This is a genomic window from Escherichia sp. R1 (assembly GCF_003000935.1).
In the GTDB taxonomy this organism is placed as follows: Bacteria; Pseudomonadota; Gammaproteobacteria; order Enterobacterales; family Enterobacteriaceae; genus Escherichia; species Escherichia coli.
The window spans coordinates 1-57,671 of the sequence record NZ_PSRU01000022.1 but is presented as its reverse complement, the minus strand read 5'-3'; the positions used below and the strand labels follow the sequence as shown (position 1 = coordinate 57,671).

The following is a 57,671-nucleotide window of genomic DNA, read 5'->3' as shown; positions in this document are numbered from 1 at the left end:
GCCGGAGAGTTGATGATACGCCCGCGATCGCTCTCGAAGATCCGCAGAATCTCATGTTCGGTTTTAACGCCCTGCGGTGAACGGTAACGACGATGCCAGTTTATTTTTTTTCGGAAATCAATCTGTGCCATGTCCTCTCCCGCGTGAGAAATACGCTTCCCCGTAAGCGCATGGTAAACTATGCCTTCAAATCGGGCTTATCGCGAGTAAATCTATGAAAATCGGCATCATTGGTGCAATGGAAGAAGAAGTTACGCTGCTGCGTGACAAAATCGAAAACCGTCAAACTATCAGTCTGGGCGGTTGCGAAATCTATACCGGCCAACTGAATGGAACCGAGGTTGCGCTTCTGAAATCGGGCATCGGTAAAGTCGCTGCGGCGCTGGGTGCCACTTTGCTGTTGGAACACTGCAAGCCAGATGTGATTATTAACACCGGTTCTGCCGGTGGCCTGGCACCAACGCTGAAAGTGGGCGATATCGTTGTCTCGGACGAAGCGCGTTATCACGACGCGGATGTCACGGCATTTGGTTATGAATACGGTCAGTTACCAGGCTGCCCGGCAGGCTTCAAAGCTGACGATAAACTGATCGCTGCCGCTGAGGCCTGCATTGCCGAACTGAATCTTAACGCTGTACGTGGCCTGATTGTTAGCGGCGACGCTTTCATCAACGGTTCTGTTGGTCTGGCGAAAATCCGCCACAACTTCCCACAGGCCATTGCTGTAGAGATGGAAGCGACGGCAATCGCCCATGTCTGCCACAATTTCAACGTCCCGTTTGTCGTAGTACGCGCCATCTCCGACGTGGCCGATCAACAGTCTCATCTTAGCTTCGATGAGTTCCTGGCTGTTGCCGCTAAACAGTCCAGCCTGATGGTTGAGTCACTGGTGCAGAAACTGGCACATGGCTAAGTCACTGTTCAGGGCGCTGGTCGCCCTGTCTTTTCTCGCGCCGCTGTGGCTCAATGCCGCGCCGCGCGTCATCACGCTTTCTCCCGCCAACACTGAACTTGCCTTTGCCGCCGGGATCACGCCGGTTGGGGTCAGCAGCTATTCCGACTATCCTCCACAAGCGCAAAAGATTGGGCAGGTTTCCACCTGGCAGGGGATGAATCTGGAACGCATTGTCGCGCTGAAACCCGATCTGGTGATTGCCTGGCGTGGAGGTAATGCCGAGCGGCAGGTTGACCAGCTGGCTTCGCTGGGAATAAAAGTGATGTGGGTCGATGCGACAAGCATTGAACAAATTGCCAATGCGTTACGTCAACTGGCCCCCTGGAGTCCGCAACCGGATAAGGCCGAACAAGCCGCGCAATCCCTGCTGGATCAGTACGCGCAATTGAAAGCGCAATATGCTGATAAACCTAAAAAACGTGTTTTTCTGCAATTCGGCATTAATCCGCCATTTACCAGTGGAAAAGAGTCGATTCAGAACCAGGTACTCGAAGTTTGTGGCGGAGAAAACATCTTTAAAGACAGCCGGGTTCCCTGGCCGCAAGTTAGCCGCGAACAGGTGTTAGCACGCTCGCCACAGGCGATTGTCATTACAGGCGGACCGGACCAAATTCCTAAAATCAAACAATACTGGGGTGAACAGCTCAAAATTCCCGTTATTCCTCTCACGAGTGACTGGTTTGAACGTGCAAGCCCACGTATTATCCTCGCTGCACAACAGCTCTGTAATGCGCTTTCACAGGTAGATTAGTGCCTGACCTTTTCAGGTGCTCAGTGGGGATTGAACAATGCTCGTCTATTGGCTGGATATAGTCGGCACAGCGGTATTTGCTATCTCTGGCGTTTTGTTAGCCGGAAAATTGCGTATGGACCCTTTTGGCGTTCTGGTATTGGGCGTGGTTACCGCAGTAGGCGGCGGAACAATTCGCGACATGGCGCTGGATCACGGCCCGGTATTTTGGGTGAAAGATCCCACCGATCTGGTCGTTGCAATGGTCACCAGCATGCTGACCATCGTGCTGGTGCGCCAGCCAAGACGCTTACCAAAATGGATGTTGCCGGTGCTGGACGCCGTTGGTCTGGCGGTGTTTGTCGGCATTGGCGTGAATAAAGCCTTTAATGCGGAAGCCGGTCCGTTAATCGCGGTTTGTATGGGCGTCATTACTGGCGTTGGCGGCGGGATCATTCGTGATGTACTGGCCCGCGAAATCCCCATGATTTTACGTACAGAAATCTACGCCACTGCCTGTATTATCGGCGGTATTGTCCACGCTACGGCTTATTACACATTTTCCGTACCACTGGAAACAGCCAGTATGATGGGCATGGTCGTGACGCTATTGATTCGGCTGGCGGCTATTCGTTGGCATCTTAAGCTACCGACGTTTGCGCTGGATGAGAATGGTCGTTGAAGAGAGGAGATGTGCCGGATAGTTTATCCGGCACATGAACAGCAGATTAGATACTAAAGGAAGAACCGCAACCGCAGGTACTTTTCGCGTTCGGGTTGGTCACGATGAAACGAGAACCTTCCAGACCTTCGGTATAGTCAACGGAACCGCCGACCAGATATTGCAGGCTCATCGGATCAACCACCAGGCCAACGCCCTGTTTTTCGATGGTCATATCGCCTTCATTCACCTGATCATCAAAGGTGAAACCATACTGGAAGCCGCTGCAACCGCCACCGGTGATATACACGCGTAATTTCAGATTCGGGTTATCTTCGTCAGCGATCAGGCTTTTAACTTTGTTGGCTGCTGCGTCGGTAAACTCCAGCGGCAGTGCTACGTCATCACTCATATTTTGCTCCAAACGACATCGGCAATTGGGCAAATTCTAACCCAATAATAATCGCCATTATCTAATACCCTGGTATTTCGTTCAAGTATTCTCGCTGGCTGATGCGGCCTTGCTTCGCGCCAGTTGCTCAGCTTCCTGTTTTGCCAGCGTGCGCGCAAGAATCGCCGAGTATAGCGGTTTCCCACCGGTAAATTGTGCTAATAGTGTTGCGCCAAGACCGGTAATAATCATTGGCAAAATGAGCTGGTAGTTATCGGTCATTTCCAGAACCAGAATGATCCCCGTTAACGGCGCGCGAATAGATGCCGCCAGTAACGCCCCCATTCCGGCAATAGCAAACGTCCCCGCCTCAAGGTGATATTGCGGAAACAACTCAACGGCAACCATTCCGAAAGCGGTTCCCAGCACAGTACCCAGCGCCAGCATCGGGGCAAAAATACCGCCCGGCGCGCCGGAAGAGAAGCAGAGTAAGGTGGTAATGACCCGCGCGACGAAGATAAACACCAGCATTCCCATGCTGAAATTCCCCGCGGTAGCGATAGGAATCAGGTTAAAACCGCCGCCCGAAGTTGCTGGTGCCACAAACCCCAGCAATCCACACAGACCGCCAATCGCACCACCCATCAGTACCCATTTGGTAATATTGCCACCGTGCACACAGTGCAGCAAATCCTGCATCCCCAGCACCCATTTATTAAAAATAGGGCCGAAAATGCCAAAAATAATACCGAGGATCAGATAAAGCCACAGCGTATTAAGCGGCGCATCAGAAAGTTTACCGACGTCAATCAACGCAACTTCATGATTAAAAATCCGGTACATAATGGTCGACATAATGACGCCAATAAATACCGCTTTAATCGAAATTAACGTATAGCGAAACTGCGGACGCATCTCTTCGATAATAAACAAAATACCCGCCAGCGGCGCGTTAAAGGCCGCAGCCAGCCCCGCAGCAGCACCGGTTGCCAACAGCGTATGACGAGCTTCGTCACCTTTCAGGCGGAAAACATCGAGTACCATCCGCCCGATATTGCCGCCTATCTGCACGGTTGGCCCTTCGCGCCCCAACACCATGCCTCCGCCGAGTGTTCCCAGCCCGCCAAAGAATTTCACCGGCAACACACGCCACCAGCGAACGGGACGTTGATCTTCCAGCGCCCCTTCAATTTCCGGGATCCCCGAACCACCTGCTTCCGGCGCGTATTTGCGCACCAAAAAGTAGCCGAACATCGCCAGCACCGCCGAACAGAGAAAAGCGACGGTTAACAGAAGCGGATAATTATCAGCAGTATGTACCAGTGCCCCCATACGTTGGTTCTGCAACCAGGCGACACCTTTGTCAAAAGCAACCGCAGCCAGCCCGACAAGCGTGCCGACGACTGCCGCCATAAACAAAATGGCTAACGGGGTTTTATCGCGCTCAAGAAGTTGGCGAATCAGTTGTCTGCGTCGCAGGCGCGCGGCCTGCGGTGTTTCTAAAGAGGGAGTATCAGTTTTCATCCAATGATCACTTATTGGTCATACAAATAAGATGACGGCATTTTACTCGCACGTTCCATGAAAATCCTTTGCAAAGCGTAATGTTTCAAATGCACAAAACTTTTATACTCTAAGAAATCAGGATTGCACCAGTACAAGCAGCCTGATGTTTGACGAGTATTTAACTTGTTATGAATAACATAGAATAGCAGCCATTCACTTTTTCTACGAATCAGGAACCCTCCATGAGTAAGTCTGAAAATCTTTACAGCGCAGCGCGCGAGCTGATCCCTGGCGGTGTGAACTCCCCTGTTCGCGCCTTTACTGGCGTGGGCGGCACTCCACTGTTTATCGAAAAAGCGGACGGCGCTTATCTGTACGATGTTGATGGCAAAGCCTATATCGATTATGTCGGTTCCTGGGGGCCGATGGTGCTGGGCCATAACCATCCGGCGATCCGCAATGCCGTGATTGAAGCCGCCGAGCGTGGTTTAAGCTTTGGTGCACCAACCGAAATGGAAGTGAAAATGGCGCAACTGGTGACCGAACTGGTCCCGACCATGGATATGGTGCGCATGGTGAACTCCGGCACTGAAGCGACGATGAGCGCCATCCGCCTGGCCCGTGGTTTTACCGGTCGCGACAAAATTATTAAATTTGAAGGTTGTTACCACGGTCACGCTGACTGCCTGCTGGTGAAAGCCGGTTCTGGCGCACTCACGTTAGGCCAGCCAAATTCGCCGGGCGTTCCGGCAGATTTCGCCAAACATACCTTAACCTGTACTTATAACGATCTGGCCTCTGTACGCGCCGCGTTTGAGCAATACCCGCAAGAGATTGCCTGTATTATCGTCGAGCCGGTGGCAGGCAATATGAACTGCGTTCCACCGCTGCCAGAGTTCCTGCCAGGTCTGCGTGCGCTGTGTGACGAATTTGGCGCGTTGCTGATCATCGATGAAGTGATGACCGGTTTCCGCGTAGCGCTAGCTGGCGCACAGGATTATTACGGTGTGGAACCGGATCTCACCTGCCTCGGCAAAATCATCGGCGGTGGAATGCCGGTAGGCGCATTCGGTGGTCGTCGTGATGTAATGGATGCGCTGGCCCCGACCGGTCCGGTCTATCAGGCGGGTACGCTTTCCGGTAACCCGATTGCGATGGCAGCCGGTTTCGCCTGTCTGAATGAAGTCGCGCAGCCGGGCGTTCACGAGACGCTGGATGAGCTGACAACACGTCTGGCAGAAGGTCTGCGGGAAGCGGCAGAAGAAGCCGGAATTCCGCTGGTGGTAAACCACGTTGGCGGCATGTTCGGTATTTTCTTTACCGACGCCGAGTCCGTGACGTGCTATCAGGATGTGATGGCCTGTGACGTGGAACGCTTTAAGCGTTTCTTCCATATGATGCTGGACGAAGGTGTTTACCTGGCACCGTCAGCGTTTGAAGCGGGCTTTATGTCCGTGGCGCATAGCATGGAAGATATCAATAACACCATCGATGCTGCACGTCGGGTGTTTGCGAAGTTGTAATGATTTTGCCTCGCCCACCGGGCGAGGCATTCTATTAACGGCTCTGCTTTCTCAACAAATAGATAAAATATGGCGCGCCGATAAAGGTCGACAGCAGCCCCGCCGGGATCTGGAATGGAAACAATACCATCCGCCCACACCAGTCAGCGAACACCAGCAGTAAACCACCCACCAGCGCCGAAATTACGATGTGTGGCATCGTCCGTCGAAAGCCCATCATCCGCGCAATATGCGGTGCCATTAAACCAACAAAACTCAACGGTCCAATGGTCATTGTCGCGGTCGCCGTCAGGCAAGCCGCTAACAGCAGCAGCGCAATTCGCGTCGGCGTCAGCGCCATCCCCACGGCTCGTGCGGTATCACCACCCAGCGGTAAAATGGTCAGCCAGCGGCGGCACAGCGGGGTAATCGCCAGCAAAATCACCATCACAATTCCGGTACGCCAGACCTGCGCATCGGTCGCGTTGTAGGTCGAACCGGAAATCCAGGTCAGAACTTGCGCCATTCGCGGGTCACCACTTGCCTGCAACATCATCAAAAGCATGGTGAACGCGGTACTTAACGCCATTCCCGCCAGTAACATGCGGTGTGGGGAAAATCCACCACGTCCGGCGGCGATCATAATGATCAACAGCGTCACCGCCGCCCCGAGACTGCCTGCGGGTAACAGCCAGCCAAAGGCATTACCCGGCACCAGAAACAGCATTAACACCACGCCAAACGCCGCGCCGGAGCTAATCCCCAGCACTTCCGGGCTTGCCATCGGGTTTCCGGTCAGCCGCTGAATAATACAGCCCGCCACCGCCAGCATGACGCCCGCAAACAGCGCAGCCATAATTCGCGGCCAGCGCCAGGGCATCAAATCCTCGAGCAACGCCCCGCTCGCCCACGTCCAGCCGTGCGCATCACGACCAAACGACAGCGCCACCACCACAGCCATCAACAGCAGCACGCCGCCCGCGAGGGCAAACGCCAGCACGTGTTGGCGTTCAGTCGCGACACGATCGTTGACCTTCATATCCGGCGCGCTAATGCTGCGTAAACGCGGCAGCAACCACAGTAGCAGCGGCGCACCGATCAACGCAGTGACCGAACCGGTGGACACTTCCATCCACACGCGAGTCAGCCAGAGGATGATTTGATCAGAAAGCCACAGAATTAACGCACCAATCAGCGATGCCAGCATCAACCGTGGCAACAAACGCCGCGTCCCCAGCATTTTCGCCAGCAGTGGCGCGAACAACCCGATAAAGCCGATAATCCCCACCGCGTTCACCAGCAGCGCACTGATGACAATCGCCAGCGACAACGCCGCCAGACGAGCGAGCGACAAGGCCAGCCCGAGATTGCGCGCCACGCCATCATCAAGCCCCATCAGAGTTAACGGGCGAAGTAGCAATAACGTCAGCATCACGCCGCCCAGCAGCTGCGGCCATAAACGTTCAACGCCGCCCCAGTCGGTTTGCGTCAGCGTTCCGGTGCTCCACAGGAACATGCTTTGCAGTTGGTCATGATGGAAGATAACCAGTAACTGATTGATTGCGCCGCAATAAAGGCTCACTACCAGCCCCGCGAGGATCAGCGTTACCGGCGAAAGACGTTTCCCCCACGCGACGCCAAAGACGATTAAGCCAACAACACAAGCCCCTGCCAGCGCAGCAAACTGGCTCGCCATCGCGCCGGGGATTGCCCAGAGCGTGGTGACGGTAATCCCCAGTTGCGCGCCTGTTGCAACACCCAATGTCGTCGGTTCCGCCAGCGGGTTACGCAGCACTTGCTGAAACAGCACGCCCACCAGCCCCAGGCCCGCGCCCACCAGCAGCGAAATCGCCAGACGCGGCAACAAGCTGTAGTGAAAAATCATCTGCTCGATGACGTCAATATCCGGCGACCAGGCGGCCTGCGCCCACTGGCTGCGCGGCAGCGCCTGCGAGAAGTTCATCCAGGTCAACGCCGCAGCAGCAACCACCAGCAGCGCCAGCAATAACACCGGAAAAAGCGCAATTCGTTTACTCACGCTTTACCTCCGATGGCGTTATCCAGAATACGCACAAAGTGCATTGCAGAAAGCGTCGCACCATAGAACCAGACCGCCGGAACGCGCTGAAAGCGTCCGGCGCGAACATACGGCATGGCCTGCCACAGCGGGGTTGCCATTAGCGCATCCATGTCTTTGCTGTTGTCGTGATCAAAACAGAGCACATCAACGTCTTTATACGCTGCCAGACGATCGATACTGACGGCGGTACTGCCCCAGAAGTTGGTTTCCCCTTGCCAGGCATTTGGGATGCCGTACTCATCGAGAATTTCCTGGAACAAGCTGTTTGGACCGAAGACCAACATATGGCGCGGATCGATAAGCGTCGTCAGCAATAACGGGCGTGCACCACGCTTCACAAAGCGGGGTTTCATGCTGCGGATAAAGTCTTCATAGTGCGTTAAATGCGTTTCCGCTGCGCTTTGCAGGTTAAGTAAATCTGCCATTTCCGTCAGTGATTTACGCGCCATCGCCAGTGGCTGTTTGCCGTCGCTGAAGTTAAATCCGCGCCCCGGCGCAATACGTGCCAGCATTTCTGGTGAAGGGCCATATCCTGCAGACCAGACCATAAACGACGGTTTCATTTCGGTCAGCAGTTCAAGGTTGGGTTCTGTACGCAAACCAACGTCAATCACTGAGTCCGGCAATGGCGGTTCGCTGACCCACAGGCGATAGTTGATGGTGTCCGCCACGCCGTAAGGCACGATGCCGAGCGCCAGCAGTAACTCCACCGGCAACCACTCCAGTGCCACAATACGATTGGGATCAATAACTGCCGCGTGGGCGGTATTCATCTGCCATAAGAACGGAGAAAGCGCCATCGCCGTTAACAGTCGGCGGCGCGAAATAAGAGGTAAGCCGCTCATCAATAAACAAAACTCACAGGTGCAGCACCCGCCGGATGCGGCAGAATACCCATCGGGATGCCATAAATCATTTCGAGGGTTTCGCCGCGCATAATTTCCGCAGGCGTTCCCTGAGCAATCATTTCACCGCCGCGCAGGGCGACCAGATAATCACAGTAGCGCGCCGCCATATTGATATCGTGCAGCACGGCAATGACCGTCAGGCCACGCTCCTGACTTAAACGATGCACCAGCGCCAGTACATCAACCTGGTGGGCGATATCCAGCGCCGAAGTCGGTTCGTCGAGCAACAGACAGCGGCTATCCTGCGCCACCAGCATGGCGATCCACGCCCGCTGACGTTCGCCGCCAGAAAGGCTATCGACCAGCCGATGCGCCAGCGGTTTTAAGCCAACCAGCGAGATAGCTTCCTCGACCTTTTCGCGATCTGCCGCACCAAAGCGCCCTAGTGCGCCATGCCACGGGTAACGACCAATCGCCACCAGTTCACGCACGGTCATCCCTTCTGCCGGAGGAAGCTGCTGCGGTAAATAAGCCACTTTGCGGGCAAACGCTTTGCTGCTCCAGCTTTCCAGCGGTTGGGCATCAAGAAGAATCTCCCCTTCCGACGGTGGCTGGTGACGACCAAGCATTTTGAGCAGAGTGGATTTACCAGAACCGTTGTGACCAATCAGACCAGTCACTTTCCCGGCAGGAAAGGTTAACGACAACGGATGCAAAAGCGTGCGCCCGGGCACACGAAAGGAGATATTACGCAGTGCAAAAGTGGTATCGGAATGATTCGTGTATTCCTGCATAACAGCCAACTTGTGAAACGGGCACGGAAATCCGTGCCCCAAAAGAGAAATTAGAAACGGAAGGTTGCGGTTGCAACGACCTGACGTTCTGCGCCCCAGAAGCAACCATAAGTGTTAAAGCAGCTGGCGACGTATTCACGATCAAACAGGTTGTTGACATGCAGCGCCACGTTGGAGCCCGCCATGCCGACTCGCGCCAGATCATAACGCACTAACGCATCCACGACCGTATAACTTCCCACTTTAAAGGAGTTAGCCGGATCACCATAGCTGGAGCCAGTATAACGACCACCGGTGCCCAGCGTCAGACCTGAAAGCGGACCGTCAAAGAAGGTATAGTCAGCCCACAGCGAAGCCATGTGTTTTGGCACCTGTGCAGGCGTATTGCCTTTGTAGGTAGTATCGGTAGTGTATTCCGCATCGGTGTAAGTATAAGAACCGACTACGTTAACACTCGCCGACAGTGCCGCTTTCGCTTCCAGCTCTACGCCACGCGCACGAATCTCACCGCCTTCAACCGAGAACAGTGAACCGTTCGGATCCGCCATCAGGTTATTAGTTTTGGTAAGCTGATACAGTGCGCCAGTCACCACAATTGGGCGATCTTCTGGCACATATTTCACGCCGACTTCATACTGTTTGCCTTTCGAAGGTGCAAACAGATCACCGTTCGCATCAGTCTGTGAAGCGGGTTCAAATGATTCACTGTAGCTGAAGTAAGGCGTTACGCCGTTGTCGAACAGGTAGTTTACACCACCACGCCAGGTGAACTCTTTGTCGTCACGTTCAGATTTATTACCGTAATCACGGTTGAAAGATGACTGATCGGCCCAGTCATAGCGACCGCCAAGCGTAACCAGCACTTTATCCCACTGCGCCTGATCCTGAACATACAGGCCGGTTTGTTTCTGTTTCAGCAGAACGCGGTATGGACCAGACGGATTCGGGTGAGCGCCAAAATCAAAGTCACTACGGTCTAAATTATAGATATCAGATGGTGCAACTGAACCGGCATATCCGAACCAGGAGTCGATGTCATTACGCATACGCATAAAGTCAACGCCAGTCAGCAGAGTGTGATCCACAGAACCGGTTGCGAATTTGCTTTGCAACTGAGTATCAACAGAGAAGTTTTCTAACTTCTCATTATCGATAACGTACTGACGAGTCAGTGTATGGCCCCATTGAGACTGCGGGATACTTAAACATGGACTCGCCTTGAGTGCCTCCTGGTCTTTGGTATACAGCGGATCTGAACACATACCGTAGCCATATACGCTCTTTTGCGAAACTTTATTTTGCGCAAAGCGCAGGTTCTGACGCACAGTAAAGGTGTCGTTAAATTCGTGGTCGAAGCTATAACCAATCATCTTCTCGTTACGAGAATAGGTGTTGTTCTTCGCCCCTTCGTTAAAGTCTGTCGGCAGACGCTTACCGTTTGGCAGCGGCTCAACGGTCCCCTCTTTCGGCAGCCAGCCGTAATAACCAGTTTCCGGCTCGTTCTGGAAGTAAGAAAGGAAGGTGAAATTGGTTTTATCGTCCGGACGCCAGGTGAACGCCGGTGCAATAGCATAACGCTGCTCTTCTGACCCTTTCTGCTGGGCATTGGCAGAACGCGCAAGACCGGTCAGGCGATAAGAATAAACGCCGTCATCATCCAGTGCATCGCTGAAGTCAAAACCGGTCTGGAACAGGCTGTCAGTCCCGGCCTTAAACTGAACTTCTTTCAACGGTTCAGTGGTCGGACGCTTGCTGACCATATTCAACAGACCGCCAGGACTGCTTTTACCGTAAAGCACGGAAACCGGACCACGCATAATTTCAGCACGTTCCAGCATATACGGGTCGATGACCGCATCGTTATAGAAGTTGCCCTGCAACTTCAGGCCATTCAGATAGTTATTCTGGCTTTGGCCGTCTGCCGCAAATCCGCGGATGATCAGGTAATCATAAGTATTAGATGCGCCACGGGTTCCCACAGCAACGCCAGGGGTATAGCTAAGCGCTTCTTTCACCGACTTAGGCTGATGCAGCGCCATCTCTTCAGCGGTGACGACAGAAATAGATTGAGGTACTTTTTGAATCGGCGTATCGGTTTTAGTGCCGGTAGCTGACTGTCGCGCCGCAATAGTTGCAGCCGGCCCCCATGCGCTTTCTTGCGGCGCAGGTGCAGCGGTAACGGTGATAGTGTCTTCTTTCGGTTCAACCGCTGCCTGTGCATAAACAGACATGCCGCTAACCGCTGTGGCTACTACAACTGCGATTTTACGCAGTGAGTGTTTTGGCTGAGCAGTTTTGGAAGGTGCCATTGGTATTTCTCTGGTGTAAAGTGAATGATAACGTAAACGAGAATGATTATTATAAAGATGAGATAATATTCGAAACGCTGGCGGGTTCGCAAGCGGTACGCAATCTGCGCATTCCTGAAGGGTCAATAAACAATCAGATGAAAAGAAAGGGTTAATACTTTGGAGGGGATGTTATTTTACCGGATGGCAGCTCGCCATCCGGTATCTCACGCTTAGACGTTAATTACTCCCAAACATATCTTTAATCCAACCGGCTACACCGTCGCTGTCTTTCTGCTCTTGCTGAGCAGGTTGCTGTTGCGGCTGTTGCTGCGGCTGAGAAGACTGATCAAACGGATTGCCTGACGGTTGCTGCTGCATCTCACTCTGCTGGCACAGCAATTGCGGATCGCTGGTCCAGACCGGCAAGACACGCATGCCACCGCTGCAAACAAAGTTGCCGTCGTAGTCCACGCCCATATCTGCAATATCTTCTGGCGGAACAAGATTCAGCGGCGTTGGCGTCTGGTTAGCCAGATAACGCTGATAAATCGACATTGCCCCGCTGGCACCATACAGTTTGGTCGGCTGGTTGTTATCACGGCCGACCCAGGTGATGGTCACCGTGCTCCCATCAATGCCCGCAAACCAGGTATCTACGTTATTGTTGGTAGTCCCTGTTTTCCCTGCCAGATGCAGGTTCGGGTATTTCGCCCCAAGCTGACGTCCCGTACCGCGTTGTACAACCTGCTGCATGGTCCATAGTGTCAGATACGCCGCCTGCGCCGGAACAGCGCGTTCCGCCTGCGGGAAGCTCTGATACAACACCTTGCCGTCTTCTGCGATGACTGAACGTAGCGCGGAAAGCGGAGCACGATTACCACCGCTGGCGATAGTCTGGAAGGCCTGCGCCACTTCGATTGGCGTTAAGTTCAACGCCCCCAACAACATTGCTGGAACTGGATTCAGTTGATCTTTCGGCACACCCAGTTTAATCCAGGTCTCCGTAACCGCAGGCAGCCCCAACGCCATGCCCAGATTCACCGTCGGCACGTTCATCGAACGGGTCAACGCATCTACCAGCATCACCCTGCCACTTTCGCTATAACGACGATCATCGTTCTGCGGTGACCAGACCTGGCCATTCGGCTGACGCAGCGCGATTGGCGCATCGGCAATCCACGTATTCAAACGATAGATTTTCGGCTGGCTTAAGGCCGTTAGATAAGTCGCTGGTTTTGCAAGGGAACCAATCGAACGACGCGCCTGCATCGCACGGTTGTAGCCCGCAAACTGCGGCTCAGAGCCACCGACCATCGCACGAACTTCACCGCTAAAGCGGTCAACAACCACAATCGCGGTTTCAAGATCGCTCAACTTACGCTGTTTCTTCAGTGCCGGAATGCCTTCCACAGCGGCTTTTTCTGCCGCGTCCTGGGCCACCGAGTCAAAGGTAGTGAAGATCTTCACGCCGGAGAGATCTTTTACCTTATCGCCTAATTTCGCCTGCAGCTCCTGACGCACCAGCTGCATAAAGGCTGGCTGAGGGGAGATCACCCCACCGCGCGGCTGAACACCCAGCGGACGCGCACTCAGCATGTCGTAGAGTTCTTGATCAATAATTTGTTGCTGTTGCAGCAAACGTAGTACCAGATTACGTCGCTCCAGCGCCAGTTTCGGGTTACGCCACGGGTTGTAGATGGACGCCCCTTTCACCATACCGACTAACAGCGCCTGCTGATCGAGGCTTAGCTCTTCTACCGGGCGACCAAAGTAATACAAGCTCGCCAGCGGGAAGCCGCGGATTTCGTTGTCACCGCTCTGACCGAGATACACCTCGTTCATATACAGCTCAAGAATACGGTCTTTGCTGTAACGCGCGTCCATGATCAGCGCCATGTAGGCTTCGTTCGCTTTACGCCAGTAAGAACGCTCGCTGGAGAGGAACAGGTTTTTAACCAACTGTTGCGTCAGCGTACTCGCCCCCTGCACCGTGCGTCCGGCAGTCAGGTTTGCCAGCACCGCACGTCCGATTGAGTAGAGACTGATCCCATCATGCTCGTAGAAATGACGGTCTTCTGTCGCCAACAAAGTATCCACCAGCAAATCCGGGAAACCACTGCGCGGCACAAACAGACGCTGCTCACCGTTTGGCGAAGAAATCATGGTGATCAGGCGCGGATCAAGACGGAAGAAACCGAACTGACGGTTGTTCTCCATATTGACGATCGTCGCCAGATGATCGCCATCAAAGGTCAGACGCGCGCGCACCTGCCCTTCTTTGCTGTCCGGGAAATCAAACGGACGGCGGATCATCTCAATGCTGTTGGCCTGTACGGTAAACTCGCCAGGACGGGTCATTTTCGAGACCTGGCGATACTGGGTCGCCTCCAGCAGCTTCACCATCTCGTTCTTGCTGATGGTCATGTCTGGCTCAAGGTTGACCATTCGACCATAAACTGCCGCGGGCAATTGCCAGACCTTGCCATCAATACGGCTGCGAATTTTTTGATCGAGATAAACGCCGTAAATGGCGATCATCACGGCAAAAACGATAGCCAGTTTTAGCAGCAGCCATAGCCAGCCGCGTTTGCCACGAGGCTTACGCCCTTTGCCCTTACCTTTGCGCGGCATCGGTTCTTCATCCTCATAGTCATCATAATCGTCGTAATCATCGTCATCTTCGTAACGACGACGGCTTACCTTTTGTTTGACCGGACGCGTCGGTTTCCCTTTGCGTCCAATTGGCTCGCGGTCATTCCCGGCCATGCTTTTTCTCCGCAATAATCAGGCGCAAAAGCCCGATTTTCTGTTCTTCTGTTGCAAGACAGAAGAAGATATCTCTCAAATTTGCTTTGGTCTTCACGAATACTTTTTCGTTCGTCGCGTCGGTGCGGTGTTTGCCGGGTCGTCCGGCCAGACATGTTTGGGATAACGCCCTTTCATCTCTTTTTGCACCTCACGGTACGCTCCTTTCCAGAAGGCGCTCAAATCACGCGTGATTTGCAGCGGCCTTTGGGCAGGGGAAAGCAACTCCAGCACCAACGGTACGCGCCCCTGGGCGATAGTCGGATTAGTGGCCTCACCAAACATCTCCTGCATTCTCACCGCCAGCGCGGGCGGGTTATCTTCATGGTAACGAATGGCGATCCGGCTTCCCGTCGGCACAGTGTAATGCGCAGGCAATTCACTATCCAGACGTTGCTGCATTACCCAATCAAGTAATCCACGCAGTGCCTGATAAATATCGAGTGATTTCAGGCCGCGTAGCGAATGTACGCCTGTCATATGCGGCAGTAGCCACGTTTCCAGCGTCGCCAACAAACTTTCATCATCAACCGCTGGCCAGTCATATTCCGGCAACCACTTTGCGGCGCATAACAAACGCAAGCGTAGCTGTTCCGCTTCCGCCGTCCAGTTGAGCACGCTTAAACCTTTATCACGAATGCCGTTAAGCATCGCCTGATGCAACTCGTCTTCCGAGGGTTTCGCCAGCGGTTGCACTTTTACCATCAACTGACCAATTTGCAGCCGACGCCAGGCTTTCAGCGTACCTTGCGCGTCATCCCACTCCACAGTGTCAGACTGCTGTACCAGCTGCGGGCAGCGTTGTACTAACTCATCAATATCGACCGGCAGCGCCAGTAAAATCCGCGCATCCGGCGAGGCGCTGCCCTGCAATAATAACGGTGCGATCAACCATTCGTGGCGGCTTAGCGCATCGTCGGCATCGAGCATCGCCCCCATGCCGTTCGCCAGTTGATAGCGTTCATCTTGCCCACGGCGACGAGCAATGCGATCGGCATACGCTCTGGCAAGTAGCGGCGCGATAAGCGAACTGTCTGCCTCACCGCCGCGTACGTTTAAGCGTTTTAACAGTTGCTGACTACGTTGCTGCCAGGCGGGTTGATTGCGCGAAAACGCCACGCCCAGGTCACTATTGCCCATCCGTGGCGGCTCTTCGAGAATGGCGGCAATTTTTGCCGCGGTAGCAGCTTCGTCGTCGTTCTTCGCGCTAACCAGCATTGCCGCTAAACGCGGATCGTTACCCAGCGCTGCCATTTTTTGCCCTTGCGCGCTTAGGCGTTCGCCATCCAGCGCCCCCAGCATCTGTAACAGGCGTTTCGCGGCCAGTAGATTCACCGTTGGCGGTTGATCCAGCCAGCTCATCTGCGCCGGATCGCCGCATCCCCATTGCAGTAATTCCATCAGCAAACCGGAAAGATCGCTTTGTAAGATCTCCGGTTCACTTTGCGCGGCAGCGCGTTCTGCTTGTTCTTTGGCGATTAAATGCAGGCAGATACCCGGCTCCAGACGCCCGGCACGCCCGGCACGTTGCGTCATCGACGCCTGACTAACGCGTTGAGTAATCAACCGCGTAAGCCCTGTACGCGGATCAAAACGCGCCACCCTTTCCTGGGCACAATCCACCACCAGACGAATACCTTCGATGGTTAAACTTGTTTCAGCAATATTGGTCGCCAGCACCACTTTGCGCATCCCTTGCGGTGCCGGGAGGATCGCTTTTCGCTGATCGTTCAGCGACAACGCGCCATACAGCGGGCAGAGCAACACATCACTGCCGATGCGTGAAGTCAGTTGTTCCTGCACACGCTGAATTTCTCCGACGCCAGGTAAAAATAACAGTAATGATCCACTTTCCTGACGCAGCATTTCGGCGGTAGCAACCGCGACGGCTTCGTCAAAACGCTGATGAGCGGGCAGCGGCAAATAACGGCGTTCAACCGGAAACGAGCGCCCTTCTGAGATGACGACGGGCGCTTCTGGCAGCATTTGCTGCAAGCGGTCGTTGTCCAGCGTAGCCGACATAATCAGCAGTTTAAGGTCATCACGCAGACCTTGTTGCACATCGAGTAACAACGCCAATGCCAAATCCGCCTGCAAGCTGCGCTCATGAAATTCATCAAGGATCACCAATCCAACACCACTCAGTTCCGGGTCACGCTGGATCATCCGCGTCAGCACGCCTTCGGTAACCACTTCCAGGCGGGTATTCGGCCCGACGCAGTTTTGCGCACGCATCCGGTAGCCAACGGTATCGCCTGGCTTTTCGTTAAGCAGCTCCGCCAGTCGTTGCGCAACGTTACGCGCCGCCAGACGACGCGGCTCCAGCAGGATAATTTTCCCGTTAATGCCGGGATGCGCCAGCAGTTGCAGCGGCAGCCAGGTTGATTTCCCGGCCCCGGTCGGCGCACTTAATAACACCTGCGATGCACCATCGAGGGCAGCAAGTAACTCAGGTAAGACGGCAGCAACGGGCAACGACGACACAAAACGCTCCAGAGGGTTAACATTCTTCGCGCCACATTGTAGCATCGCGGTAATTCATAACCGAGTGCCTCACATGTCTGAACCGCAACGGCTGTTCTTTGCTATCGACTTACCTGCAGAAATCCGCGAACAGATTATCCGCTGGCGCGCCACACACTTCCCACCTGAGGCGGGACGTCCGGTCGCCGCCGATAATTTGCATCTGACTCTGGCATTTTTAGGCGAAGTGAGCGCAGAGAAAGAGAAGGCGCTTTCTCTTTTAGCCGGACGGATTCGTCAACCTGGTTTCACACTCACGCTTGATGACGCCGGTCAATGGCTGCGTTCGCGTGTGGTGTGGTTAGGGATGCGACAGCCGCCTCGCGGCTTAATCCAGCTGGCGAATATGCTCCGCTCACAGGCTGCCCGCAGCGGTTGTTTTCAAAGCAATCGTCCGTTTCATCCACATATTACCTTATTGCGCGACGCCAGCGAGGCGGTGACAATCCCGCCGCCAGGTTTTAACTGGTCGTATACGGTGACGGAGTTCACCCTTTACGCCTCCTCGTTTGCCCGTGGACGCACACGCTACACGCCGCTAAAACGCTGGGCGCTAACGCAATAACAAGGATTGTCGCAATGGAATTTTCTCCCCCTCTACAGCGCGCGACGCTAATTCAGCGTTACAAACGTTTTTTAGCCGATGTGATCACACCCGATGGTCGCGAATTAACGCTACACTGCCCGAATACGGGTGCGATGACCGGTTGTGCAACGCCTGGCGATACCGTCTGGTATTCGACTTCAGACAACACCAAACGGAAATACCCACACACCTGGGAATTAACTCAAAGCCAGAGCGGCGCAATTATTTGCGTCAATACGCTTTGGGCTAACAGGTTGACGAAAGAGGCTATCCTTAATGAATCAATTTCAGAGCTGGCAGGCTATAGCTCGCTGAAAAGCGAAGTAAAATACGGCGCCGAACGCAGCCGTATTGACTTTATGTTGCAGGCGGATTCGCGTCCAGACTGCTATATTGAAGTGAAATCGGTTACGTTAGCGGAGAACGAACAGGGATATTTTCCCGATGCGGTCACTGAACGAGGTCAGAAACACCTTCGGGAGTTGATGAGCGTAGCGGCTGAAGGCCAGCGTGCGGTTATCTTTTTCGCCGTGCTGCATTCAGCCATTACACGGTTTTCACCCGCGCGCCACATCGATGAGAAATACGCGCAACTATTGTCAGAAGCTCAACAGAGGGGGGTAGAAATTCTGGCTTACAAAGCGGAACTTTCTGCCGAAGGCATGGCTCTTAAAAAATCACTACCGGTTACATTGTAGTAGAGTAAGTAACTGGTTAATTTACATTCTGGTCGCGTGCGCAAATACGCTTTTCCTCACACAGTTGTCAAGTGTTACGTTTAGATAATTGCTATCCGGAAAAGCATCTGCTATTTATAGCGGCCTCATTTTTCCCCCGAACATGGGGATCGATAGTGCGTGTTAAGGAGAAGCAACATGCAAGAAGGGCAAAACCGTAAAACATCGTCCCTGAGTATTCTCGCCATCGCTGGGGTGGAACCATATCAGGAGAAGCCGGGCGAAGAGTATATGAATGAAGCCCAGCTGGCGCACTTCCGTCGTATTCTGGAAGCATGGCGTAATCAACTCAGGGATGAAGTCGATCGCACCGTTACACATATGCAGGATGAAGCAGCCAACTTCCCGGACCCGGTAGACCGTGCAGCCCAGGAAGAAGAGTTCAGCCTCGAACTGCGTAACCGCGATCGCGAGCGTAAGCTGATCAAAAAGATCGAGAAGACGCTGAAAAAAGTGGAAGACGAAGATTTCGGCTACTGCGAATCCTGCGGTGTTGAAATCGGTATTCGCCGTCTGGAAGCGCGCCCGACAGCCGATCTGTGCATCGACTGCAAAACGCTGGCTGAAATTCGCGAAAAACAGATGGCTGGCTAATTACAGCCGTTCCATCACGTTTACCACAGGCGGGAAATGCTCCCGCCTTATTTTTTGTTCAAAGAGATGACAGACACACACTATATTGGCCGCTTCGCCCCCTCTCCTTCCGGCGAGCTTCATTTTGGTTCTCTGATTGCTGCGCTTGGCAGCTATTTGCAGGCTCGCGCCCGGCAAGGTCGCTGGCTGGTACGCATTGAAGATATCGACCCGCCTCGTGAAGTTCCCGGTGCCGCAGAAACTATCCTGCGCCAGCTGGAACATTACGGCCTGTACTGGGACGGCGACGTTCTCTGGCAATCGCAACGTCACCACGCCTATCGCGAAGCACTCGCCTGGTTACATGAGCAAGGACTAAGTTATTACTGCACCTGCACGCGTGCGCGTATTCAAAGCATTGGCGGTATTTACGACGGTCATTGCCGGGATTTGCATCATGGACCAGACAACGCCGCAGTACGTATCCGCCAGCAGCATCCGGTCACCCAGTTTACTGACCTGCTGCGAGGCATTATTCACGCCGACGAAAAACTGGCACGGGAAGATTTTATTATTCATCGCCGTGATGGTTTGTTTGCCTATAACCTGGCGGTGGTGGTGGATGATCACTTCCAGGGCGTAAGCGAAATTGTCCGCGGGGCAGATTTGATCGAACCGACGGTGCGGCAAATCTCGCTGTACCAGCTTTTTGGCTGGAAAGTGCCAGATTACATCCATTTACCGCTGGCGCTTAATCCACAAGGCGCTAAACTTTCCAAGCAGAATCATGCGCCTGCGTTGCCGAAAGGCGATCCGCGCCCGGTGTTAATCGCGGCACTTCATTTTCTGGGTCAGCAGGTAGAAACACACTGGCAGGATTTCAGCGTCGAGCAAATCCTTCAGTCAGCCGTCAAAAACTGGACGCTGACCGCCGTGCCTGAGTCGGCAATTGTAAATTCAACATTCTCAAATGCGTCATGCTGAGCTATGATTAGCCGCTATTTTTTTGTCCTGAATGATGTTTGACACTACCGAGGTGTACTATTTTTACCCGAGTCGCTAATTTTTGCCGCAAGGTGCTAAGCCGCGAGGAAAGCGAGGCTGAACAGGCAGTCGCCCGTCCACAGGTGACGGTGATCCCGCGTGAGCAGCATGCTATTTCCCGCAAAGATATCAGTGAAAATGCCCTGAAGGTAATGTACAGGCTCAATAAAGCGGGATACGAAGCCTGGCTGGTTGGCGGCGGCGTGCGCGACCTGTTACTTGGCAAAAAGCCGAAAGATTTTGACGTGACCACCAACGCCACGCCAGAGCAGGTGCGCAAACTGTTCCGTAACTGCCGCCTGGTGGGTCGCCGTTTCCGTCTGGCTCATGTGATGTTTGGCCCGGAGATTATCGAAGTTGCGACCTTCCGTGGACATCACGAAGGTAACGTCAGCGACCGCACGACCTCCCAACGCGGGCAAAACGGTATGTTGCTGCGCGACAACATTTTCGGCTCCATCGAAGAAGACGCCCAGCGCCGCGATTTCACTATCAACAGCCTGTATTACAGCGTGGCAGATTTTACCGTCCGTGATTACGTTGGCGGCATGAAGGATCTGAAAGACGGCGTTATCCGTCTGATTGGTAACCCGGAAACGCGCTACCGTGAAGATCCGGTACGGATGCTTCGCGCGGTTCGTTTTGCCGCCAAATTGGGCATGCGCATCAGCCCGGAAACCGCCGAGCCGATCCCACGCCTGGCAACCTTACTGAACGATATCCCACCGGCACGTCTGTTTGAAGAATCGCTGAAACTGTTGCAAGCGGGCTACGGTTACGAAACCTATAAGCTGCTGTGTGAATATCATCTGTTCCAGCCGCTGTTCCCGACCATTACCCGCTACTTCACGGAAAATGGCGACAGCCCGATGGAACGCATTATTGAGCAGGTACTGAAGAATACCGATACGCGTATCCATAACGATATGCGCGTGAACCCGGCGTTCCTGTTTGCCGCCATGTTCTGGTACCCATTGCTGGAGACGGCACAGAAGATCGCCCAGGAAAGCGGCCTGACCTATCACGACGCTTTCGCACTGGCGATGAACGACGTGCTGGACGAAGCCTGCCGTTCACTGGCGATCCCGAAACGGCTGACCACGCTAACCCGCGATATCTGGCAGTTGCAGTTGCGTATGTCCCGTCGTCAGGGAAAACGCGCATGGAAACTGCTGGAGCATCCTAAGTTCCGTGCGGCATACGACCTGTTGGCCTTACGAGCCGAAGTTGAGCGTAACGCTGAACTGCAACGTCTGGTGAAATGGTGGGGTGAGTTCCAGGTTTCCGCGCCACCAGACCAAAAAGGGATGCTTAACGAACTGGATGAAGAACCGTCACCGCGTCGTCGTACTCGTCGTCCACGCAAACGCGCACCGCGTCGTGAGGGTACCGCATGACAGTGGCGTATATTGCCATAGGCAGCAATCTGGCCTCTCCGCTGGAGCAGGTCAATGCTGCCCTGAAAGCATTAGGCGATATTCCAGAAAGCCGCATTCTTGCTGTTTCTTCGTTTTACCGCACCCCACCGCTGGGGCCGCAAGATCAACCCGATTACTTAAATGCCGCCGTCGCGCTGGAAACCACTCTTGCCCCTGAAGAGCTACTCAATCACACACAACGTATCGAATTGCAGCAAGGTCGCGTCCGTAAAGCTGAACGCTGGGGACCGCGCACGCTGGATCTCGACATCATGCTGTTTGGTAATGAAGTAATAAATACCGAACGTCTGACCGTACCGCACTACGATATGAAAAATCGTGGCTTTATGCTGTGGCCACTGTTTGAAATTGCGCCGGAATTGGTATTTCCTGATGGCTTATCATTAGTTGAAGCTCTACAGGCAAAAGGCTTTAATGAATTAGATAAGTGGTAATTATTTTTCGTGTGAATATAAATATATTCTGAAAATAGCCTCAAGATATTGCAAATAATAATATATTTAAGATAAATAAAAACACAGAAAATATAATATAATTTCCTGAACTTCTAATTCCATACACCATCCCCCTTAATTTTTAAAGTTAATTTTACTAATTTTTATGTTTAGTAAAATTAACTTCCATATGTCATGATATTATGCAGAATGTCTGTCCAATGATGAATGAATGTTATACTTGGTAAAAAACAAACAGACATCATTAACAAAGTAACGTTCAGTTACATGGCATTGCATCAAAATCTCATCATCATGCAATGCTGTTATCTGCTTTATGGAATATTGATAAAGGATTTTTATGTCTAAAAAATTAGGTTTTGTGCTGTCCGGTATTATGTTGGCAATGGCTGCTGGTACTGCATTTGCTGCTAACGATATGGACGGTGGTCAGTTAAATATTAGCGGCCTGGTCGTTGATAACACCTGTGAAGCTCGTGTTGATGGCGGTAACAAAGACGGTCTGATCCTGCTGCAAACTGCTACCGTTGCTGAAATCACCGATGGTGTACTGGATACCACCGTAGGTGCTAAAGCTAAACCATTCAGCATTACTATTGACTGTAGCAAAGCTAACCCGGCTCCGGGTACTACTGCAAAAATGACCTTCGGTTCTGTTTTCTTTGGTAACAGCAAAGGAACACTGAACAACGACATGTCTATTAACACCCCGTCTGACGGCGTAAATATCGCTCTGCACAATATTGATGGTTCTGCTATTAAACAGGTTCAGGTCAATAATCCGGGTGATGTTTACAGCAAAACTCTGGATTCAACGTCTAAATCTGCAACCTACGATTTTAAAGCATCCTATGTTCGTGCGGATGCAAGCAAAGCAGCTACTGCCGGTTATGTAAAAACCAACTCAGCATATACCATTACTTACCAGTAAATATCAACCGCTTAAATTGATCGGATGAATATATACAGGGAATAACATCAAATATTTTTACTTTTGATAATTATTCCCTGTTTTAATTAATTCTGTAAGGAATGGTTTATGTTTTTTAATACTAAACATACCGCAGCATTGTGCTTAGCGAGCTGTATGGCTTTTAGCTCATCAGCTATTGCAGACATCGTAATTTCAGGTACACGCGTAGTTTATAAAAGCGAACAAAAAAACGTCAATGTACGTCTGGAAAATAAAGGCAATAACCCATTGCTGGTTCAGAGTTGGTTAGATACTGGCGATGACAACGCTGAACCAGGCAGTATTACTGTCCCCTTTACCGCTACGCCGCCAGTATCACGTATTGATGCTAAACGTGGCCAAACAATCAAACTGATGTACACCGCCAGCAGTGCTCTGCCAAAAGACAGAGAAAGTGTGTTCTGGTTTAACGTACTGGAAGTACCTCCAAAACCAGATGCAGCAAAAGCAGCAAACCAAAGCCTGCTACAACTGGCATTTCGCACACGTATAAAACTGTTCTATCGCCCGGAAGGATTGAGTGGAATTTCATCTGATGCACCATTGGCTCTGAAGTGGTCCTGGGCAACATCTGAAGGCAAAGCAGCATTACGCGTTGATAACCCTACGCCCTACTATGTCTCTTTTAGCAGTGGTGATTTAGAAGCCAACGGCAAACGCTACCCCCTGGATATGACAATGATTGCGCCGTTCAGTAACGACGTCATCAAGGTAAATGGGATGAGTGGCAGAACAAGCTCTGCAAAAGTGCATTTTTTCGCCATTAATGATTTTGGTGGATCTATTGAAGGCAACGCCAACCTTTAATCTGGCAAGGATATAACACAGCAGGAAGCAGAACGTGACTATTAAATCTACTAATCACCTTACCCACATCGCCACGTTTTGCGCTCTGCTGTATAGCAATAGTGCTTTATGCGCTGAACTCGTCGAATATGACCATACATTTCTGATGGGAAAGGATGCTTCAAATATCGACCTTAGTCGGTATACAGAAGGCAATCCCACACTACCTGGCATTTACGATGTCAGTGTGTATGTTAACGATCAACCCATCATGAGCCAAAGCATTGCTTTTGCTGTTATTGAAGGTAAAAAGAACGCTCAGGCCTGCATTACGCAGAAAAATTTATTGCAATTCCATATCAGTTCACCAGACAAGAATAGCGAAAAAGCCATTTTGCTTAAGCGAGACGAAGATCTTGGTGATTGCCTCAATCTGGCTGAAATGATCCCTCAATCATCCATTCGTTACGATGTTAACGATCAACGCCTGGATATCGATGTCCCCCAGGCATGGATTATGAAGAATTATCAAAACTATGTTGATCCCTCTTTGTGGGAAAATGGCATTAATGCAGCCATGCTTTCCTACAACCTCAATGGATATCACAGTGAAAGTCCAGGCAGAACAAATGACAGTATCTATGCGGCATTCAACGGTGGGATAAACTTAGGCGCGTGGCGGTTACGTGCCTCAGGTAACTACAACTGGATGACCAATGTCCATAGCGATTACGATTTTCAGAATCGCTATTTACAACGCGATCTTGCGTCACTACGTTCACAACTGGTTATTGGTGAATCTTACACGACCGGCGAGACCTTCGATTCAGTCAGCATTCGCGGTATTCGCTTATACAGTGACAGTCGAATGCTGCCTCCGGTATTAGCCAGTTTTGCGCCAATCATTCATGGCGTAGCGAATACCAATGCCAAAGTAACCGTTATGCAAAATGGTTATAAAATCTATGAAACGACGGTGCCGCCAGGGGCCTTTGCCATTGACGATCTTAGCCCGTCAGGTTATGGCAGCGATCTCATTGTGACTATCGAAGAAGCTGATGGCACAAAACGGACGTTCTCTCAGCCATTTTCATCTGTTGTGCAAATGCTGCGCCCTGGCGTTGGTCGCTGGGATATTAGCGCCGGTCAGGTTTTAAAAGACAGTATCCAGGATGAGCCTAATTTATTTCAAGCCAGCTACTACTATGGTTTGAATAACTACCTGACAGGATATACCGGTATTCAGCTAACTGATAATAACTACACCGCCGGATTGCTGGGGCTTGGTATGAATACCCCCGTGGGGGCTTTTTCTGTCGATGTTACTCACTCAAATGTCAGCATTCCGGACGATAAAACCTATCAAGGACAAAGCTACCGTATTTCCTGGAACAAGTTATTTGAAAATACCAGTACATCATTAAATATCGCGGCCTATCGCTACTCCACCCAGCATTATCTGGGCCTCAATGATGCGCTGACGCTGATTGATGAAGTAGAACATCCTGAGCAAGATCTTGAGCCTAAATCCATGCGCAATTACTCGCGCATGAAAAATCAGGTCACGGTCAGTATCAACCAACCGCTGAAATTTGAGAAAAAGGATTACGGCTCATTTTATCTCTCGGGAAGCTGGTCAGATTACTGGGCCTCCGGGCAAAACAGTACTAATTACTCTATTGGTTATAGCAATAGTGCGTCCTGGGGCAGTTACAGTATCAGTGCTCAACGTTCGTTGAATGAAGATGGTCAAACCGACGATAGCATTTATCTCAGCTTCACAATTCCAATAGAAAATTTACTGGGTACGGAACACCGCAGCTCCGGCTTCCAGAGTATTGATACACAATTAAACAGCGACTTTAAGGGTAATAACCAACTCAATATCAGCAGTAGTGGTTACAGCGATACCAATCGTATCAGCTACAGCGTAAACACGGGTTATATGATGAATAAATCCAGTGATGATTTGAGTTATATCGGCGGTTATGCCAGTTATGAATCGCCGTGGGGAACGCTGTCAGGTTCAGCTTCAGCAAGCAGTGATAATAGTCGCCAATTCTCTCTCAATACTGATGGTGGATTTGTGTTACATAGCGGCGGACTGACGTTCAGTAATGACAGTTTTAGTGATTCCGACACTCTGGCTGTCATTCAGGCACCAGGAGCAAAAGGCGCTCGTATTAACTACGGAAACAGCACCGTAGACCGCTGGGGTTATGGTGTTACCAGCGCCCTTTCGCCATACCATGAAAACCGCATCGCACTGGACATTAACGATCTGGAAAACGATGTTGAATTGAAAAGCACCAGTACTGTCGCCGTCCCGCGCCAGGGAGCCGTTGTCTTTGCTGATTTTGAAACAGTTCAGGGACAATCGGCAATTCTGAATATCGTGCGAAGCGATGGTAAAAATATTCCATTTGCAGCGGATATTTATGATGAACAAAACAATGTCATCGGCAACGTAGGTCAGGGTGGTCAAGCCTTTGTTCGCGGTATCGGGCAGGAAGGAAATATACGAATTACCTGGATTGAAGAGGGCAAATCGGTCAGTTGTTTTGCTCATTACCAACAAAACACGACATCAGAAAAAATAGCACAATCTATTATTCTGAACGGACTTCGTTGTCAGATACAGTAACCACAAGGGACTTCCAATGATAAAAACCACACCACATAAAATAACAATACTCATGGGACTATTGTTATCGCCTTCGGTATTTGCAACGGATGTTGATGTCGATTTTACCGCTACTGTGAAAGCGACAACATGTAACATCACCCTGACATCGCTGAATGGTTCAAACGTCGTTGATAATGGCAATGATAGTTATACCCTGATAATCCCCAATATGGGACTGGATAAAATAGTCAATAAAGCGTCACAATCTGAGGCCAACTTCAAATTAGTCGCCAGTGGGTGTAGCAGTGGAATTAGCTGGATTGATACCACAATGACTGGAAATCAGTCTGGTAGTACATCGCTGATTATTCCACAATCTTCTGACTCCTCCTCAACAACCAGTAATATTGGTATGGGATTTAAAAGATTAGAGACTTCGGGCGATACGTTTCTGAAACCCAATAGCGCGGAATACATCCGCTGGAAAACCACAGAAATTAGCACCAGTGGTCTGGAAATGACTGTCGCACTGCGCGAAACAACCCCAGGACAGGGCATACCCGGGAAATTTCGCGCACAGGCAACGTTCAATTTCAGCTATCAATAACAAGGATGACAATGATGATATTAAAAAAATTATGTTATGGATTATCGGGTAGTCTATTTCTGGCTTCATCACTGTTAACCATTTCCTCACATGCAGCCACTGACAGTATTGGCCTGACTGTTACTACTGACGTAGAAATGGGTACCTGTACATCAACGTTGACTGATGACGGCTCAGCTAAACTTTCCGCCATCAATTTCGGAGATGTATATATTTCTGAAATTAATGCCGAAACTAAAATTAAAACCTTCAAATTACAGTTCAAAGACTGTGCGGGGATTCCCGGGAAAAAGGCCAAAATAGAATTGACTCCACGAGCGTTATGTGAAGGAAATTCTAATAATGGTCCTGGATTTGCTAACGCATCAACGGCAGCAGCAAAAGCAGCGGCGGTCGCCGTTGAGGTCTGGAGCACATCTACACCAGGTAAGAACGGCGCTAAACAATTCAGTTGTGTCACCCCCGCGACAGAAGAAGTCAGTATTGCTAATGCGACAGGAAGTAATGTTGTCGATTACCCAATGAGTGCGGTGTTGGTGGTCGCAAAAGATAAAACCGTTACAGATGTCACCGCGGGTAATTTCACTGCCCCGGCAACATTCACCGTGACTTACAACTAACAGGCAGACTGATTCAGGAACTAAATATGCGTCCCACTCAACGTAATCTGATGAAAAAATCAATTCTGATTCTGTCGTTGCTATTCAGCGCCACTTCCCCTGTGGTTGCAGGACAGGATGTTGACATTGTTGCAAATATAAAAAATAACACCTGCCAAAGTGGAATCAGCAACAACGGAAATATTGATTTAGGTGTCGTTGGCGTGGGCGATTTTACCGGAAACATTTCAGCCGAAAATTATCACCCCGGTGGAAAAGAGTTCACTATTACAGTACAGGACTGCACACTTCAGGGCACAGGGAATGTGTTAAATCAGTTACATATTGATTTTCGTGCACTCAGTGGCGTAATGGCGACAGGTTCCAGTCAAATATTCGCTAATGAAGACAACGCCGGGGCTAAAAATGTTGGGGTAGTTATATTCTCTATTCAGGACCCGGCAAATACCTTCAACGTTCTCGGCGCCACTGGTCGCTCACGTTCCGTTTATCCGGTCATGTCATCAGCACTAAACAATTCATCCTGGAAATTTAGCACCCGAATGCAAAAAATCGATCCAACACTGAATGTCACCTCTGGCCCACTGATAAGCCATGTGTTAGTGGATATCTACTACGAATAACAGACAAAGTGCTACAAGTATTATCTTGCAGCATGACAATGGAGTAAAAATGAAGACATTCTTCAGATACTTTCTTTTTTTAGCACTATGCTCTTGTTGTTATACAGCAAGTGCCGGCACCGATGATAACGTCAGCTATCTTGTTGGGAATGATTACGGAGTGGGTCCGGGAGACCAAAAGTGGAGAGAAACAGGCCCCAGTGCAGACATTACTGTCAAATTCAGGTATTCAACAAGCACAAATAACTTAGTTTTTTATAAACCAACCCAACTCGGACCAACAGGTGTGTCATTATACTGGTCTCAGTTAAATAGCGCTTCAGGTGGAGGTTACCTTTACTGCAACAGAAGTAATACTGCAAGCGGTGAGCCTATGGCAATTGAAAATCAAATGGTTGATTCGGGTAAACGTTATGGCGGGCATAAACTATTTGAAACATCTGTCCCTGGCCTGTATTATACATTAAAGATATCAAACATTTGGTCATCATACACCACAACCAATATCAGTTCATCAGGTATGTATATCGGCGATTCTCCAACTCAATATTTTCGGTGGATCCCCGAAAGTGAAGCCACTCTATATTGGTCTTGTAACAATGCAAACTCATCTGATAAATACTGGGCCGTAGGTGGAGTTTGGCAGTCGCTCACGGTGGAATTTTATACCGATACCAACTTTGACCCCACAAAGACAAACAAGGTAACATTATCTAAGCCGGGTGGTTATCTCTACTCATTCAAAGGATATGGTCTTGGTGGCGGTATCAACTATCACAGCTATTTCCTTAAAATAGATTTTGACCTGGATAATATGACGTTATCCAACCCAACGTGTTTTACTGCTGCACTTACTGGCCCATCTGTAAGCGGTTCAACAGTTAAAATGGGAGATTATACCCCAGCGCAAATAAAAAATGGCGCAACAGCGGTTCCTTTTGATATCACGCTACAAAACTGTATTCGTGTTCGCAATATAGAAACAAAACTTATGTCAAACAAGGTGGGCAGTGTAAGCAAAGAACTTCTGGCTAACACACTCACAGGAAATAACGCAGCAAAAGGCGTTGGAGTACTGATTGAAGGTTTAGAAAACACTAAAAGTGCACAAATGGTACTGAAACCAAATGATTCAACATCTATTTATAAAGATTATGAAACTGAAGATGACACTACCGGGGGGATTTACCCGGATAAAGGCAACGGTACCTCACAACCTCTTCATTTCCAGGCTACATTAAAACAAGACGGTAATATTGCTATAGAACCGGGGGATTTTAAAGCCACCAGCACTTTTCAGGTTACCTACCCCTGATAACACTATCGCACCGCCAGACAACGGCGGTGCGATACGGATAAATCATTGCCCCCACCAATGTGACTGATAAAATGCGAGACAGCACAACATCATTTATCAGGATACGCTATGAAACCAACCACGATTGCTTCATTGCAGAAATGCAAGCAGGATAAAAAGCGTTTTGCGACCATCACCGCTTACGACTACAGCTTCGCTAAACTGTTTGCCGAAGAAGGACTTAACGTCATGCTGGTAGGCGATTCACTGGGCATGACGGTTCAGGGGCATGACTCCACGCTACCGGTTACCGTTGCTGATATCGCCTATCACACCGCCGCTGTGCGCCGCGGTGCGCCAAACTGCCTTCTGTTAGCAGACCTGCCATTTATGGCGTATGCCACGCCGGAACAAGCCTTTGAAAACGCCGCAACGGTAATGCGTGCCGGAGCCAACATGGTCAAAATTGAAGGCGGTGAGTGGCTGGTGGAAACCGTACAAATGCTGACCGAACGTGCCGTTCCAGTTTGTGGTCATTTAGGCCTAACCCCACAGTCAGTGAATATTTTCGGTGGCTACAAAGTCCAGGGGCGCGGCGATGAAGCGGGCGATCGACTGCTCAGCGATGCATTAGCCTTAGAAGCTGCTGGGGCACAACTGCTGGTACTGGAGTGCGTGCCGGTTGAACTGGCAAAACGCATTACCGAAGCACTGGCGATCCCGGTTATCGGTATTGGCGCAGGCAACGTCACTGACGGGCAAATCCTCGTGATGCACGACGCGTTCGGCATTACCGGCGGTCATATTCCTAAATTCGCCAAAAATTTCCTCGCCGAAACGGGCGACATCCGCGCGGCTGTGCGGCAGTATATGGCTGAAGTGGAGTCCGGCGTTTACCCGGGCGAAGAACACAGTTTCCATTAAGGAGTGACGTTGTGTTAATTATCGAAACCCTGCCGCTGCTGCGTCAGCAAATTCGCCGCCTGCGTATGGAAGGTAAGCGCGTGGCGCTGGTGCCCACCATGGGTAACCTGCACGACGGCCATATGAAGCTGGTCGACGAAGCCAAAGCCCGCGCCGATGTGGTCGTCGTCAGTATTTTCGTTAACCCAATGCAGTTTGACCGCCCGGAAGATCTGGCACGTTATCCACGGACCTTGCAAGAGGACTGCGAAAAGCTGAACAAACGTAAAGTGGATTTAGTTTTCGCGCCTTCGGTAAAAGAGATCTACCCGAACGGTACTGAAACCCACACCTATGTTGATGTTCCCGGTCTTTCCACCATGCTGGAAGGTGCCAGCCGTCCGGGACATTTTCGCGGCGTTTCGACTATTGTCAGCAAGCTGTTCAACCTGGTCCAGCCAGATATCGCCTGCTTCGGTGAAAAGGATTTTCAGCAACTGGCGCTGATCCGCAAAATGGTTGCCGATATGGGCTTCGATATTGAGATTGTCGGCGTACCGATTATGCGCGCGAAAGACGGTCTGGCGCTCAGTTCCCGTAACGGCTATCTGACGGCGGAACAACGTAAAATTGCGCCGGGTCTCTACAAAGTCTTAAGTTCAATTGCCGACAAATTGCAGGCTGGCGAACGGGATCTCGATGAAATTATTGCTATTGCCGGGCAAGAACTGAATGAAAAAGGCTTCCGCGCCGATGATATTCAGATTCGTGATGCCGACACATTGCTGGAAGTCTCTGAAAACAGCAAACGCGCAGTGATTCTGGTAGCCGCCTGGCTTGGCGATGCTCGCCTGATCGACAACAAACTGGTCGAACTGGCGTAATGCTTAACTGGCGCTACGGCTGATGGCGCCAGTTATTCATTGCCACGTTATCTGTAGGCAATTATTCATAATGCAGACAACTTAGTTAATCATTTTATCAATCTCAGCAAGAGGTAAATTTGCCATCTCTGCAACGTCTTCCCGAGACATTCCTTTACTCAGAAGACGCAGGGCGAATTCCTGACTTACTTCCTGTCTTCCCTGCTGAATCCCCTTCTCTTCAAACCACTGCGCCAGCGTCATCATAGACTCCCCTCCCGTTTCCCTGTCTCTCAGCACACCATAAAACAAATCCGCTTGTTCAGTATGACCGCGTTGCAGCATATAGTTTTGCATGGCAACTAACTGACTTCCGCTAGTGTACCCTTCGTCAATCAGCGTGACCAGTTGCTCCAGCAATAACATTAAGTCGCGCTGGCGAATATGTTTTTGCAGCAGTTCGAGAATCGCAATCCGCCGATGTTGCATGATTTCGTCATCCGGTGTGATAGTGATATCCACCAGCGGGAAAGGACTGTTATAGACGCGTCGCGCCAGTTCCGGTGAGTAAAACATATCAAACCAGCACATTGATAGCGGATAAGGTGTGGCCTCGCCCTGATAAAACAGAATTGGCACCACCAGCGGCAGCTTATCGTGGTCAGCCTCCAGATGCCGGTGCATGGCAGCAATAGAATAACGCATCATGCGAAAGGCCATTTTCTTATCCGGCTTGCTTTGATGTTCAATCACAACATGCAAATAACCGGGGGTGCCCTGCATTTGCACGGAATAAAGCACGTCAGTGCTGTGCCCTTTCAGGCTTTCTTCAATAAAACTCCCCGACTCAAGATGCAGCGTGTCGAGGTCACACAGTTCGCGTAGCTCCGCTGGCAAATGGATATCCAGAAAGTCGCGAGCCGTTTCCGCATGCATTAAAAATTGTTTAAACACCGCATCATGCGGTGTGGTACTCGGTGCATCCATCTTCCCTGCCTTCCGTGTTGTCTTGCGTGAAGGCAGTATCCAGTCAAGGCGCACCGTCGTCAGCCGCCTCTTTAGTGTTTACCGAGCAGCGTTCAGAGAAATATCAATTCGTTACAGGCGTTACATGGCACGCTTCGGCACGGTACGCAAACTGCTGATGCAAATGCCGTCAGATGAGTAGACACTAAACAAAAATCGGGCAATACTGCGTGAGAATTTCCTCAAAGCAGGCATCGCCTGCTTCGTTAACGACAGGGTAGAAAGGTAGAAGTTATGATTCGCACGATGCTGCAGGGCAAACTCCACCGCGTGAAAGTGACTCATGCGGACCTGCACTATGAAGGTTCTTGCGCCATTGACCAGGATTTTCTTGACGCAGCTGGTATTCTCGAAAACGAAGCCATTGATATCTGGAATGTGACCAACGGCAAGCGTTTCTCCACCTATGCCATCGCGGCAGAACGCGGTTCGAGAATTATCTCCGTTAACGGTGCGGCGGCCCACTGCGCCAGCGTCGGCGATATTGTCATCATCGCCAGCTTCGTTAACATGCCAGATGAAGAAGCTCGCACCTGGCGACCCAACGTCGCCTATTTTGAAGGCGACAACGAAATGAAACGTACCGCGAAAGCGATTCCGGTACAGGTTGCCTGATTGTTATCCCTGCGGCTGGTTACTCACCAGCCGCGACATCGTCTCCAGCGAATCCGTTCTTAAGATATAAAGTCGTTTTAGTAACAACGGATTATCCCCCGGTTTTACTTTGCCTTTCATGGTCGTCACCGCCAGGTGAAATCCGGCTTCTTTTGCTGCCTTCACGGCTTTGTCATTAAATCCGCCAAATGGATAAGAAAGATACAAAACATGTGGATTAAATTGCGCCAGAGCGCGGCGTGAACGTGCAAAATCAAACAGAATATTGTGCTCACTACGGCTCAGCAATATAGGCCGCCGATAACCATCTATCCGATGCAAAAAATGAGTATGTGACTGGAAATCAAATACATCGCGAATTTCGTTAAGTTCAGAAACGCTCATAAATTGCAGCGATTTTGGGTTCCATTTCTGCGGGTGACGTTTGATGCGCGAGGTAACAATAAACGCCGTCGCCTTCATACCATATTGTTTCAACACAGGATACGCATAGCGGCTCACCGACTTGAGGCCATCATCAAAGGTAATTACCACCGCTCGCGCAGGGAGATTGATCTTATTCTTCACGTAACCTTCCAGCTGCGCCATGCTCAGTGTCGCGTATCCCCTGTCGCGCAGCCAGGCCATCTGGTTATTGAAAGCGCGTACCGAGGTGGTCGTCGAAGTATGGCGAAAACGGGTGTTTTCTTCGTCGCGCAAAATATGGTGATAGGTTAGCACCGGCAAGCCATTATCGGGTTGGGCATCCAGCGCGCTGATATAGGCCAGTCGATCGCCAATACGGATCTGATACCAGGTTTGATTTAACCTGTCTTTCAGTTTATGCAAAATCGGGTAGCGCAAATTGTCCGCCAGTACTCCAAATGGCGCACTGCCCACACTCGGTGCGTTATAAACCGGCGTATCTTTCCAGGTTATTAAGTTCTGATTACTCAGCGGCTTGTTGAGGTCACCCAAACCATCTTCAACTTTTTGTCGCCCCTGAACCGGCTCGAGATGGCCTTTATCGATAAACCCTTTGCCAAAGCCAAAATTAAATACGTAATAACTTGCGGCAGTGGGCTCCACGGCAATGATTTGTCCGGCCCGAATATTCCCCACCGTCACCATCTTGTCACCAATTTGCGCCCAGACCGCGGCATTTTCGATGGTTTGCATATAATGGGCAGGTAATGCGGCACTGACGCTTGCGGTAAACAGCATCAGCAGGAGAATAACAGCTTGTTTGTACATGAAAAAATAACCGAGGGTGAAACAACGCTTTTATTGTAGCAAAAGCGTCATCAGAATCGCGGGTTAATACTCATACAAATTATGTTTGAGGACGAAAGGCGGATTTTTTTGTTGTTGGTGCCAAAGACTACTCACCTCCGGCGCACCCAGTTCGACAATATGCTCGCGAAACGCTGAACTGGTCATGGTTTCACGGCAAGCCATCATCTGTTCAATTAACGGTAACGTGACACCAGAAATCACTTCGCAACGGGAGTGTTTGTGGCTTAATAATGAAGCCACGCGGTACGGTGGCGCTCCGGCTATATCGGTTAAAAAGATAACGCCCTCACCAGAGTCCGTTTCATGCAAGGCATCGCACATCATGCGGCTGAGCATATTAGAGCTTAATCCGCGCCAGAAATTCACGGCCCGGCACTGAAGAAGTGCCCCATGTTTTTTCTCCAGCGCATCCAGTATCTCTTGCGCCCGGTCATCGTGACAGGTAATTACCCAACCTAACATCGCCTTCCTCCTTAGCCGAAAATCAGTCTACCCTGACCATTGTTGATAAAGGGTGATAGCCGTCAAAACTCCTCTCCCCCAAATCCAGAGGAGAGGAAATAGCCTTAGCTACGCAAACCACGTCCACGTTGGATCAGCGACCAACAGATCAAATAAAACGCCACAATAAAGACCACCAGTACGCCAAAGGTAGTGACCAGCGGAACATCATTGATACCGAGGAAGCCGTAGCGGAAACCACTGATCATATAAACGATTGGGTTCAGGTGCGACAGCCCTTGCCAGAACGGCGGCAACAAAGTCAGGGAGTAAAACACCCCGCCCAAATACGTGAGTGGCGTTAACACAAAGGTTGGCACCAGGCTGATGTCATCGAACGTTTTGGCAAACACGCCGTTCAGCAAACCCGCAAGGGAGAATAGCACCGCAGTGAGCACCAGGGTTAAGGCAACGAATACCCACGAATGCACCTGAAACGGCACAAAAAACAGTGAAATTGCCGTCACCAAAATACCAACAAACAGACCACGCGCCACGCCACCACCGACATATCCGGCAATAATGACATGAGTCGGAACCGGCGCTACCAGCAGCTCTTCAATATTACGCTGGAACTTGGCACCAAAAAATGATGACGCGACGTTAGCGTAGGCGTTGGTGATCACCGACATCATGATCAGCCCCGGTACGATGAACTGCATGTAGCTGAAGCCATGCATATCGCCAATACGCGAACCAATCAGGTTACCGAAGATAATAAAGTAAAGGGTCATGGTGATGACTGGCGGCACCAGCGTCTGCACCCAGATACGCATAAAGCGATGGATCTCTTTCGCCCAGATGCTTTTTAGCGCCACCCAGTAAAGATGCATCATGTGCGATCTCCTTGTTTTTCATTAACCAGTGAAACAAACAGCTCTTCCAGACGGTTAGCTTTGTTACGCATACTTAATACCTGAATGCCCTGCTCACTTAACTGCGTAAATACGCTGTTGATCCCCTGCTCACGCAGCACTTCAACTTCCAGCGTGGCGGTATCTACCAGTCGATACTGATAGCCATCGAGCTTCGGTAACGGACTTTTCGGTGCGAGATCGAGAATAAAGGTTTCTGATTTCAGCTTCGCCAGCAGCGCCTTCATCGAAGTATTTTCCACCAACTCACCGTGTTGAATAATGCCGATATTGCGGCACAGCATTTCTGCTTCTTCCAGGTAGTGTGTGGTGAGAATGATGGTGGTGCCTTTGTCGTTTAAATCCTTCAAAAAGCCCCACATTGAGCGGCGAAGTTCAATATCCACGCCTGCGGTCGGTTCGTCGAGAATCAGTAGTTTAGGTTCATGCATTAACGCACGGGCAATCATTAAACGGCGCTTCATCCCGCCAGATAACATACGCGCACGTTCGTTGCGTTTTCCCCATAGATCGAGTTGTTTAAGATACTTTTCGCTGCGAATGTACGCTTCTTTGCGCTCCACACCGTAGTACCCTGCCTGATTCACCACAATTTGCTGCACGGTTTCAAACGGGTTGAAGTTAAATTCCTGTGGCACCAGACCCAACTGACGTTTAGCGTTTACGACATCTTTCTCGAGATCGTAACCAAATACGCTGACCCGCCCGGAGGTTTTATTTACCAGAGAGCTGATAATACCGATAGTGGTCGATTTTCCGGCCCCGTTCGGCCCGAGAAGCGCATAAAAATCACCCGCTTCGACCTGCAAATCGATTCCACGAAGCGCCTGAACGCCGCCTGGATAGGTTTTTTTAAGCTGTTGAAGTTCCAGTGCAATGGTCATAAATTTTTACTTACCTTACGTTCTTACACTTTATCTGTGGTTTAAATCGTCCCGGAGTTGCCCTATATTAGCCAAACGTAATTATTTGGTTACAGGTCGTTAACCTCCATGAAAGACATAGATACACTCATCAGCAACAATGCACTATGGTCAAAAATGCTGGTGGAAGAGGATCCCGGGTTTTTTGAGAAACTGGCACAAGCGCAAAAACCGCGCTTTCTATGGATTGGATGTTCCGACAGTCGCGTTCCTGCAGAACGTTTAACCGGTCTTGAGCCGGGCGAACTCTTTGTTCACCGTAATGTTGCTAACCTGGTCATTCACACCGACCTGAACTGCCTTTCCGTGGTTCAGTATGCAGTGGATGTACTCGAAGTTGAACACATTATTATCTGTGGCCACTACGGTTGCGGCGGCGTACAAGCCGCAGTTGAAAACCCAGAACTGGGGCTTATCAACAACTGGCTGCTGCATATCCGCGATATCTGGTTCAAACATAGCTCATTGCTCGGCGAAATGCCGCAAGAGCGCCGTCTGGATACCTTGTGTGAACTGAACGTCATGGAACAGGTGTATAACCTGGGCCACTCCACCATTATGCAATCAGCGTGGAAACGCGGGCAGAAAGTTACCATTCACGGCTGGGCCTACGGCATTCACGACGGCTTGCTGCGTGATCTGGATGTCACAGCGACTAACCGCGAAACCCTTGAGCAACGTTACCGTCACGGGATCTCCAACCTCAAGCTGAAACACGCCAACCACAAATAAAAATGCCATGCCGGATGCAACACATCCGGCAACTTCACACTTACTCGTCCAGCAGAATCACTTTGCCGATATACGGCAGATGACGGTAACGCTGTGCGTAATCAATGCCGTAACCCACCACAAACTCATCCGGGATCGAGAAACCGATAAATTCTACCGGGACGTTCACTTCACGACGGGACGGTTTATCCAGCAGCGTACAAATCGCCAACGACTTCGGTTCGCGCAGGCTTAAGATCTCACGCACTTTCGACAGTGTATTCCCCGAGTCGATGATATCTTCAACAATCAGCACGTCCTTGCCACGGATATCTTCATCCAGATCTTTGAGGATTTTCACATCACGGGTGGTGGACATGCCGCTACCGTAGCTGGAGGCGGTCATAAAGTCGACTTCATGAGATACCTGAACTTCACGGCACAGGTCCGCCATAAACATAAATGAGCCACGCAGCAGACCCACCAGCACCATATCGCTGCCGCTGTCTTTGTAACGCTCAGTAATCTGACGACCCAGTTCGGCGATACGCGCTTTAATCTCCGCTTCGGGGATCATTACTTCTACAGTATGTTTCATATCTATAACCATATGATTTAAAAACAAATCACTTCGCACGGGCAGGTTTCAGCACCGCAACAAAGCGCAAGACACGCAGTATACCAGTAAAACTATTCATTCGCGGAATCTGTTAATAAAGCTCGAATTGTGATGACGATCACACATGTTAAAACCTATAATTAATTGCTACTAAAATATTAATGAATTGAAATGGTGTCTATTTATGGCAATTAACAATACCGGCTCGCGGCGATTACTCGTCACGCTAACAGCCCTTTTTGCAGCGCTTTGCGGGCTGTATCTACTCATTGGCGGAGGCTGGCTGGTCGCGATTGGCGGCTCCTGGTACTACCCTATCGCTGGCCTTGTGATGCTCGGCGTCGCCTGGATGCTGTGGCGCAGTAAACGCGCCGCGCTTTGGCTGTACGCAGCCCTGCTGCTCGGCACTATGATTTGGGGCGTCTGGGAAGTTGGTTTCGACTTCTGGGCGCTGACTCCGCGCAGCGACATTCTGGTCTTCTTCGGCATCTGGCTGATCCTGCCGTTTGTCTGGCGTCGCCTGGTCATTCCTGCCAGCGGCGCAGTTGCCGCACTGGTGGTCGCACTGCTGATTAGCGGTGGTATCCTGACCTGGGCCGGATTTAACGATCCGCAGGAAATCAGCGGCACCTTAAGCGCCGATACCACGCCAGCAGAAGCCATCTCCCCCGTTGCCGATCAGGACTGGCCTGCCTATGGTCGCAATCAGGAAGGTCAACGCTTTTCACCACTGAAGCAAATTAACGCTGATAACGTCCACAAGCTGAAAGAAGCCTGGGTGTTCCGTACTGGCGATGTGAAGCAGCCGAACGATCCGGGCGAAATCACCAATGAAGTGACGCCAATTAAAGTGGGCGACACCCTTTACCTGTGTACCGCGCATCAACGTCTGTTTGCGCTGGATGCCGCCAGCGGTAAAGAGAAATGGCATTACGATCCTGAGCTGAAAACCAACGAGTCCTTCCAGCATGTAACCTGCCGTGGCGTCTCTTATCATGAAGCCAAAGCAGAAACTGCTTCGCCGGAAGTGATGGCGGATTGCCCGCGTCGTATCATTCTTCCGGTCAATGATGGTCGTCTGATTGCGATTAACGCTGAAAACGGCAAGCTGTGCGAAACCTTCGCCAATAAAGGCGTGCTCAATCTGCAAAGCAATATGCCGGACACCAAACCGGGTCTGTATGAGCCGACTTCGCCGCCGATTATCACCGATAAAACCATCGTGATGGCCGGTTCAGTCACCGACAACTTCTCAACCCGCGAAACGTCTGGCGTGATCCGTGGTTTTGATGTCAACACCGGGGAGCTGCTGTGGGCTTTTGATCCGGGCGCGAAAGATCCGAATGCGATCCCGTCTGACGAACATACCTTTACCTTTAACTCACCAAACTCGTGGGCACCAGCGGCCTATGACACGAAGCTGGATCTGGTCTATCTGCCGATGGGCGTGACCACGCCAGATATCTGGGGCGGTAATCGCACACCGGAACAGGAACGTTATGCCAGCTCGATTCTGGCGCTGAATGCCACTACCGGGAAACTGGCGTGGAGCTACCAGACCGTTCACCACGACCTGTGGGATATGGATCTTCCGGCACAGCCGACGCTGGCGGACATCACCGTTAATGGTCAGAAAGTGCCGGTCATTTATGCTCCGGCGAAAACCGGCAACATTTTTGTGCTCGATCGTCGCAATGGTGAACTGGTGGTTCCTGCCCCGGAAAAACCGGTTCCCCAAGGTGCTGCTAAAGGCGATTACGTGACCCCTACTCAACCCTTCTCGGAACTGAGCTTCCGTCCGACGAAAGATTTGAGCGGTGCGGATATGTGGGGAGCCACCATGTTTGACCAGTTGGTGTGCCGCGTGATGTTCCACCAGATGCGCTATGAAGGCATTTTCACGCCGCCATCTGAACAGGGTACGCTGGTCTTCCCGGGTAACCTGGGGATGTTCGAATGGGGCGGGATTTCCGTTGATCCGAATCGTGAAGTGGCGATTGCCAACCCAATGGCACTGCCGTTTGTTTCGAAACTGATCCCACGCGGTCCTGGTAACCCGATGGAACAGCCGAAAGATGCCAAAGGCACGGGTACGGAATCCGGCATCCAGCCGCAGTACGGTGTACCGTATGGCGTCACGCTCAACCCGTTCCTCTCACCGTTTGGTCTGCCATGTAAACAGCCAGCATGGGGCTATATCTCGGCATTGGATCTGAAAACCAATGAAGTGGTGTGGAAGAAACGTATTGGTACGCCGCAGGACAGTATGCCATTCCCGATGCCTGTACCGGTGCCGTTCAATATGGGTATGCCGATGCTTGGCGGGCCAATCTCCACGGCGGGTAACGTGCTGTTTATCGCCGCTACGGCAGATAACTACCTGCGCGCTTACAACATGAGCAACGGTGAAAAACTGTGGCAGGGTCGTTTACCAGCGGGTGGTCAGGCTACGCCAATGACCTATGAAGTGAATGGCAAGCAGTATGTGGTGATCTCCGCAGGCGGTCACGGTTCATTTGGTACGAAGATGGGCGACTATATTGTGGCTTATGCGCTGCCGGATGATGTGAAGTAACCATAATGCCCGGAGAGATCCGGGCATATTTCCGAATACGGTCTTTTTATACCGTAAACCCTAACATCATCCCCGTATCTTCATGCTCCAGCAGATGGCAGTGCGCCATATAAGCATGTTCTTTCGGTGCATCGTGATTAAACTTCACCAGCACTTCGCTGACATTACCTTCTACCTTAACGGTATCTTTCCAGCCTGCGCGATGCGTCGCTGGCGGTTTGCCATTTTCTGACAAGATACGGAACTGCGTACCGTGGATATGGAACGGATGCAGCATCATGTCGCCTACGCCAGAGATAACCCAACGTTCGTACTGCCCTTTCGCCACCGCAAACATCGGCTTATTCATATCAAACGCCTGACCGTTGATTTTGTTGGCATGGTGGAAATCAAACTTCCCGCTGTGGTTCATATGATTCATATTGCCGTGCCCCATATGGCCCATCATCTGGCTGTGATCCATCCCGGCCATCGCCTGATCGCCATATTTCTCCATCAGCATCTGCATCCCCATCATATCGAGCATTGGGTCCATAGAAAGTTGCAGCTTGCGTACCGTCAGCCCTTCCAGCGAAGGTAACGCAGGCAGGCTACTTAATGTGTCTGGCAAAGCACCAGAGGCACTAATGGCAATCGGCTGAATCCGCATTACCGGATGCGGCTTGTCAAACGGCGCAATCGCCATCCCCATCTGGCTGACCGGCAGCGTCACCAGGTCAAAGGGTTTGTTGTCGTTAACCTCCACCAGCACTTCAAAACGCTCGCCCATCAGCACTGGCAGCTCGTTCACCTTCACCGGTACAGGTAGCAGACCGCCGTCGCTGGCAATCACATAAAGCGGGCGATTGTCGCTGGTGGCGAAATTGAGCGAGCGGGCATTACAGCCATTGAGCAAACGCAGGCGCAGCCAGCCACGCGGGGCAGCGTGTTGCGGGTAGATTACACCGTTGGTCAGCAACGTATCGCCAAACCAACCCACAGCGGCGGTCATCACATCCAGTTGATAATCAATCTGCCCGTCAGCGTTAAATTTTTTATCCTGAACAATCACCGGGACATCATCAATACCCCACTGTTTTGGCAGCATTAATTTCAGGATCTCGTCATCTTCAATCACCACCAAACCAGCCAGCCCCATCGCCACCTGACGTCCGGTCTTGCCATGTTGATGTGGATGGAACCAGCAGGTAGCGGCAGGTTGATCAACGTTCAACGTCACCGAGCGCTTGCCACCTGGCGGAATAATTCCCTGCGGGCCGCCGTCCACTTCACCCGGTACTTCCAGCCCGTGCCAGTGCAACGTCGTCTCTTCCGTCAGTTGGTTGTAGATATCAACCGTTACCGCTTTGCCACGCTGTAATTTCACCGCCGGCCCCAGCAGATTGCCGTTATAGCCCCAGGTAGTTGCGGTTTTCCCGCCAAAGGTGGACTGACCTGCGCCAATAGTTAACTGAATGCGATTACGGGCATCGGTCGTGAGCAAATCAGGGATTGGTAACGTTGGGCGTTCCGCCGCAAATACTGCGCGGCTCCACAGCGGCAAGGCTGAAGCCACACCCAGCGCGACGGAATATTTCAAGAAATCACGACGTTGCATAGTTATTTCCTTATTCTTAAGCAGGCGAAACAAAATCAAACGTTGAGCATAGTCCTTCCCCTTACGGGAAGGTCAAGCCGCAGACACAATTTAATCGACAATAATGGTCGTCGCCTCGCTCGCAGTGTGCTAACGTTTATCTTCTTTAAGCCCCTGGTAGAAGCAATGAAGACGTTTTTCAGAACAGTGTTATTCGGCAGCCTGATGGCCGTTTGCGCAAACAGTTACGCGCTCAGCGAGTCTGAAGCCGAAGATATGGCCGATTTAACGGCAGTTTTTGTTTTTCTGAAGAACGATTGTGGTTACCAGAACTTACCTAACGGGCAAATTCGTCGCGCGCTGGTCTTTTTCGCCCAGCAAAACCAGTGGGATCTCAGTAATTACGACACCTTCGACATGAAAGCCCTCGGTGAAGACAGCTACCGCGATCTCAGCGGCATTGGCATTCCCGTCGCTAAAAAGTGCAAAGCCCTGGCTCGCGATTCCTTAAGCCTGCTTGCCTACGTCAAATAATCCCTGATACCTTTTTGTAGAAATATTGACCGTGCATCCGCGGTCAATGTTAGCTATTATGTTGCGCCATTTTTTTACGGGTGTTAACAAAGGAGGTATCAACCCATGGCCGAAAAAAAACAGTGGCATGAAACGCTACACGACCAGTTTGGGCAGTACTTTGCGGTAGATAACGTTCTGTATCATGAAAAGACCGATCACCAGGATCTGATCATTTTTGAGAACGCCGCATTTGGTCGCGTAATGGCGCTGGATGGTGTAGTACAAACCACCGAGCGTGACGAGTTTATCTATCATGAGATGATGACCCATGTTCCGCTACTGGCCCACGGTCACGCGAAACATGTGCTGATTATCGGCGGCGGCGACGGTGCCATGCTGCGTGAAGTAACCCGACATAAAAACGTTGAGTCAATCACGATGGTGGAAATCGATGCGGGTGTCGTGTCGTTCTGCCGTCAGTATCTTCCCAACCATAACGCCGGTAGTTACGACGATCCGCGCTTTAAACTGGTGATCGACGATGGTGTCAATTTCGTTAATCAAACCAACCAGACCTTTGATGTCATTATCTCCGACTGCACCGATCCTATCGGTCCCGGCGAAAGTCTGTTTACTTCTGCATTTTATGAAGGCTGCAAACGTTGCCTGAATCCTGGCGGTATCTTCGTCGCACAAAACGGCGTCTGCTTTTTACAGCAGGAAGAGGCCATCGACAGTCATCGCAAACTCAGCCATTACTTCAGCGATGTTGGCTTTTATCAGGCGGCGATCCCGACCTATTACGGCGGCATCATGACCTTTGCATGGGCGACAGATAACGACGCCTTACGCCATCTCTCAACCGAAATTATTCAGGCGCGTTTTCTCGCTTCTGGCCTGAAATGCCGTTATTACAATCCGGCAGTCCATACGGCAGCTTTTGCCTTACCCCAGTATCTGCAAGATGCACTGGCTTCACAGCCGTCCTAAGGAGAAGATAAGAAATTGAAAAAACTGAAACTGCATGGCTTTAATAATCTGACCAAAAGTCTGAGTTTTTGTATTTACGATATCTGCTACGCCAAAACTACCGAAGAGCGCGACGGTTATATTGCTTATATCGATGAACTCTATAATGCCAACCGTCTGACCGAAATCCTGTCAGAAACCTGTTCCATTATCGGGGCCAATATTCTTAACATCGCCCGCCAGGATTACGAACCACAGGGTGCCAGCGTCACTATTCTGGTGAGTGAAGAACCGGTTGACCCGAAACTCATCGACAAAACAGAACACCCCGGCCCACTGCCAGAAACGGTCGTTGCCCATCTCGATAAAAGTCATATTTGCGTACATACCTACCCGGAAAGTCATCCTGAAGGCGGTTTATGTACCTTCCGCGCCGATATTGAAGTCTCTACCTGCGGCGTGATTTCTCCGCTGAAGGCGCTGAATTACCTGATCCACCAGCTTGAGTCCGATATTGTGACTATTGATTATCGCGTGCGCGGTTTTACCCGCGACATTAACGGTATGAAGCACTTTATCGACCATGAGATTAATTCGATTCAGAACTTTATGTCCGAAGATATGAAGGCGCTGTATGACATGGTGGATGTAAACGTCTATCAGGAAAATATCTTCCATACCAAGATGTTGCTTAAAGAGTTCGACCTTAAGCACTACATGTTCCACACCAAACCGGAAGATTTAACCGACAGCGAGCGCCAGGAAATTACCGCTGCGCTGTGGAAAGAAATGCGCGAGATTTATTACGGGCGCAATATGCCCGCTGTTTAACGTCTCAGGCGGAGCACGGAGGCTCCGCCTGATTTACTTACTTCTGCTGCACGAAATTACGGTAAGCCGCCACCACCTGAAGAAAATCCTCAACGCCGCACAGCGACAAGCTCTCTTCATCGTAGTAGTTCATCCCCTCTTCCATTTCATCGCCAGCGAATTCCAGTTGATTGGCGCGAACCATCACCTCTTCACCGTCCATCCACAGAGTGTATTCATGCCCTGCCCGCTGCCAGGATCGTTCGCTACCTTTCAATGCGTGCGCCGCTTGTTCCACTTCATCAAGCAAGGCCAGGTTTTCTTTCACCTCTTCATTAAACCAGTGCCCGACCACTTCATGCCCCATGGACATACGCACCTTTACCACTCCGGTAATATCGCGCAGAAATTCGTAATCCATAGTGTGTTCCTCTGCTCCCGGCAATGCGCCGAAATCGCATTGCGCCATTGATGTAATTATCGCAGCCTTACCGGAGAAAAACAGCGGAACGGCGATGGTTTAGAAATAAAAAATGCCCGGGAATCTCATTCACCGGGCATTGTGTCGTTTATGCGCAGCGCGTGCGCTGACTTTTTAAACCGCAGTCTGGAAAATCACCCCATCGGCTTTTTCGGTGTACTGAGAAAGCTGGTTGAAGTTCAGATAACGGTAAGTATCAACGGCAGTTTTATCTACTTGCGCCACGTAGGTCTGGTACTCTTCCGGCGTCGGCAGTTTGCCAATCAGCGCCGCAACAGCAGCCAGTTCCGCAGAAGCCAGGAAGACATTCGCGCCCGTCCCCAAACGGTTCGGGAAGTTACGGGTAGAGGTGGAAACCACCGTCGCACCGTCTGCTACACGCGCCTGGTTACCCATACACAGGGAACAGCCAGGGATCTCGATACGAGCACCACTCTTACCGAAGACGCTGTAGTAGCCTTCTTCGGTCAGCTGTGCAGCGTCCATACGCGTTGGCGGTGCCACCCACAGGCGGGTCGGCAACTGACCTTTGTGCGCATCCAGCAGTTTACCCGCAGCACGGAAGTGACCGATGTTAGTCATGCAAGAACCGATAAACACTTCGTCGATCTTCTCGCCCTGTACCGCAGACAGCGGACGAGCGTCGTCCGGGTCGTTCGGTGCACAGAGGATTGGCTCTTTAATATCCGCCAGATCGATGTCGATCACTGCCGCGTATTCCGCATCTGCATCGGCTTCCAGCAGCTCAGGATTCGCCAGCCATTTTTCCATGCCCTGAATACGACGTTCCAGGGTACGACGATCGCCGTAACCTTCCGCGATCATCCACTTCAGCAGGACGATGTTAGAGTTCAGGTATTCGATGATCGGTTCTTTGTTCAGCTTGATGGTACAACCGGCAGCAGAACGCTCGGCAGACGCATCGGTCAGCTCAAATGCCTGCTCAACTTTCAGATCCGGCAGACCTTCAATTTCCAGAATGCGACCAGAGAAGATGTTTTTCTTGCCTTTCTTCTCAACGGTCAGCAGACCTTGTTTGATTGCATACAGCGGAATGGCGTGAACCAGGTCGCGCAGGGTGATGCCCGGCTGCATTTTGCCTTTGAAGCGCACCAGAACGGATTCCGGCATATCCAGCGGCATTACGCCTGTTGCGGCTGCAAATGCCACCAGACCAGAACCCGCCGGGAAAGAGATACCGATCGGGAAACGGGTATGGGAGTCACCGCCCGTACCGACAGTATCCGGCAGCAGCATACGGTTCAGCCAGGAGTGGATTACGCCGTCACCCGGACGCAGCGACACACCGCCACGGTTCATAATGAAGTCCGGCAGCGTGTGGTGCGTATTCACGTCAACCGGTTTCGGATATGCCGCGGTGTGGCAGAAAGACTGCATCACCAGGTCAGCCGAGAAGCCCAGGCACGCCAGGTCTTTCAGTTCATCACGGGTCATCGGGCCGGTGGTGTCCTGGGAACCTACAGAAGTCATTTTCGGTTCACAGTACGCGCCCGGACGAATGCCTTTCACACCGCAGGCACGACCTACCATTTTCTGCGCCAGCGAGAAGCCGCGATCGCTCTCAGCGACATCTTTCGCCTGACGGAACACATCACTATGCGGCAGACCAAGTGCTTCACGCGCTTTGGTGGTCAGGCCACGCCCGATAATCAGCGGAATACGGCCGCCAGCACGCACTTCATCAATCAGCACGTCGGTTTTCAGTTCGAAGGTTGCCAGCAGTTCGCCGGTTTCGTGGTTACGCACTTCACCTTTGTACGGGTAAACGTCAATCACGTCACCCATGTTCAGGTTAGAGACGTCCACTTCGATTGGCAGTGCACCCGCATCTTCCATCGTGTTAAAGAAGATGGGTGCAATTTTACCGCCGAGGCACAAACCACCGCCGCGTTTGTTCGGCACATGTGGAATATCATCACCCATAAACCACAGTACGGAGTTCGTGGCGGATTTACGCGATGAACCCGTACCCACAACGTCACCGACGTACGCCAGCGGGAAACCTTTCTGTTGCAGAGCTTCAATCTGTTTGATCGGACCAACAACACCAGGCTGATCTGGCTCAATACCTTCACGGGCGTTTTTCAGCATCGCCAGCGCGTGCAGTGGGATATCCGGGCGTGACCACGCATCCGGTGCCGGAGAAAGGTCATCGGTGTTGGTTTCGCCTGTGACTTTGAAGACGGTAACGGTCAGTTTTTCAGCCAGTGCCGGGCGATTCAGGAACCATTCGGCATCTGCCCAGGACTGCATTACCTGCTTCGCATATTCGTTACCTGCTTTCGCTTTCTCTTCTACGTCATAGAAGTTATCGAACATCAGCAGCGTGTGAGAAAGTGCTTTGGCAGCGATCGGTGCCAGTTTGGCATCATCCAGCGCGTCGATCAGCGGATGAATGTTGTAACCACCCTGCATGGTGCCCAGCAGTTCGATGGCTTTTTCCGGAGTCAGCAGTGGGGATTTGGCTTCGCCTTTCGCGACAGCAGCCAGGAAGCCTGCTTTGACATAGGCGGCTTCATCGACGCCAGGGGGAACACGGTTGGTTAACAGATCTAACAGGAATTCTTCTTCGCCCGCGGGCGGGTTTTTCAGCAGCTCTACAAGTGCGGCCATTTGGTTTGCATCCAGGGGTTTGGGCGCAATCCCCTCAGCGGCACGCTCAGCTACGTGCTTACGGTATTCTTCTAGCACGACGGTTCTCCTCGCTCTCATTGTCATAGTGCGGCAGGCGATTCTCTTCACGCTCCTGTGAGACAGCAGTTTGTAGGGTAAATGCCCAGTACCGCAACGGGCAGAATAGCAGGATTTTGACGATGTGTTAATCTGTTTACAAAAAAGCAACATAAAAAAGTGGCTGAATCGTTAAGGATGGTCTAGAGAATGTTTCCCTCCGTAAAAACTTCGTTAATTCGCATGGTGATAATCACCTTTCTCAACGAATCCCAAGATTAGTCAAAATTTAAACTACGGCCTCTTTATACTCGGATTCACAGCACCTGCGGGTGGCAGTTCGCCGACCATTGCGATTTCCTTGAGATCCGAATTATGAAAATGACTTTGCCGTTTAAACCCCATGTGCTGGCGCTAATTTGCAGTGCCGGGCTTTGTGCCGCCTCTACCGGGCTATATATAAAAAGCCGCACAGTGGAAGCGCCTGTGGAACCGCAATCGACACAACTGGCTGCGCCTGACATCTCCGCAGTTACGCTTCCTGCAACGGTTTCCGTGCCTCCTGTAACACCTGCCGTCGTCAAATCCGCATTCAGCACTGCGCAAATAGATCAATGGGTTGCACCTGTCGCGCTATACCCCGACTCTCTGCTTTCACAAGTGTTAATGGCATCAACCTATCCGGCAAACGTTGCTCAAGCAGTGCAATGGTCGCACGATAATCCACTTAAACAAGGCGATGCTGCTATTCAGGCGGTATCTGACCAGCCCTGGGACGCCAGCGTCAAATCACTGGTGGCCTTTCCACAGTTGATGGCATTGATGGGCGAAAACCCGCAATGGGTGCAAAACCTGGGCGATGCTTTTCTGGCGCAGCCGCAGGACGTGATGGACTCGGTACAGCGATTGCGGCAACTGGCGCAACAAACCGGCTCGCTGAAGTCATCAACTGAACAAAAGATCATCACGACAACGAAAAAAGTCGTACCGGTAAATCAGCCCGCCAACGCCCCTGCCACACAATCAAATACCGTTTCTACGTCCAGCCCCGTCGTCGCAGAACCTGCACCGACCGTAATAACCATTGAGCCAGCCAATCCGGATGTGGTTTATATTCCGAACTACAACCCAAACGTGGTTTACGGCAGTTGGGCCAATACCGCTTATCCGCCAGTTTATCTGCCGCCGCCAGCCGGAGAACCGTTTGTTGACAGCTTTGTGCGCGGATTCGGCTATAGCATGGGCGTTGCTACCACATACGCACTATTCAGCAGCATCGACTGGGACGACGACGATCATGACCATCATCATCATGACGATGATGATTATCATCACCACGATGGCGGTCATCGTGACGGTAATGACTGGCAACACAACGGCGACAACATCAATATCGACGTCAACAATTTCAACCGTATCACCGGTGAGCATCTTACTGATAAGAATATGGCATGGCGGCACAATCCAAACTACCGTAATGGTGTGACCTATCATGATCAGGATATGGCAAAGCGGTTTCATCAAACCGATGTCAACGGCGGAATGAGCGCCACGCAGTTACCTGCTCCAACACGCGACAGCCAGCGTCAGGCGGCAGCAAGTCAGTTTCAGCAACGAACACACACCGCCCCCGTCATTACGCGAGATACCCAACGTCAGGCAGCGGCACAGCGGTTTAATGAAGCTGAACACAATGGGAGCTATGACGACTTCCGCGACTTCAGCCGTCGCCAGCCACTGACCCAGCAACAAAAGGACGCCGCTCGTCAGCGTTATCAGTCGGCTTCTCCTGAGCAGCGCCAGGCGGCTCGCGAGAAAATGCAGACTAACCCACAGAACCAGCAGCGAAGAGAGGCGGCACGTCAGCGTATTCAGTCCGCGTCGCCTGAGCAGCGCCAGGCGGTTCGCGAGAAAATGCAGACTAACCCGCAGAATCAACAGCAAAGAGATGCAGCACGTCAGCGTATCCAGTCTGCCTCGCCTGAGCAGCGTCAGGTTTTTCGAGAGAAAGTTCAGGAGAGCCGCCCGCAGCGTCTAAACGACAGTAACCATACTGCCCGATTGAATAATGAGCAACGGTCAGCGGTACGCGAACGGTTGTCTGAGCGTGGAGCAAGGAGACTGGAAAGGTAAATTGCAGGCGTAAAAAAGCGGCGTTGTTAGCCGCTTAAGACTGATGACAAACATCGAATCGCCCGATGCGCAAGCTTATCGGGCCTACACAAGCCATGCAATATATTGAATTTGCATGATTTTGTAGGTCGGATAAGGCGTTTACGCCGCATCCGGCATCAACCACGAGCACTTTATCAACAATCTGAAGCGGCCAGAATAGCCGCTTCTTAATTTGCCGGATGTTCCGGCAAACGAAAAATTACTTCTTCTTCGCTTTCGGGTTCGGCAGGTCGGTAATGCTACCTTCGAACACTTCTGCCGCCAGGCCCACAGACTCGTGCAGAGTCGGGTGCGCATGGATGGTCAGTGCGATGTCTTCAGCGTCACAACCCATTTCGATTGCCAGGCCGATTTCACCCAGCAGCTCACCGCCGTTAGTACCGACAATTGCACCACCGATCACACGGTGAGATTCTTTGTCGAAAATCAGCTTGGTCATACCGTCTGCGCAGTCGGAAGCGATAGCACGACCAGAAGCAGCCCACGGGAAGGTGGCGGTTTCATAGCTGATGCCTTTCTCTTTCGCTTCTTTCTCAGTCAGACCAACCCATGCAACTTCTGGTTCGGTATAGGCGATGGACGGGATAACTTTCGGATCGAAGTAGTGTTTCTTACCGGCGATAACTTCAGCGGCAACGTGACCTTCGTGAACACCTTTATGTGCCAGCATCGGCTGACCGACGATATCGCCGATAGCAAAGATGTGCGGTACGTTGGTACGCAGCTGTTTGTCAACGCGGATGAAACCACGGTCGTCAACTTCCACGCCAGCTTTGCCTGCGTCGAGGTTTTTACCGTTCGGCACACGACCAATTGCTACCAGCACGGCGTCGTAACGCTGCGGTTCAGCTGGTGCTTTTTTGCCTTCCATCGTCACATAAATGCCGTCTTCTTTCGCTTCAACGGCGGTAACTTTGGTTTCCAGCATCAGGTTGAATTTTTTGCTGATACGCTTGGTGAAGACTTTAACGATGTCTTTGTCAGCTGCCGGGATAACCTGGTCGAACATTTCAACCACATCAATCTGTGAACCCAGCGCGTGGTATACGGTGCCCATTTCCAGACCGATGATACCGCCACCCATTACCAGCAGGCGTTCTGGTACTTCTTTCAGTTCCAGCGCGTCAGTGGAGTCCCAGATACGCGGATCTTCATGCGGAATAAACGGCAGTTGAATCGGGCGAGAACCCGCTGCAATGATCGCGTTGTCGAAGTTGATCACGGTTTTACCGTTCTCACCTTCAACTTCCAGGGTGTTAGCCCCGGTAAATTTACCCAGACCGTTGACCACTTTGACTTTGCGGCCTTTCGCCATACCAGCCAGACCACCGGTCAGCTGATTGATCACTTTCTCTTTCCAGGTACGAATCTTGTCGATATCGGTTTTCGGTTCGCCGAAGACGATACCGTGTTCAGCCAGCGCTTTGGCTTCTTCGATGACTTTTGCTACGTGCAGCAGTGCTTTAGAAGGGATACAGCCGACGTTCAGGCAAACACCGCCAAGGGTGTTGTAACGTTCTACGATTACGGTTTCCAGACCTAAATCAGCGCAACGGAAGGCAGCGGAGTAACCTGCGGGGCCTGCCCCAAGTACCACGACCTGAGTTTTGATTTCAGTACTCATCATGACCTCTATATATTTATCTCCGGCGGTCATACCCGTCGTCTTTCAGGCCGCAGCGGCGTTAGCTTCACGCCCTCCCCCCAGTCACTTACTTATGTAAGCTCCTGGGGATTCTGGCGCTTGCTACCTTGCTGCACCCAGAAATCCATAGGGTATGTGAAGTAATACCCTAACCACCACCGGGTCGTTCTATCCGTCGGTATTTTACAAAATTGTTAACAATTTTTAAACAACAAACGGCAACCGATTTGTCTATTCGCTAATAACCTCAATACATTCATGAGATTACCAGAAAAAAGCCGGCCGTTGGGCCGGCTCTTTTACTTACATCACCAGACGGCGAATGTCAGACAGCGTGTTGTTAATGATGGTAATGAAACGGGCACCATCAGCACCGTCGATCACGCGGTGGTCGAAGGAGAGAGAAATCGGCAGCATCAGACGCGGCACGAACTCTTTACCATTCCACACCGGCTCCATCGCGGACTTGGAAACGCCAAGGATAGCCACTTCCGGCGCGTTCACAATCGGCGCGAAGTGGGTAGTACCCAGGCCGCCGATGCTGGAGATGGTGAAGCAACCGCCCTGCATTTCGCCCGCAGTCAGCTTACCGTCACGCGCTTTCTTGGAAATAGTCATCAGCTCGCGAGACAACTCGATGATGCCTTTCTTATTGACGTCTTTGAATACCGGAACAACCAGACCGTTCGGGGTATCCACCGCCACACCGATGTTGATGTATTTCTTCAGGGTCAGACGCTGACCGTCTTCCGACAGCGAACTGTTAAAGCGAGGCATCTGCTCAAGAGCTGCAGCAACCGCTTTCATGATGAAGACAACCGGGGTGATCTTCACATCCAGCTTACGTTTCGCCGCTTCTTCGTTCTGCTGTTTACGGAACGCTTCCAGCTCGGTGATATCGGTTTTGTCGAAGTGAGTAACATGCGGGATCATCACCCAGTTACGGCTCAGGTTCGCACCAGAGATTTTCTGGATGCGGCCCAGTTCCACTTCTTCGATTTCACCAAACTTGCTGAAGTCCACTTTAGGCCACGGCAGCATGCCTGGGATACCGCCGCCAGTTGCCGCCGGAGCCGCTTCTGCACGTTTGATAGCTTCTTTCACGTAAGCCTGAACGTCTTCGCGCAGGATACGACCTTTACGGCCAGTGCCCTTCACTTTCGCCAGGTTAACGCCAAACTCGCGTGCCAGACGGCGGATCAGCGGAGTCGCGTGAACGTAAGCGTCGTTTTCAGCAAATTCAGATTTGCCTTCCGCTTTCGCAGCCGGTGCTGCTGCCGGGGCTTCAGCTTTTGCTGCCGGAGCCGGCGCTGCCGCTTCCTGTTTCGCAGGAGCTGCCGCAGGCGCTGCGCCTTCAACTTCGAAGATCATAATTAGCGAACCAGTTTTCACTTTATCGCCAACGTTGACTTTCAGTTCCTTCACGACGCCTGCAAACGGAGCCGGAACTTCCATAGACGCTTTATCGCCTTCTACGGTGATCAGTGACTGTTCAGCGGCAACTTTGTCGCCCACTTTCACCATCACTTCGGTCACTTCAACTTCGTCACCGCCGATATCCGGAACGTTAACTTCTTTCACGCCAGCCGCTGGTGCAGGAGCCGCTGCCGGAGCCGCTTCCTGTTTAGCCGCCGGAGCTGCCGCGCCTGCTTCACCCGCGACTTCGAAGACCATAATCAGCGAGCCGGTAGACACTTTGTCACCCACGTTCACTTTGATCTCTTTCACGGTGCCTGCAAACGGAGCCGGAACTTCCATAGAAGCCTTGTCGCCTTCTACGGTGATCAGCGACTGTTCAGCTTCAACTTTATCGCCAACTTTCACCAGGATTTCGGTCACTTCAACTTCGTCGCTGCCGATATCCGGAACGTTAACGTCTTTTGCCGCTGCAGCCGCTGGTGCTGCTGCCGGAGCGGCTTCTTTCTTCTCTTCTGCCTGAGCAGGTGCAGCGTCAGCTGCACCGTCGGCGGAATCGAAAATCATAATCAGTGCGCCGGTCTGGGTTTTATCGCCAACAGAGACTTTGATCTCTTTAACGATACCCGCCTGCGGAGACGGAACTTCCATAGAGGCTTTGTCGCCTTCTACGGTGATCAGCGACTGTTCGGCTTCAACTTTGTCGCCCACTTTGACCAGGATCTCGGTGATTTCAACTTCATCAGCCCCGATGTCCGGTACTTTGATTTCGATAGCCATTATTCTTTTACCTCTTAAGCCAGACGCGGGTTAACTTTATCTGCATCGATGTTGAATTTGGCGATTGCGTCAGCAACCACTTTCTTATCGATTTCGCCACGTTTAGCCAGTTCGCCCAGCGCCGCAACCACGACATAAGAAGCATCAACTTCGAAGTGGTGACGCAGGTTCTCACGGCTGTCGGAACGACCGAAGCCATCAGTACCCAGTACGCGGTAGTCGTCAGCCGGTACGTAAGTACGGACCTGCTCAGCGAACAGTTTCATATAGTCGGTAGATGCCACTGCCGGAGCATCGTTCATCACCTGAGCGATGTATGGAACGCGCGGAGTTTCCAGCGGGTGCAGCATGTTCCAGCGTTCACAATCCTGACCATCACGCGCCAGCTCTGTGAAGGAGGTCACGCTATAAACGTCAGAACCTACGCCGTAATCTTTCGCCAGGATCTCTGCCGCTTCACGGACGTGACGCAGGATAGAACCGGAGCCCAGCAGCTGAACTTTACCTTTGCTACCTTCAATGGTTTCGAGTTTGTAGATACCTTTACGGATACCTTCCTCAGCACCTTCCGGCATTGCCGGCATGTGGTAGTTTTCGTTCAGCGTAGTGATGTAGTAGTAAACGTTCTCTTGTTTTTCACCGTACATACGCTCCAGACCGTCATGCATGATGACAGCAACTTCGTAAGCGTAAGCCGGGTCGTAAGAGATACAGTTCGGGATAGTCAGCGACTGAATGTGGCTGTGACCATCTTCGTGCTGCAGACCTTCGCCGTTCAGGGTGGTACGACCGGAAGTACCGCCGATCAGGAAGCCACGCGCTTGCTGGTCGCCAGCCGCCCAGCACAGATCGCCGATACGCTGGAAGCCGAACATCGAGTAATAGATGTAGAACGGAATCATCGGCAGATTGTTGGTGCTGTAAGAGGTCGCCGCTGCCAGCCAGGAACACCCTGCGCCCAGCTCGTTGATCCCTTCCTGCAGAATCTGACCTTTCTCGTCTTCTTTATAGTAAGCAACCTGCTCGCGGTCCTGCGGGGTGTACTGCTGACCGTTCGGGCTGTAAATACCAATCTGACGGAACAGACCTTCCATACCGAAAGTACGCGCTTCGTCGGCGATGATCGGTACCAGACGATCTTTGATCGACTTGTTCTTCAGCATCACGTTCAGGGCACGAACGAAAGCGATAGTGGTAGAGATCTCTTTGCTCTGCTCTTCCAACAGCGCGCCGAAGTCTTGCAGGCTCGGCAGCTCAAGCTTCTCGGTGAAGTTCGGCTGACGGCTTGGCAGATAACCGTGCAGTTTCTGACGCTGAGCGTGCAGATAGGTATGCTCTTCAGAACCTTCCGGGAAGGTGATGTACGGCAGTTTTTCGATATCTGCATCAGACACCGGCACATTGAAACGGTCGCGGATGTGACGCACGCCGTCCATGTTCATTTTCTTAACCTGGTGCGCGATGTTTTTACCTTCAGCCGCGTCGCCCATGCCGTAACCTTTAATGGTATGAGCAAGGATTACCGTCGCTTTGCCTTTGGTTTCCTGCGCTTTCTTAAATGCAGCGTAGATTTTCTTCGGATCGTGACCGCCACGGTTCAGGGCCCAGATCTGCTCGTCAGTCCAGTCTGCAACCAGTGCTGCGGTTTCAGGATATTTACCGAAGAAGTGTTCACGAACGTACGCACCATCTTTCGATTTGAAGGTCTGGTAGTCGCCGTCAACGGTTTCGTTCATCAGCTGGATCAGTTTACCGCTGGTATCTTTACGCAGCAGTTCATCCCAACGGCTACCCCACATCACTTTGATCACGTTCCAGCCAGCACCTTCGAAGATGCCTTCCAGTTCGTTGATGATCTTGCCGTTACCGGTGACCGGGCCGTCAAGACGCTGCAGGTTACAGTTGATAACGAAGACCAAGTTATCCAGTTTTTCACGGGTAGCGATGGTGATCGCACCTTTGGATTCCGGTTCGTCCATTTCACCGTCGCCGAGGAACGCGTAAACGGTTTGTTTAGAGGTATCTTTCAGGCCACGGTGTTCCAGATATTTCAGGAATTTAGCCTGGTAAATAGCACCAATCGGACCCAGACCCATAGATACGGTCGGGAACTGCCAGAATTCCGGCATCAGTTTCGGGTGCGGATAGGAAGAGAGGCCATTGCCGTGAACTTCCTGACGGAAGTTATCCAACTGCTCCTGAGTCAGACGACCTTCCAGGAAAGCACGAGCGTAAACGCCCGGGGAGATGTGGCCCTGGAAGTAAACCAGGTCGCCGCCATCCTGCTCGTTGCGTGCACGGAAGAAGTGGTTAAAGCACACATCATAAATGGTTGCGGAAGACTGGAAGGACGCCATGTGGCCGCCCAGTTCGAGGTCTTTTTTCGACGCACGCAGAACCGTCATGATGGCGTTCCAGCGGATAGCTGAACGAATACGGCGTTCCAGTTCCAGATTACCCGGATACTCCGGTTGTTCTTCAACGGGGATGGTGTTGATGTAGTTGCTGATACCGGTGCCTGCGGCTACGTTGACACCGCCTTTGCGGGCTTCAGCAAGCAGTTGGTCGATCAGATACTGAGCACGCTCAACACCTTCTTCACGGATGACCGATTCGATCGCCTGGAGCCAGTCGCGAGTTTCGATCGGATCCACGTCATTTGGGAAACGTTCTGACATGGGTTATTCCTTATCTATCTAATAACGTTGAGTTTTCTGGAACCTGTCCCATTGAACTCTCGCCGGAAAGCTCAATAAGACAGGTTCTACGTTTAGTTGCCGCGCTTTTATATGCGCTTGATTTACAACATCTTCTGGATAATTTTTACCAGAAAAATCACTAATTCTTTCGTTGCTCCAGACGACGTAGAGAACGCTCACGGCGGCTCTCTTCACGGCTTCTGTCGAGCAAAATTTCTTCGATAAAGGCCAGATGGCGATGCGATGCTTCGCGCGCTTCTTCCGGCTTACCGGCCATAATCGCTTCAAATATGCGGGTGCGGTGACTACTCACCAGCGGCAGCATCTCGCGACGCGAATAGAGCAATTCGAAGTTCTGGCGGACATTCTGGGCCAACATCGGCTCCATACACCTTAGCAGATGAAGCAGAACCACATTGTGGGCCGCTTCGGTGACGGCAATCTGATACTGGAGTACGGCATTTGATTCCGCGTCCAGATCGCCAGACTGCTGCGCCAGCTCTATGGCATGGTGGAGTTCACGGATGCGTTCCTTGTCTTCATCGGTACTACGCAGCGCGGCGTAATAAGCGGCGATACCTTCCAGGGCGTGTCGTGTTTCGAGCAAGTCATACTGTGATTCAGGATGGTCGGAGAGCAGCTCCACCAGCGGATCGCTGAAGCTTTGCCATAGGCTGCTCTGGACAAAAGTGCCGCCACCCTGGCGACGAAGCAACAAGCCCTTCGCTTCGAGACGTTGAATCGCCTCACGCAAGGAGGGACGGGAGACGTCGAACTGTTTTGCCAGTTCGCGTTCCGGTGGGAGTTTTTCGCCCGGGCGGAGAGTGCCTTCGAGGATCAAAAACTCCAGTTGCTGCTCAATCACATCGGAGAGTTTTGGTTGGCGGATTTTGCTGTAGGCCATGAGTTCCTGTCTTAAGCCACTTGCCGAAGTCAATTGGTCTTACCAATTTCATGTCTGTGACGCTAAAGTAACAAAGTATTCACCTTATGTCCATACAGGTTTTGATTGAAATCATGAAACTGTGCACATTTTAACAACTTGACATATATAACGTTTCAAAGTTGTAACTATGCACAAATGTTAAATTTACCCATCAAGGGGTGAGATTAACAGAATTGAAACGAAAAAATATGTCCTCTGAACCGATTCACCAAGCAACAAAACGCATAACAATTCAATTATGTGAATTAATATGTAAAATGAATGTTCAGGGAAGGAGAGAAAGGTAGTATTTACCTATGTTTTCTTTTTACATTGCTTATTATCACTGCAATCGCCACCGTAACCTTCTCGTAGCGAAAATCATCACTTAACCAGAACGTGATGATTTTCAGGTGACAGATTCTGTTTAGAATTCATTCTGAATCTTTGAACAAAGACAATCCTTGCGAACGCCGCCATTCTTTGACGATTTTCAGGATGTTTTCAGGTTTACCATCTTCTGGGGAATTAGGATAGAAAATGAGATCTCCCTTTTTAGGATGTTCAGTAATTTTAATGAAATGATCCACTAAGGTATCGAGATATTTTTCTAATTTTTTCCCTTTTAGGGATTTATCTTTGCTAGTTGC

Annotated in this window: 51 protein-coding genes (1 of these 51 running past the window's edge); 26 read left to right on the top strand and 25 right to left on the bottom strand. The window is 51.3% G+C overall.

Annotated elements, in window-relative coordinates:
• On the bottom strand, positions 1–131 hold the beginning of the coding sequence (gene dgt, locus C4F37_RS22635; RefSeq protein ID WP_000057086.1) for a dGTPase. It extends 1,387 nt beyond the left edge of the window; 131 of the gene's 1,518 nt are visible here — the first part of the coding sequence; the start codon lies at positions 129–131; its stop codon lies beyond the left edge, outside the window.
• A gap of 83 nt (positions 132–214) precedes the next feature.
• Between dgt and mtnN the strand changes: the two genes are divergently transcribed.
• Genes mtnN through C4F37_RS22620 form a run of 3 tightly spaced genes read left to right on the top strand, consistent with a single transcriptional unit; the run spans position 215 to position 2,367 of the window.
• Positions 215–913 (top strand): 5'-methylthioadenosine/S-adenosylhomocysteine nucleosidase, encoded by a 699-nt coding sequence (gene mtnN / locus C4F37_RS22630; protein ID WP_000689844.1) that lies wholly within the window; start codon positions 215–217, stop codon positions 911–913.
• A complete protein-coding gene (btuF, locus tag C4F37_RS22625; RefSeq protein WP_001298427.1) occupies positions 906–1,706 on the top strand; it encodes a vitamin B12 ABC transporter substrate-binding protein BtuF in 801 nt (266 codons plus the stop codon). Before mtnN ends, btuF begins: the two co-directional genes overlap by 8 nt.
• A gap of 37 nt (positions 1,707–1,743) precedes the next feature.
• The gene (locus C4F37_RS22620; RefSeq protein WP_000964221.1) at positions 1,744–2,367 is read left to right on the top strand and encodes a TRIC cation channel family protein; all 624 of its coding nucleotides are present in this window, start codon (positions 1,744–1,746) and stop codon (positions 2,365–2,367) included.
• Positions 2,368–2,413: 46 nt separating this feature from the next.
• Here C4F37_RS22620 and erpA read toward each other — a convergent pair whose 3' ends face one another.
• Genes erpA through yadX form a run of 4 tightly spaced genes read right to left on the bottom strand, consistent with a single transcriptional unit; the run spans position 2,414 to position 4,320 of the window.
• Positions 2,414–2,758 (bottom strand): iron-sulfur cluster insertion protein ErpA, encoded by a 345-nt coding sequence (gene erpA / locus C4F37_RS22615; protein ID WP_001295564.1) that lies wholly within the window; start codon positions 2,756–2,758, stop codon positions 2,414–2,416.
• A complete protein-coding gene (gene yadW / locus C4F37_RS27425; protein ID WP_120795373.1) occupies positions 2,751–2,816 on the bottom strand; it encodes a small protein YadW in 66 nt (21 codons plus the stop codon). The genes erpA and yadW overlap by 8 nt, the downstream gene beginning before the upstream one ends.
• Before the next feature lie 23 nt (positions 2,817–2,839).
• The gene (gene clcA, locus C4F37_RS22610) at positions 2,840–4,261 is read right to left on the bottom strand and encodes a H(+)/Cl(-) exchange transporter ClcA (protein ID WP_001540742.1); all 1,422 of its coding nucleotides are present in this window, start codon (positions 4,259–4,261) and stop codon (positions 2,840–2,842) included.
• Positions 4,262–4,272: 11 nt separating this feature from the next.
• Entirely contained in the window at positions 4,273–4,320 is a 48-nt protein-coding gene (gene yadX / locus C4F37_RS27960) for a protein YadX (RefSeq protein ID WP_211180485.1), read from the bottom strand.
• Positions 4,321–4,485: 165 nt separating this feature from the next.
• Here yadX and hemL point away from each other — a divergent pair, with 165 nt between their 5' ends.
• Positions 4,486–5,766 carry a glutamate-1-semialdehyde 2,1-aminomutase gene (gene hemL, locus C4F37_RS22605; RefSeq protein WP_000045295.1) on the top strand — a complete coding sequence of 427 codons (1,281 nt, stop codon included), beginning with the start codon at positions 4,486–4,488 and terminating at the stop codon, positions 5,764–5,766.
• A 34-nt stretch (positions 5,767–5,800) separates the two neighbouring features.
• On the opposite strand, the gene fhuB is transcribed toward hemL, so the two are convergent.
• The 6 genes from fhuB to hrpB all read right to left on the bottom strand — a co-directional run bounded on the left by fhuB (position 5,801) and on the right by hrpB (position 17,047).
• Positions 5,801–7,783 (bottom strand): Fe(3+)-hydroxamate ABC transporter permease FhuB, encoded by a 1,983-nt coding sequence (gene fhuB, locus C4F37_RS22600; RefSeq protein ID WP_000044112.1) that lies wholly within the window; start codon positions 7,781–7,783, stop codon positions 5,801–5,803.
• Positions 7,780–8,670 (bottom strand): Fe(3+)-hydroxamate ABC transporter substrate-binding protein FhuD, encoded by an 891-nt coding sequence (gene fhuD / locus C4F37_RS22595; protein WP_001540740.1) that lies wholly within the window; start codon positions 8,668–8,670, stop codon positions 7,780–7,782. Before fhuD ends, fhuB begins: the two co-directional genes overlap by 4 nt.
• Positions 8,670–9,467, bottom strand: coding sequence for a Fe3+-hydroxamate ABC transporter ATP-binding protein FhuC (gene fhuC / locus C4F37_RS22590; RefSeq protein WP_001158929.1), 798 nt, complete (start codon positions 9,465–9,467; stop codon positions 8,670–8,672). The genes fhuD and fhuC overlap by 1 nt, the downstream gene beginning before the upstream one ends.
• Before the next feature lie 50 nt (positions 9,468–9,517).
• Positions 9,518–11,776 carry a ferrichrome porin FhuA gene (gene fhuA / locus C4F37_RS22585; RefSeq protein ID WP_000035479.1) on the bottom strand — a complete coding sequence of 753 codons (2,259 nt, stop codon included), beginning with the start codon at positions 11,774–11,776 and terminating at the stop codon, positions 9,518–9,520.
• 219 nt (positions 11,777–11,995) lie between these two features.
• Positions 11,996–14,524, bottom strand: coding sequence for a bifunctional glycosyl transferase/transpeptidase (mrcB, locus tag C4F37_RS22580; RefSeq protein WP_001540737.1), 2,529 nt, complete (start codon positions 14,522–14,524; stop codon positions 11,996–11,998).
• Between the two features lie 93 nt (positions 14,525–14,617).
• On the bottom strand, positions 14,618–17,047 hold the full coding sequence (hrpB, locus tag C4F37_RS22575) for an ATP-dependent helicase HrpB (protein ID WP_001540734.1): 2,430 nt from the start codon (positions 17,045–17,047) through the stop codon (positions 14,618–14,620).
• Between the two features lie 73 nt (positions 17,048–17,120).
• Between hrpB and thpR the strand changes: the two genes are divergently transcribed.
• The 15 genes from thpR to panC all read left to right on the top strand — a co-directional run bounded on the left by thpR (position 17,121) and on the right by panC (position 31,239).
• Positions 17,121–17,651 (top strand): RNA 2',3'-cyclic phosphodiesterase, encoded by a 531-nt coding sequence (gene thpR, locus C4F37_RS22570; RefSeq protein ID WP_001294708.1) that lies wholly within the window; start codon positions 17,121–17,123, stop codon positions 17,649–17,651.
• A gap of 14 nt (positions 17,652–17,665) precedes the next feature.
• On the top strand, positions 17,666–18,370 hold the full coding sequence (gene sfsA, locus C4F37_RS22565; RefSeq protein WP_000396047.1) for a DNA/RNA nuclease SfsA: 705 nt from the start codon (positions 17,666–17,668) through the stop codon (positions 18,368–18,370).
• A gap of 177 nt (positions 18,371–18,547) precedes the next feature.
• Positions 18,548–19,003: an RNA polymerase-binding protein DksA gene (gene dksA / locus C4F37_RS22560; protein WP_001155227.1), complete on the top strand. Its 456-nt coding sequence runs from the start codon at positions 18,548–18,550 to the stop codon at positions 19,001–19,003.
• Positions 19,004–19,069: 66 nt separating this feature from the next.
• The gene (gluQRS, locus tag C4F37_RS22555; RefSeq protein WP_011076177.1) at positions 19,070–19,966 is read left to right on the top strand and encodes a tRNA glutamyl-Q(34) synthetase GluQRS; all 897 of its coding nucleotides are present in this window, start codon (positions 19,070–19,072) and stop codon (positions 19,964–19,966) included.
• A gap of 59 nt (positions 19,967–20,025) precedes the next feature.
• Positions 20,026–21,423, top strand: coding sequence for a polynucleotide adenylyltransferase PcnB (gene pcnB, locus C4F37_RS22550; RefSeq protein WP_010723084.1), 1,398 nt, complete (start codon positions 20,026–20,028; stop codon positions 21,421–21,423).
• Entirely contained in the window at positions 21,420–21,899 is a 480-nt protein-coding gene (gene folK / locus C4F37_RS22545) for a 2-amino-4-hydroxy-6-hydroxymethyldihydropteridine diphosphokinase (RefSeq protein WP_000215149.1), read from the top strand. The genes pcnB and folK overlap by 4 nt, the downstream gene beginning before the upstream one ends.
• A gap of 361 nt (positions 21,900–22,260) precedes the next feature.
• Positions 22,261–22,851, top strand: coding sequence for a fimbrial protein (locus tag C4F37_RS22540; RefSeq protein WP_000038449.1), 591 nt, complete (start codon positions 22,261–22,263; stop codon positions 22,849–22,851).
• A gap of 108 nt (positions 22,852–22,959) precedes the next feature.
• Complete coding sequence (locus C4F37_RS22535) at positions 22,960–23,700, top strand: fimbrial chaperone (RefSeq protein ID WP_000465917.1); 741 nt, start codon at positions 22,960–22,962, stop codon at positions 23,698–23,700.
• Between the two features lie 34 nt (positions 23,701–23,734).
• Positions 23,735–26,323: an outer membrane usher protein gene (locus C4F37_RS22530; protein ID WP_001540727.1), complete on the top strand. Its 2,589-nt coding sequence runs from the start codon at positions 23,735–23,737 to the stop codon at positions 26,321–26,323.
• A gap of 16 nt (positions 26,324–26,339) precedes the next feature.
• Complete coding sequence (locus C4F37_RS22525) at positions 26,340–26,912, top strand: fimbrial protein (protein ID WP_001540725.1); 573 nt, start codon at positions 26,340–26,342, stop codon at positions 26,910–26,912.
• A gap of 11 nt (positions 26,913–26,923) precedes the next feature.
• Entirely contained in the window at positions 26,924–27,532 is a 609-nt protein-coding gene (gene yadL / locus C4F37_RS22520; protein ID WP_001540723.1) for a fimbrial-like protein YadL, read from the top strand.
• Between the two features lie 26 nt (positions 27,533–27,558).
• Positions 27,559–28,155 carry a fimbrial-like protein gene (locus C4F37_RS22515; protein WP_001540721.1) on the top strand — a complete coding sequence of 199 codons (597 nt, stop codon included), beginning with the start codon at positions 27,559–27,561 and terminating at the stop codon, positions 28,153–28,155.
• A 25-nt stretch (positions 28,156–28,180) separates the two neighbouring features.
• Positions 28,181–29,470 carry a fimbrial-like adhesin gene (locus C4F37_RS22510; protein ID WP_071590009.1) on the top strand — a complete coding sequence of 430 codons (1,290 nt, stop codon included), beginning with the start codon at positions 28,181–28,183 and terminating at the stop codon, positions 29,468–29,470.
• A 111-nt stretch (positions 29,471–29,581) separates the two neighbouring features.
• Complete coding sequence (gene panB, locus C4F37_RS22505) at positions 29,582–30,376, top strand: 3-methyl-2-oxobutanoate hydroxymethyltransferase (RefSeq protein WP_000805462.1); 795 nt, start codon at positions 29,582–29,584, stop codon at positions 30,374–30,376.
• Positions 30,377–30,387: 11 nt separating this feature from the next.
• Positions 30,388–31,239 (top strand): pantoate--beta-alanine ligase, encoded by an 852-nt coding sequence (panC, locus tag C4F37_RS22500; protein ID WP_001468145.1) that lies wholly within the window; start codon positions 30,388–30,390, stop codon positions 31,237–31,239.
• A gap of 81 nt (positions 31,240–31,320) precedes the next feature.
• On the opposite strand, the gene rpnC is transcribed toward panC, so the two are convergent.
• The gene (rpnC, locus tag C4F37_RS22495; RefSeq protein ID WP_000339934.1) at positions 31,321–32,205 is read right to left on the bottom strand and encodes a recombination-promoting nuclease RpnC; all 885 of its coding nucleotides are present in this window, start codon (positions 32,203–32,205) and stop codon (positions 31,321–31,323) included.
• Between the two features lie 273 nt (positions 32,206–32,478).
• Here rpnC and panD point away from each other — a divergent pair, with 273 nt between their 5' ends.
• The gene (gene panD / locus C4F37_RS22485; RefSeq protein WP_000621507.1) at positions 32,479–32,859 is read left to right on the top strand and encodes an aspartate 1-decarboxylase; all 381 of its coding nucleotides are present in this window, start codon (positions 32,479–32,481) and stop codon (positions 32,857–32,859) included.
• A gap of 3 nt (positions 32,860–32,862) precedes the next feature.
• Here panD and C4F37_RS22480 read toward each other — a convergent pair whose 3' ends face one another.
• The 4 genes from C4F37_RS22480 to C4F37_RS22465 all read right to left on the bottom strand — a co-directional run bounded on the left by C4F37_RS22480 (position 32,863) and on the right by C4F37_RS22465 (position 36,394).
• Positions 32,863–34,092 carry a polysaccharide deacetylase family protein gene (locus C4F37_RS22480; protein ID WP_000277856.1) on the bottom strand — a complete coding sequence of 410 codons (1,230 nt, stop codon included), beginning with the start codon at positions 34,090–34,092 and terminating at the stop codon, positions 32,863–32,865.
• A 63-nt stretch (positions 34,093–34,155) separates the two neighbouring features.
• Positions 34,156–34,596, bottom strand: a complete 441-nt coding sequence (locus C4F37_RS22475; protein WP_000901993.1) for a PTS sugar transporter subunit IIA — start codon at positions 34,594–34,596, stop codon at positions 34,156–34,158.
• Between the two features lie 104 nt (positions 34,597–34,700).
• Positions 34,701–35,471, bottom strand: coding sequence for an ABC transporter permease (locus tag C4F37_RS22470; protein WP_000972203.1), 771 nt, complete (start codon positions 35,469–35,471; stop codon positions 34,701–34,703).
• On the bottom strand, positions 35,468–36,394 hold the full coding sequence (locus tag C4F37_RS22465; RefSeq protein ID WP_000150638.1) for an ABC transporter ATP-binding protein: 927 nt from the start codon (positions 36,392–36,394) through the stop codon (positions 35,468–35,470). Before C4F37_RS22465 ends, C4F37_RS22470 begins: the two co-directional genes overlap by 4 nt.
• Positions 36,395–36,502: 108 nt before the next feature.
• Between C4F37_RS22465 and can the strand changes: the two genes are divergently transcribed.
• Complete coding sequence (gene can, locus C4F37_RS22460; protein ID WP_000651599.1) at positions 36,503–37,165, top strand: carbonate dehydratase; 663 nt, start codon at positions 36,503–36,505, stop codon at positions 37,163–37,165.
• Between the two features lie 40 nt (positions 37,166–37,205).
• Here the strand turns inward: can and hpt are convergent, their stop codons facing one another.
• Positions 37,206–37,742: a hypoxanthine phosphoribosyltransferase gene (gene hpt / locus C4F37_RS22455; protein WP_000683335.1), complete on the bottom strand. Its 537-nt coding sequence runs from the start codon at positions 37,740–37,742 to the stop codon at positions 37,206–37,208.
• A gap of 205 nt (positions 37,743–37,947) precedes the next feature.
• On the opposite strand from hpt, the gene gcd reads away from it, so the two are divergent.
• Positions 37,948–40,338, top strand: coding sequence for a quinoprotein glucose dehydrogenase (gcd, locus tag C4F37_RS22450; RefSeq protein WP_001556761.1), 2,391 nt, complete (start codon positions 37,948–37,950; stop codon positions 40,336–40,338).
• Between the two features lie 46 nt (positions 40,339–40,384).
• Here the strand turns inward: gcd and cueO are convergent, their stop codons facing one another.
• Entirely contained in the window at positions 40,385–41,935 is a 1,551-nt protein-coding gene (gene cueO, locus C4F37_RS22445) for a multicopper oxidase CueO (protein ID WP_001540713.1), read from the bottom strand.
• 165 nt (positions 41,936–42,100) lie between these two features.
• On the opposite strand from cueO, the gene C4F37_RS22440 reads away from it, so the two are divergent.
• The 3 genes from C4F37_RS22440 to speD all read left to right on the top strand — a co-directional run bounded on the left by C4F37_RS22440 (position 42,101) and on the right by speD (position 44,230).
• Positions 42,101–42,448, top strand: coding sequence for a YacC family pilotin-like protein (locus C4F37_RS22440; RefSeq protein ID WP_001295568.1), 348 nt, complete (start codon positions 42,101–42,103; stop codon positions 42,446–42,448).
• A gap of 105 nt (positions 42,449–42,553) precedes the next feature.
• Entirely contained in the window at positions 42,554–43,420 is an 867-nt protein-coding gene (gene speE / locus C4F37_RS22435; RefSeq protein ID WP_000818405.1) for a polyamine aminopropyltransferase, read from the top strand.
• Between the two features lie 15 nt (positions 43,421–43,435).
• Complete coding sequence (gene speD, locus C4F37_RS22430; protein WP_000734302.1) at positions 43,436–44,230, top strand: adenosylmethionine decarboxylase; 795 nt, start codon at positions 43,436–43,438, stop codon at positions 44,228–44,230.
• Between the two features lie 37 nt (positions 44,231–44,267).
• On the opposite strand, the gene yacL is transcribed toward speD, so the two are convergent.
• Both yacL and acnB read right to left on the bottom strand, forming a co-directional pair.
• Positions 44,268–44,630: a protein YacL gene (yacL, locus tag C4F37_RS22425; RefSeq protein ID WP_000384306.1), complete on the bottom strand. Its 363-nt coding sequence runs from the start codon at positions 44,628–44,630 to the stop codon at positions 44,268–44,270.
• A gap of 174 nt (positions 44,631–44,804) precedes the next feature.
• Positions 44,805–47,402 (bottom strand): bifunctional aconitate hydratase 2/2-methylisocitrate dehydratase, encoded by a 2,598-nt coding sequence (gene acnB / locus C4F37_RS22420; RefSeq protein ID WP_001303793.1) that lies wholly within the window; start codon positions 47,400–47,402, stop codon positions 44,805–44,807.
• A gap of 354 nt (positions 47,403–47,756) precedes the next feature.
• Here acnB and C4F37_RS22405 point away from each other — a divergent pair, with 354 nt between their 5' ends.
• Complete coding sequence (locus C4F37_RS22405) at positions 47,757–49,514, top strand: DUF3300 domain-containing protein (RefSeq protein WP_001540711.1); 1,758 nt, start codon at positions 47,757–47,759, stop codon at positions 49,512–49,514.
• Between the two features lie 241 nt (positions 49,515–49,755).
• On the opposite strand, the gene lpdA is transcribed toward C4F37_RS22405, so the two are convergent.
• The 5 genes from lpdA to C4F37_RS22375 form a co-directional block, all read right to left on the bottom strand.
• Positions 49,756–51,180 (bottom strand): dihydrolipoyl dehydrogenase, encoded by a 1,425-nt coding sequence (gene lpdA / locus C4F37_RS22400; RefSeq protein WP_000102485.1) that lies wholly within the window; start codon positions 51,178–51,180, stop codon positions 49,756–49,758.
• A 324-nt stretch (positions 51,181–51,504) separates the two neighbouring features.
• Positions 51,505–53,397, bottom strand: a complete 1,893-nt coding sequence (gene aceF / locus C4F37_RS22395; RefSeq protein WP_000963518.1) for a pyruvate dehydrogenase complex dihydrolipoyllysine-residue acetyltransferase — start codon at positions 53,395–53,397, stop codon at positions 51,505–51,507.
• A 14-nt stretch (positions 53,398–53,411) separates the two neighbouring features.
• Positions 53,412–56,075 carry a pyruvate dehydrogenase (acetyl-transferring), homodimeric type gene (gene aceE / locus C4F37_RS22390; RefSeq protein WP_000003820.1) on the bottom strand — a complete coding sequence of 888 codons (2,664 nt, stop codon included), beginning with the start codon at positions 56,073–56,075 and terminating at the stop codon, positions 53,412–53,414.
• A gap of 160 nt (positions 56,076–56,235) precedes the next feature.
• On the bottom strand, positions 56,236–57,000 hold the full coding sequence (gene pdhR, locus C4F37_RS22380; RefSeq protein WP_000331776.1) for a pyruvate dehydrogenase complex transcriptional repressor PdhR: 765 nt from the start codon (positions 56,998–57,000) through the stop codon (positions 56,236–56,238).
• 455 nt (positions 57,001–57,455) lie between these two features.
• Positions 57,456–57,671, bottom strand: a 216-nt coding sequence (locus C4F37_RS22375) for a bacteriocin immunity protein (protein WP_100621426.1), incomplete at its 5' end; no start/stop codon positions are given.

Bases quoted from the DNA above. Each gene is read 5' to 3' on its own strand.
- C4F37_RS22470 (WP_000972203.1), bottom strand. From the start codon at position 35,471: ATGATGCATCTTTACTGGGTGGCGCTAAAAAGCATCTGGGCGAAAGAG.
- fhuC (WP_001158929.1), bottom strand. From the start codon at position 9,467: ATGCAGGAATACACGAATCATTCCGATACCACTTTTGCACTGCGTAAT.
- btuF (WP_001298427.1), top strand. From the start codon at position 906: ATGGCTAAGTCACTGTTCAGGGCGCTGGTCGCCCTGTCTTTTCTCGCG.
- speE (WP_000818405.1), top strand. From the start codon at position 42,554: ATGGCCGAAAAAAAACAGTGGCATGAAACGCTACACGACCAGTTTGGG.
- hemL (WP_000045295.1), top strand. From the start codon at position 4,486: ATGAGTAAGTCTGAAAATCTTTACAGCGCAGCGCGCGAGCTGATCCCT.
- clcA (WP_001540742.1), bottom strand. From the start codon at position 4,261: ATGAAAACTGATACTCCCTCTTTAGAAACACCGCAGGCCGCGCGCCTG.
- can (WP_000651599.1), top strand. From the start codon at position 36,503: ATGAAAGACATAGATACACTCATCAGCAACAATGCACTATGGTCAAAA.
- mrcB (WP_001540737.1), bottom strand. From the start codon at position 14,524: ATGGCCGGGAATGACCGCGAGCCAATTGGACGCAAAGGGAAACCGACG.
- thpR (WP_001294708.1), top strand. From the start codon at position 17,121: ATGTCTGAACCGCAACGGCTGTTCTTTGCTATCGACTTACCTGCAGAA.
- lpdA (WP_000102485.1), bottom strand. From the start codon at position 51,180: ATGAGTACTGAAATCAAAACTCAGGTCGTGGTACTTGGGGCAGGCCCC.
- mtnN (WP_000689844.1), top strand. From the start codon at position 215: ATGAAAATCGGCATCATTGGTGCAATGGAAGAAGAAGTTACGCTGCTG.
- aceE (WP_000003820.1), bottom strand. From the start codon at position 56,075: ATGTCAGAACGTTTCCCAAATGACGTGGATCCGATCGAAACTCGCGAC.
- gluQRS (WP_011076177.1), top strand. From the start codon at position 19,070: ATGACAGACACACACTATATTGGCCGCTTCGCCCCCTCTCCTTCCGGC.
- rpnC (WP_000339934.1), bottom strand. From the start codon at position 32,205: ATGGATGCACCGAGTACCACACCGCATGATGCGGTGTTTAAACAATTT.
- C4F37_RS22525 (WP_001540725.1), top strand. From the start codon at position 26,340: ATGATAAAAACCACACCACATAAAATAACAATACTCATGGGACTATTG.
- aceF (WP_000963518.1), bottom strand. From the start codon at position 53,397: ATGGCTATCGAAATCAAAGTACCGGACATCGGGGCTGATGAAGTTGAA.
- fhuA (WP_000035479.1), bottom strand. From the start codon at position 11,776: ATGGCACCTTCCAAAACTGCTCAGCCAAAACACTCACTGCGTAAAATC.
- yacL (WP_000384306.1), bottom strand. From the start codon at position 44,630: ATGGATTACGAATTTCTGCGCGATATTACCGGAGTGGTAAAGGTGCGT.
- C4F37_RS22515 (WP_001540721.1), top strand. From the start codon at position 27,559: ATGCGTCCCACTCAACGTAATCTGATGAAAAAATCAATTCTGATTCTG.
- folK (WP_000215149.1), top strand. From the start codon at position 21,420: ATGACAGTGGCGTATATTGCCATAGGCAGCAATCTGGCCTCTCCGCTG.
- erpA (WP_001295564.1), bottom strand. From the start codon at position 2,758: ATGAGTGATGACGTAGCACTGCCGCTGGAGTTTACCGACGCAGCAGCC.
- C4F37_RS22475 (WP_000901993.1), bottom strand. From the start codon at position 34,596: ATGTTAGGTTGGGTAATTACCTGTCACGATGACCGGGCGCAAGAGATA.
- C4F37_RS22405 (WP_001540711.1), top strand. From the start codon at position 47,757: ATGAAAATGACTTTGCCGTTTAAACCCCATGTGCTGGCGCTAATTTGC.
- C4F37_RS22480 (WP_000277856.1), bottom strand. From the start codon at position 34,092: ATGTACAAACAAGCTGTTATTCTCCTGCTGATGCTGTTTACCGCAAGC.
- C4F37_RS22620 (WP_000964221.1), top strand. From the start codon at position 1,744: ATGCTCGTCTATTGGCTGGATATAGTCGGCACAGCGGTATTTGCTATC.
- sfsA (WP_000396047.1), top strand. From the start codon at position 17,666: ATGGAATTTTCTCCCCCTCTACAGCGCGCGACGCTAATTCAGCGTTAC.
- C4F37_RS22535 (WP_000465917.1), top strand. From the start codon at position 22,960: ATGTTTTTTAATACTAAACATACCGCAGCATTGTGCTTAGCGAGCTGT.
- hpt (WP_000683335.1), bottom strand. From the start codon at position 37,742: ATGAAACATACTGTAGAAGTAATGATCCCCGAAGCGGAGATTAAAGCG.
- fhuD (WP_001540740.1), bottom strand. From the start codon at position 8,670: ATGAGCGGCTTACCTCTTATTTCGCGCCGCCGACTGTTAACGGCGATG.
- panB (WP_000805462.1), top strand. From the start codon at position 29,582: ATGAAACCAACCACGATTGCTTCATTGCAGAAATGCAAGCAGGATAAA.
- dksA (WP_001155227.1), top strand. From the start codon at position 18,548: ATGCAAGAAGGGCAAAACCGTAAAACATCGTCCCTGAGTATTCTCGCC.
- C4F37_RS22540 (WP_000038449.1), top strand. From the start codon at position 22,261: ATGTCTAAAAAATTAGGTTTTGTGCTGTCCGGTATTATGTTGGCAATG.
- C4F37_RS22440 (WP_001295568.1), top strand. From the start codon at position 42,101: ATGAAGACGTTTTTCAGAACAGTGTTATTCGGCAGCCTGATGGCCGTT.
- pdhR (WP_000331776.1), bottom strand. From the start codon at position 57,000: ATGGCCTACAGCAAAATCCGCCAACCAAAACTCTCCGATGTGATTGAG.
- panD (WP_000621507.1), top strand. From the start codon at position 32,479: ATGATTCGCACGATGCTGCAGGGCAAACTCCACCGCGTGAAAGTGACT.
- C4F37_RS22465 (WP_000150638.1), bottom strand. From the start codon at position 36,394: ATGACCATTGCACTGGAACTTCAACAGCTTAAAAAAACCTATCCAGGC.
- yadL (WP_001540723.1), top strand. From the start codon at position 26,924: ATGATGATATTAAAAAAATTATGTTATGGATTATCGGGTAGTCTATTT.
- cueO (WP_001540713.1), bottom strand. From the start codon at position 41,935: ATGCAACGTCGTGATTTCTTGAAATATTCCGTCGCGCTGGGTGTGGCT.
- gcd (WP_001556761.1), top strand. From the start codon at position 37,948: ATGGCAATTAACAATACCGGCTCGCGGCGATTACTCGTCACGCTAACA.